Here is a 57671-nt window from a genome sequence, read left to right on the forward strand (position 1 = left end):
AACTGCGCTATACCCACCATATACTATTATCTCCATACACCAGGCCTCTTATCAAGGCATTATGGACCGACCCGCCACAACCATGACACATGTCCTGTCTGTGAACGTGTCAACGAGCCTGGGGGGATTCGAACCCTCGACCTACGGCTTAGAAGGCCGTTGCTCTATCCAGCTGAGCTACAGACTCAAATACAGTTCTCAAGGCTTGTCCGTGTAACTGCCCCAAGAAAGCGGGTGATGGGAATCGAACCCACGTATCCAGCTTGGAAGGCTGGTGTTCTACCATTGAACTACACCCGCATATGTGATGATCGGGGTGACAGGATTTGAACCTGCGACCTCCTGGTCCCAAACCAGGCGCTCTAGCCAAGCTGAGCCACACCCCGAGGCCTATTCACTTGTGCGCACTCACATGGCACGAGAATAATTATATCTGAACCTTCTTCCGATGTCAACAACTTTTTTTATTTTTTCATCCGGATCCGATAACAGCCTCACACAAGGTATCTTATCTCATAGAATGCTCTGCCCTCCGGGTCCATCTCCATCATAATATAACTGGGTTTTCTCCCCTTCTGCCTGGGGTAGGAGATACTGCCCGGATTCAGTGTCACAAGGTCCGCTTCTATCGTGAGGGCAGGCATGTGGGTGTGGCCGTACATGACAATGTCTGCTCCCCGGCCTCTCGCCTCCGCCTTCAGCTTGTCCTCATTCATTCCAACAAAGTAGCCATGCCCGTGGGTGATAAAGACATGGTGATCCCCGATGAAAAATTCTTCTTCCCAGGGCAGATCGGAGAAGAAGTCATTGTTTCCGCTCACCATATGCACCGGACAGCCGGCTATCGCCTCAATATAGTCCGCTCTCCCTTCCACATCACCCAGATGGATCAGCATATCGATGGGTCCCTCCATCTGCAGCACTCTTTCCAGATTTCCATGGGCCTTGTGTGTATCACTTACGATCAGTATCCTCATTTGACCATTCCTTCTCCAACTATTCTGTGCCTACCGGCCTTCCTCCAGCCGCTCTTCCATGATCCTGCGCATCTTTCTCAGCCCCTCGCCCCGGTGGCTGAGAGAATTCTTTTTCTCCGGGGACAGCTGGGCGCTTGTACAGCCGTACTCCGGCAGGAAGAAGATTGGATCATAGCCAAACCCGTTCTCTCCTGCGATCTCATGGCCGATGCGTCCCTCCATCGTTCCCCGCACCACTTCCTCCGTGCCGTCAGGAAAAGCGGCGGCAATGGCACATACAAAGCGGGCGGTTCTCTCCTCGTCAGGCACGCCTTCCAGTCTTTCAAGCAGCGCATTGTTCTTGATATCGTAGGATGTGTCCGTTCCCATATAGCGGGCGGAGTAAATACCCGGCTCCTTGTTCAGGTGATCGATCTCCAGTCCTGAGTCGTCAGCCAGGATAACCGCGTCTTTGTTCTCCTCCATCCCGGCGGCAATGCTGCGCACTGCTCTGGCCTTGATCAGGGCGTTCTCCTCAAAGGTGGTCCCGTTTTCTTCCGGATCTGCCTGGATCCCCGCCTCCTTCTGGGACAGGATCTCCATGCCAAGGTCTGACAGGATCTGCCGGATCTCCACCATTTTATTCTCATTGCCTGTGGCAAATATAATCTTTTTCATCTTCAGTCTGCTCCTTTTCCTGCATCTTTCCTGGGAGGTTTTGGCCCCGGAAACTGATAAAAATACGTCTTCAGCATTCCATTATATATCTTCCGGTTCTTCTGCGCCTTTCTGCCAAAATACCGCTCCGCATCCTCATAGCTGGTGATCATGTAGGCTGACCAGCTGTCCAGCCTTTTAAAGCTCTCCCCAAATGCACGGTACAGATCCGGAAGATCCCTCTTGTCCTCCAGTCTCTCCCCGTAGGGCGGGTTTGTGATGACAAAGCCGTACTTTTTCGGATGCCGCAGATCCCTCACATCCCTCTCCTGAAAATGGATCAGGTGATCCACTCCCGCCTCCCGGGCATTTCGTCTGGCTACTTTGATGACAGAGCTGTCAATGTCATATCCCTGTATATCCGTCTCAATCTCAGTCCGCACCCGGGATGCAGCCTCGTCCACCGCATCGTACCAGGCTCTCCTTGGGATCAGATTTGTCCACTCTTCCGCCGTGAAGGAACGGTTCATGCCCGGCGCGATATCTGCCGCCATCATGGCCGCTTCAATGGGGAAAGTCCCGCTGCCGCAAAAAGGGTCCACCAGGATCCGGTCGCCCCTCCAGGGAGTCAGCATGATCAGGGCAGCCGCCAGCGTCTCCGTAATAGGCGCCTTTCCCGACACTTCCCTGTATCCTCTCTTGTGAAGCGATACCCCGGAGGTGTCGATCCCTACAGTGACCACGTCTTTCTTGAGAAAGACCCGCAGGGGGTAAGAGGCTCCATCCTCTTTAAACCAGTCCGTGCGGTAGTGCTCCTGCAGCCTCCGGACCATGGCTTTCTTCATGATGGACTGGATATCCGAGGGGCTGAACAGCCGGCTCTTCACTGACGCCGCCTTGGCCACCCAGAATTTTCCATCAGAGGGTATGTATCTCTCCCAGGGGATCTCCCGGGTCCTTTCAAAGAGCTCATCAAAAGTCTCCGCCTTGAATTCCCCGGCCTTAAGAAGCACTCTCTCCGCAGTCCGCAGGAAAATATTTGCCCTGCTGATGCCTGCCATATCCGCATAAAAAGTCACTCTGCCGTCTTCCGTCCCGGAAATCTCATATCCCAGATCCTGTATCTCTCTTTTCAGCACTGCTTCCAGGCCGAAATGACAGGGGGCGATCAGTTCTATTCTATCCATATCTCTCTCCATCTCTCTATCTTTAACTTACATCTTATGGTCAAAAAAGAATTTTGTCAATGCAAAAGCGGAGATCCCTCGCGAGATCTCCGCCCTTGTCCTGTCTGACAGCCATCTAGTAGTTGTCTGTTGTGTCACTGTAATTGTAGCTGTCTGTCGTCTGGTTCCTGGATGCGTTTTTGCCGGATGCATTTTTTCCAGCTGTGTTTTTTGTAGACGCATTTTTGTCGTTGGCATTTCGGGAAGCGTTTTTGCTGTACCCATTCTTTTTGGACTCATATGCGTTTTCAGAATTTCCCATGTTGTTTGAATGATTACAATTCTTTGCCATATTTCATTCCTCCTGTTCATTTGGTACACAGTTAGTGTGTCCGAAAACAGCCTTTCTATGTGTCCATTTATATATTAAGTTTTTTTTAATTTTTTTCTTGCTTTTTCCAGTGCAGTATATTATACTTATGCATGTAGAAAGAATACTTTCTACAACCCCTTATTAATTATTTATACTCCCCTCAAAAGACCGATGGCTCCCCCATCGGTCTTTTACCTTTGTCTTTTTATTTTCTCTCTTTTCTGCGCCGTCTCCTCTTTCCCAGTTCAAGGATCTGTCACCGCCTCGCCCCGCCGATCAGCCGGATGATCAGCACGATCACCAGCACCGGCACGAGAATCGGCATCAGCAGGGAGAAGATCCCCCCGATCACTGCGATCACCAGCAGAAATACGCCGATAATTCCCAGAACAAGAAGCAATCTTTTCCACCAGGTTCCGAAAGCGGAAAATCCGCCTCCCTCCCCTCTGCCCTGGTAGCCGCCGCTCTTTTCCCGGCTCTTGTTTTCCTGACCTCTTCCCGAAGCCGTCTCATAGGCTGTCTGGGCTCCCAGCCCGTCCCCGGACATGCCGATGACGGAGCGGGCGATCACCCAGGGATCACCCAGCTCTGCGATCACATCGCTCTCCGGCCTTCCCTTCGCCGTCTCTTCTATAATATAGGAATTGTAATAATCCACATTTTCCTGCACAGTCCTGTGGTCCAGTTCACTCTCCAGCGCCTGCCTGAGTTTTGCCAGAAATTCCTGTCTTGTCATTCACCTGTCCTCCTGCCCTTTTATTCCATGCGCGCCGCGGCTCTTCCCTGGCGCAAAATACCCTGCACCTAGAATAGCATATCTGTCCCTCTATTCCAAGTGCAGGGTTATGAACATTTTATTATAACTTTATTAAGTATGAAGCGCCCTTTTCTTTCTATACCTCAAACATGAGATCGCCGTAGGATGGCATAGGCCACGCTTCTTTGTCCACGATCATTTCCAGCTCATCTACCGGCGCACGGAGCGCTTCCATAGCCGGGAACACCGTATCGTGGTAGAATCTGGCCTGGATCTCGCCCTCTTCCATGGACGCCGCCGACTCAGTCTCCTTCACCAGAACATCCAGCGCTTTCTTGGTCTGCACAAGAAGGTCTGAGATCTCTCCCAGAAGCTGCGTCTGTACAACCGGCTCCGCTCCCGCCTCTCTCACAGAGTTCACAGTATCTGCCAGTGTCTTTGTGTACTTGATGATGGCCGGGATGATCTGCTTGCTGGCCATATCGATCATAGTCCTTGCTTCTATATTAATAGCCTTTGCGTAATTCTCATACTTGATCTCCGCACGGGACTCAAGCTCTGCTCTTGTGAATACGTGGTATCTTTCAAACAGAGTGATAGTATCCTCCGTCACCAGGGCTGGGATAGCCTCCACCATAGAACGGATATTGGGAAGCCCTCTTCTTTCCGCCTCCGCAATCCACTCATCCGAGTAGCCGTTTCCGTTGAAGACGATGCGGTAGTGCTCTGTGGCATACTGTTTGATCAGATCATGGACTGCCTTCTCAAAGTCATCCGCCTTTTCCAGGATATCGCAGGCTTTGGCAAATGCATCCGCCACGATAGTGTTGAGCACGATGTTGGAGCCTGCCACAGAGTCTCTGGAGCCCACCATACGGAACTCAAACTTGTTGCCTGTAAACGCAAACGGAGAGGTCCTGTTTCTGTCGGACGTATCTTTGGCAAGATCCGGAAGGGTCCGCACACCGGTCTGCAGTTTCCCGGTATTCAGGCTGTGGGTAGCCTCCCCTGTCATGATCAGCTGCTCCAGCACATCCTCCAGCTGCTCTCCTAAAAAGACAGAGATAATGGCCGGAGGTGCCTCGTTGGCTCCCAGTCTGTGATCATTGCCCGGGTCTGCCGCTGACTCCCGCAGAAGAGCCGCATGCTCGTCCACCGCTTTCAGGATACAGGTGAGAACAAGCAGGAACTGGATATTCTCGTGGGGTGTCTTGCCCGGATCCAGCAGGTTCTTGCCCTCGTCCGTTGTGAGGGACCAGTTATTGTGCTTGCCGGAGCCGTTGACGCCGGCAAATGGCTTCTCGTGGAGAAGGCATTTCATACCGTGCTCGGAGGCAACCCGCTTCAGGGTCTGCATAACAATCTGGTTGTGATCCACCGCCACATTGGCCTTGGCGTAGATGGGGGCCAGCTCATGCTGGGCCGGCGCCACCTCATTGTGCTGTGTCTTGGCTGTCACGCCCATCTTCCAGAGTTCTTCATTGACATCCTTCATAAAAGACGCGATCCGCTGTCGTATGGTGCCGAAATAATGGTCGTCCAGCTCCTGTCCCTTGGGCGGCATAGCTCCAAAGAGCGTGCGCCCGGTGTAGATCAGGTCCTTTCTCTCGTGGAACTTCCTGGCATCTACCAGGAAGTATTCCTGCTCCGCGCCCACAGAGGGTGTTACCTTCTTAGCTGTCGTGTTGCCGAACAGACGGGTCAGACGCAGAGACTGTTCATTGATAGCCTCCATAGAGCGGAGGAGCGGAGTCTTCTGGTCCAAAGCCTCCCCCGTGTAGGAACAGAAGGCCGTGGGGATACACAGAGTCGCTCCCGCCGCGTCCTTCCTCACAAAAGCCGGGGACGTGCAGTCCCAGGCCGTGTAGCCTCTCGCCTCAAAGGTAGCCCGCAGACCGCCTGACGGGAAGGAAGATGCATCCGGCTCTCCCTTGATCAGCTCCTTGCCCGAAAAACTCATCAGCACCTTGCCGCTCTCCATGGGAGCGGAGATAAAGGAATCATGTTTCTCCGCCGTGGTTCCCGTCAGCGGCTGGAACCAGTGGGTGTAATGGGTTGCTCCCTTCTCAATGGCCCACTCTTTCATCTCATGGGCAATGACGTCCGCAGTGGCAAGGTCAAGTTCCTTGCCGTCCTCGATCATCTTTTTCAGATCTTTATAGACTTTCTTTGGCAGTCGCTCCTGCATGGTAGCGTCATCAAAGACATTTTCTCCAAATATCTCTGCAATGTTGATTAATTCGCTCATATGGCCTCCAAATTCCTTTCCTTCATTCCTTCTGGCCATAGTCATGCAGGAAACCGCCTGTTTCGCACATGACTATGACCAGAAAAAGGTACTCCGGCCCTCATCGGACCGGAACACCTTTACACCTGTCAATATATACTGTCTTCTCCCTAGGCTTTTCCAACGGAACCGAATAATTCCATCTTCTCTTTTACAGTCTGCATGATTGCATCTGCGCCTGGTTTCAGAAGTTTACGCGGATCAAATCCTTTGCCCTCCAGGTCTTTTCCGGCCTCGATGTACTTGCGTGTAGCGTCCGCAAAGGACAGCTGGCACTCTGTATTTACATTGATCTTTGCAACGCCAAGGTCGATGGCTTTCTTGATCATATCTTCCGGGATACCTGTGCCGCCGTGAAGAACGAGGGGCATCTTGCCTGTCAGCTTCTGGATGGCATCCAGAGTCTCAAAGCTGAGGCCCTGCCAGTTTGCAGGATATTTTCCGTGGATGTTTCCGATGCCGGCTGCCAGCATGGTAACGCCCAGATCAGCGATCATCTTGCACTCCTGGGGATCTGCGCACTCGCCCATACCTACAACGCCGTCTTCCTCGCCGCCGATGGATCCTACCTCTGCCTCGAGAGATAAGCCTTTCTCTGCACATACGGCAACAAGCTCTTTTGTCTTAGCTACGTTCTCCTCGATAGGATAATGGGAACCGTCGAACATGATGGATGAAAATCCAGCCTCGATACATTTGTAGCATCCTTCGTATGTGCCGTGATCCAGGTGAAGTGCAACCGGAACTGTAATGTTCAGTTCTTCGATCATGGCTTTCACCATGGCTGCAACTGTCTTGAAACCTGTCATGTATTTTCCTGCTCCCTCGGACACACCCAGGATTACAGGTGATTTCAGCTCCTCTGCTGTGAGAAGAATGGATTTTGTCCACTCCAGATTGTTGATGTTGAACTGGCCTACTGCATAGTGGCCCTCTACTGCTTTTTCAAGCATCTCTTTTGCTGATACTAACATGATTGTCTCCTCCACTTCCTTAAATTATGCTGCGCAGCGTCATGTACCGCGCACAGCACAGACTTCACTTTTTTTATTATAGCTCAATCCCATAAAAATGACAATCTTTTTTATCTGCACACTCCTGTCCGTGCCGCCGTTCATCCATATATGCAGAGATCCCGGGCTTTAACAGTCCCGGGATCTTTATGCCGTCTGGTTACAGGATGTATGTATATCTGATTAGCTGTTGTATACGTCCAGATCGATCTCCTTCTCTTTTGCGTTTACGATGACGTTTGTAGCAGCGTCGCCGATAACATTCAGAGGCAGGAGCGCCATCTCAACAGGACGGTTGATAGCTACGACCAGTGCGTAAGCGATCATGCACAGATCGGAGGTCCAGCCCATACCGGAGAGGATGGTCACGATCAGGGTTGTTCCTGCGATCGGGATAGCCGGGCAGCCCATGGCCGCGCAGATGGAGAGGAATGCCACAACAACCAGGTTGGCCGGTGTCACGTCGATGCCTGCGCTTGTAGCGATAAAGGTCACCGCAAACATATGCATGACTGTAGTACCGTTCATGTTGATGGTCATACCTGTGGGGAGCACAAAGCTTGTGATCTCCTGGCTGCAGCCCAGCTCGTCCAGGTTTGTCCTTGTGTTCAGAGGCAGAGTTGCTGCGGAGGAGTTTGTGGAAAATCCGAACACACCAACCTTGGCGATCTTCTTTAAGAACTTGAACGGATTCAGCCTTGTGGTGAGCCAGATACCGATGGGGTACAGGGTTACCACGAGCACGAACAGGGTAAGCATAGCTCCCACAATGTAGGCTGCCGCCGGCGCCAGATACTCAGCGCCGTAGATGGCGAAGGTGCGGGATACCAGACAGAAGATAGCTACAGGACCTACCTTGTTGATGAGGAAGGTCAGGTAGAAGTTGATGACCTCGCTTCCCGCCTCAAGCACATGCTTCAGGGGATCTGTCTTCTCGCCAAGCACGTTCATGCAAAGTCCGATGACGATGGCTACCACAACGACTGCCAGGATGCTGTTGTTGCTGCTCATGGACTCGATGATGTTGGAGGGAACAGCTGTCACGATGGTCGCCAGCGGGTTGAACTGGTCGATGGTGGCCGCCTCTGTGACCGCCTCGGCTGGCAGCTCTACATTGAAGAGGCCCGCCGTCTTCATGGCGTAGGCCACAAGACCTCCGAAGAAAGCGCCCACAACGTAGAAGCAGACGAAGCCGAGCACTGTGCGTCCCGCAATCCTTCCCAGCTTGGTAGAGCTGGAGATGCTGCACATGGCAAGGCTCAGGGAGCACAGCACCAGAGGTACGATAGCTGCCTGCAGGCCCCTCATAAAGAGCTGTCCGATGATGTAGAAAAGGCCCAGCGCCGCGGTTCCGTCAGCTGCTGTGATATCCTGGAAGAGGATCTTATTGATGATGTCCCACGTACCTTCATTTCCGGATTCCAGCATGGAGCTGCGGATAAACATAAAGATAAGTCCGACTGCAAGTCCGCCTATCAGAGCGATGATCATCTTCTTGACAACGGACATTTTTTCCTTTTTCTGTGTATTGCTCATTTGTTCTTCACTCCTTTACTTTGCATCTTCTACAGATGTTTGATCTCAATCCCCTCTTGTGTAAATCTTTCACGGATCTTCTGAACGAAGGCAAGCGCCTTGGGCCCGTCGCCGTGTACACAGAGTGTGTCGCCCTTGATGTCCAGTTCTTTTCCGTTGATGGATGTTACCTTGCCTTCTTTGATCATGCGTACGCATCTCTCAATGGCAATGTTCTCGTCTGTGATCATGGAACCCTCCATCTTTCTCGGAACGAGAGAAAGATCATCCATGTATGCACGGTCTGCGAAGATCTCGGAAGCCGTGCGAAGGCCTCTGCTCTCAGCGATCTGTCCTAAGACAGCGCCTGCGCAGTAGTAGACGATGAGGTCCTTGTCCACCTCGCAGATGGCGTCCACAATCGCTGTGGAAACTTCCTCATCATACTGGCACTGGTTGCCCATAGAGCCGTGGGGAGCCACATGCTGCAGTTTCATACCGTAGCTCTGTGTGAAAGCGGAGAGTGCTCCGATCTGATATTTCACATAGTTCTTGATCTCTGCAGGAGCCAGAACCATTTTGCGGCGTCCGAAGCCCATCAGATCCGGATATCCCGGGTGCGCGCCTACCATGACGCCCCTCTCCTTTGCCATGCGGACTGTCTTGTCCATTACCATGGGATCTCCCGCATGCCATCCGCAGGCTACGTTTGCCGTTGTCACATACTTGATGATCTCCTCATCGCCGCCCAGCTTATAGGCGCCGAAGCTTTCACCCATGTCACTGTTCAAATCCACCTGATACATAGTCTTTTCCACCCTTTCTTTTTGTTTTTGCTGTGTTTTGCATCCCTCTTTAAAATATTTATGCATTTACGACATTCTGCGGTTTGCCGTCCACGTAGCATTTCAGGTTATCAACCGCGATGTCCATCAGCCTCTGCCTTGACTCCTTCGGCGCCCATGCGATATGGGGTGTGAGGATCACGTTCTTTGCTCCAAGGAGCGGGTTATCCATCTGGATGGGCTCTGTGGATACAACGTCCAGGGCAGCTCCTGCCACCTTGCCGCTGTCAAGAGCGTCTCTGAGATCCTGCTCTACAATAAGGGGGCCTCTTGAGTCGTTTATGATCATGACGCCGTCTTTCATTTTGGCGATGGTGTCTTTATTGATGATGCCTTCTGTATCCGGGAACAGCGGGCAGTGCAGGGAGATTACGTCGGACTGCGCCAGCAGCGTGTCCAGATCCACATATTTGCATGTGTCGCTCTCCAGCTCCGGACGCTTGAACGCGTCGTATGCCAGGACTTTCATTCCGAGTGCCTGGGCGATCTTGCCTGTATCCTGTCCGATCCGGCCAAAGCCGATGATACCCATGTTCTTGCCAGCCAGCTCAACAAGAGGATATTTCCAGAAGCACCAGTCCGGATTGCTTGTCCACTCGCCTGCTTTTACAGCGTCAGAGTGCTCGCCGATATGGTGGCACAGCTCCAGCAGAAGAGCGATGGCGAACTGAGAAACAGCGGCTGTTCCGTATGTAGGAATGTTGGATACCGGGATCCCTTTCTCCTTTGCGGCAGCTACATCCACGATGTTGTAGCCTGTTGCCAGAACGCCAATGAACTTCATGCCGGGGCAGGCGTCCATTGTCTCTTTTGTGATAGGAGTCTTGTTTGTGTAGACTACCTCTGCATCCCCGATGCGCTCCACTACATCTTCAGCCTTTGTGCGGTCATACACCGTCACCTCGCCAAAAGCTTCCATTCCCTCCCAGGAAATATCTCCAGGGTTCAGTGTGTAACCGTCTAATACTACGATCTTCATATTCGCTTCTTCCTTTCTTGTGTTGATACTGCGCCGGCCCGGCGGCCGGCATCTTGTTGATAGTGATTTTATATCCTACAGCTCATAGTGTCTCTCTATGAAGTCTGTACTGAACATGCCGCTCTGGAAATCCGGATGATTCAGCACATCGTAGAGGAAATCCAGATTTGTAGTCACTCCCTTGATCCTGAACTCGCCCAGGACGCTGATCATCTTCCGGATGGCGCTCATCCTGTCCCTGTCATAGGCGATGATCTTGACGATCATGGAATCATAGTAGGGCGGTATGGTGTAGCCCGGGTAGATGGCTGTATCCATCCGCACTCCGTTGCCGCCCGGGAGATAGAGCTTCTCCACCGTCCCCGGGCAGGGCATGAAATTATGCAGCGGGTCCTCCGCATTGATCCTGCACTCAAGGGCGTGTCCCCTGAAGCAGATGTCCTCCTGCTTCACACTTAGGGGAAGGCCGGCAGCTACGCTGATCTGCTCCCGGATCAAATCCACACCGGAGACCAGCTCGCTGACCGGGTGCTCCACCTGGATCCTGGTGTTCATCTCCATGAAGAAGAACTCGCCGGACTGGTCCAGGAGGAACTCGATGGTTCCCGCATTCTCGTATCCCACGGCCTTCGCCGCCTGCACTGCTGTGTCACAGATCTTTTCCCGGGTCTCCGGGGAGATAAAGGCACAGGGTGACTCTTCTATCATTTTCTGGTGCCTTCTTTGCACCGAGCAGTCCCTCTCGCCCAGATGGATTACATTCCCGAACTTGTCGGCCATGATCTGGACTTCGATGTGTCTGGGAGACTGTACATAACGCTCCAGGTACATACTGCCGTCCCCGAAGGCGTTCACCGCCTCCTGCTTTGCCGCGTGGAAGAGCCCCGGGAACTCCTGGCTGTTCCAGGCAAGGCGCATGCCTTTTCCGCCGCCTCCCGCAGAGGCTTTGATCATGACGGGGAAGCCGATGACCTCCGCCGCCTCCAGGGCTTCCTCCGCCTCGTACACCGGGCTGTCCGTTCCCGGAACCACAGGGATCCCCGCCTCTTTCATGGTATGTTTTGCCTCGGATTTGTTGCCCATCTTGTCGATAAGCTCACCGGAAGGTCCGATAAATGTAATGCCGAACTTCGCACATTTCTCTGCAAAATCTGCATTTTCAGAGAGAAAGCCAAATCCCGGATGGATAGCCTCCGCCTTTGTGGCCAGGGCCGTGCTGATGAGCCGGTCCATGTCCAGGTAGCTGGCGGACGGAGCCGCCGGACCGATGCAGACTGCCTCATCTGCCAGTCTCACATGCATGGCGTCCTCGTCTGCCTCGGAGTACACTGCCACGGTGCGGATGCCCATCTCCCGGCAGGCCCGGATGATGCGCACAGCGATCTCTCCTCTGTTTGCAATCAGTATTTTCCGAAACATCTTTTTTTGCTCCTATCCCTCGATGACGAAGAGAGGCTGCGCGTACTCTACCAGTTCCCCGTCCTTTACAAGGACTTCAGACACTGTGCCGCCGCATCCTGCCACTACATCGTTCATCATCTTCATTGCCTCGATGGTTCCCATCACCTGTCCCTGTTCCACCGTGCTTCCCACAGTCACAAAGGGCTCTCCGCTCTGGCTGTCAGAGGCATGGAAGATGCCTACAAGGGGCGAGCGTATGATAGTTCCTTCCTGGATGGACACTTCTTCCTCTTTCTCCTCAGGCTCCGCCTGCCGGCTGCTCACCTCCGGGGCTGCCTGGCAGCTTTCTGTCCGGGCCGCCGTCTTTTTGATGGAGATGCGGAAGTCTCCGTCCTGTATCTCAAATTCTGTCACGCCGGATCTGTCCACTTCGTGGAGCAGGGCTGTGATCTTTTCCAGTTTCATGTTTCATTTCCCCTTCTATGTGGCGCCGCACCTGTGCGGCAAGGTTTCTCAGCCCCTCTGTCCCAGACATCTCTCTAGGTTCTTCAGTTCTTTCTGCTGCCGCAGATACAGTTCCTGGGCAAGCTGAATGCCTACTCTCACAAAATGCACCTTGTATCCAGGTACGCTCTGCGCCAGTTTTGGAAGATCCACGGAGATAACGGTTCCGATCTTTGTGTAGCCTCCTGTAGTCTGCCGATCCGCCAGCATGATAATGGGCTGGCCGTTTGTGGGCACCTGGATGGATCCGAACACAATACCGTCTGAGATAGTATTTCCATCCTTGATGTGGTGCAGGGGTTCTTCTCTTTCCAGCCTGCAGCCCATCCGGTCAAATTCATTTGTAATGGTAGCACTGTACCAGAAGAATTTTCTCACTTCCTCCTCGGAAAATGCTGTGTCCTGGGGACCAGTCACCACCCGCAGAGTCACTTCCTTCTGGGGGAATTTCTCCGGTTCAAGCTTTCTCATCTCCATTTTCGGAAGGCTGGTCTTAGGGTTCACAAAGCCGATGGCATCGCCTTTTTCCAGCTTGCGTCCCTCCACGCCGCCGATCTTGTTTCTCATAAGGGTTGCCTTGCTTCCCATCACCACCGGCACGTCCAATCCGCCGGCAAAAGCGATGTAGGCCCGGGCTCCGCCAGTTGCCACACCAAAAGCGACAGTGTCTCCCGCATGGACAAGCACTGCCTGGTACATGGGGATCGGCTCATTGTTCACAGTGGGAGATACATTAGCCCCTGTCACCGCGATGATATTGTCCTTCTCAAACTTCAATGTGGGACCCATAAAAGTCATTTCCAGAGCGCTCTCGCCTCTTTTATTTCCCACTAAGATATTGGCAAGGAAAAAGGACTTGGTATCCATAGGTCCTGCCGGCGACACGCCGTACTGCTGATAGCCGAAACGCCCTTCATCCTGTACAGTCGTCTGTATTCCTGGATTTTCAACAACGATTCCCATCTTCTATTTCACCGCCTTTTTCGCATATGTTTCCACCTTGTAAGTTCCTCTTTCCACATCCGCCTTGATCTGGTCGTACTCCTTCCGGCTGACAGGCTGATATTTCACCCAGTCTCCTGCATGGGCCAGGAAGGGGTCTTCTTTCGTGTAGTCACATACCTTAAGCGGCGTAGCTGCGACAACATTCCATCCGCAGGGCTGATCAAAGGGGATCAGGTTGGAAAGATTTTCTCCAACTACAATAGAACCGCCGTTGATCTTCACTCGCGGCGACTCTCTCCTCTTAAAATGGAAGGGCTCCTCGAACCTTGCCATGTAGGCGTGTCCGGGCGCAAATCCGAGCATATACACATAGTACTCGTGTTCCGAGTGCATCCTGATGAACTCTTCCACAGAGACATTTTCAAATTTTGCGCAGTCCTCCAGATCCAGCGCAAACTCCTTGTCATAGCAGATAGGCACTACCTTTACGATCTGGGATGCCTCGTCCGCCTTCCCCGCGTCCGCCATGCGCTTCTTCACTTCCTCCACAAGCTGATCATAGAGGATCTTCTCCGGTCTGTAGTGGATGAGCAGCGCCGCATAGGTAGGCACCATCTCAACAACTCCCTCAATAGGATCTGTCTCCAGATTGTGCATTAGGCCGCGCACCTTCTGGTTGACATCCAGGCTGATCTCATCGCCGAGCTGGACATACAGGGATTTTTCTCCGCCCATCAGAAATTTTGCCTCCATCTCTTTCACTCCTTTCACCGTTATTGCGATTCGTCTGCTTTTGGTAAATTGTCTTAATTTTTCGCTCAATTAATGCGTTTCTTTATTAATTATTTACAGTATATCACACGGGTTTTGTTTCATAAAATAAATTATTTTTGTGGAATATATTAACATTTTCTATATTTAATGTTCTACTGTCCGACGTATCCCCAGTCTTTTGTCCGCAGATACGCATTGATCTTCTCCTCAAAGACCTGCACGGCCTTCAGGGTGGCCTCGTTTGGATATTTATGCTTGATCTTGTACGTGATCCTCTCGGGAGGCTGCGTGGCGTTGGCGATCTCACTGATCTGCACCGGGCGCAGGCTGGCGATCCGCTCCGCCACAGAGATGGGCACGATAGCCCACAACGTGTCATCTGCCAGCAGATGAAGGAGAAGTTCAAAGGTATCCACCTGTATCCGGGGCCACTCTCCCTTGCTGATGGTCTGGTCATGCCAGATCTGATAGTTGGCCTCCCAGCTCACAAAGATCTCTTTCTGGGGATCCAGTTCATCTGTGTGAATGGCTTCCCTGGGCTCTCCTGCCCGGGCAGACCGCAGGATATACATTTTCTCCCGCATGATAGGTTCTGTCACAATATTTTTAAACTGAAGATGGTGATACACAAACCCAATGTCGATCTCATGGTTTTCCAGAAGTCCATAGAGCTCATAAGAATAGTGCGTTTTAATATGAAGGTTCATCACATGTTCCTTCTCATTCAGGATCTGCCTGTACAGGTCAAAAAGGATGGCACTGTTCATCGTGTCCGTACAGCCCACCGTCAGGCACAGCCTGTCCTGGCTGTGCTTTAAAAGCTGCATCTCCTGCCAGATGGAGACCCACCTCTCCGCAATAGGGATGAATTCCTCCCCCTGGGTAGTCAGCTCGATCTGTTTGTAGCCTTTCTTCCTTGTAATAAGCTTTACATCCAGTTCCTCCTCCAGCGACTTCAGTCTGTGGCTCACAGTGGGCTGGGACAGGAAAAGATTTTCCGCTGTCTTTGTAATATTTTTTGTCTTTACGATCATAAGAAATGTCTCGATATCTGCTAAATTCATGTTCTCCCCCTCCTTTGTCGGGTCTGTCGGTTTCCGTACCCTGCGCGGTCCGTTTTAAATATAAATTTTTTCAATATTATACAATAAAATTATTCATTTCACAATTTTTTTGTGCATGATATAATAAAGGCAAGAAACAAACGGGACTATATCCTATATAAAAGGAGGAGAAACTATGAACGCAGAACACGGAATATTATTCCCGGAGGAATACCAGAAGCACCTGAAGGCACAGTTCTGTTACGCGGATGCAGACCCGCTCTACGGGCCACGTCTTTTCTTCGAGAACTCCGGCGGATCTCTTCGCCTGAGAGCCGCCGTTGAGGCGAAAGCAGCCTGCGAGCAATTCCCGGACTGCCCGGAGAGAAACTATGCCAGAGGTCTGAAGCTGGCTCACTATGTATCCGAGGGAACGAAAGAGATACTGGAGGTTGTCTTCGGAGCCAAAAGCGGCGCTCTCGTGACAGAGCTCTCCGCTTCCCAGACCATGTTCCAGATCGTGGATGTCATTCTTGAAAATGTAAAATGGGGAACGAACGCTGTGACATCCTGCCTGGAGCACCCGTCAGCACACGACGCTGTAGAGTACGCCTGCACGAAGACAGGAAGAGAATTCCGGGAGGTTCCGGCCAACAAGACCACCGGCGGGATTGACGTAGATGAGGTTATGAAATACGTGGACAAGGACACCTGCCTTGTCAGCATCATGGCTGCATCCAACATCTCCGGAAACATCATGGACGTCAAAGAGATCGTCCGGAGAGTGAAGGAAGTCAACCCTGAATGCTATGTGATCACAGACGCTGTACAGCACGCCCCCCACGCTGTCATTGACGTGGAGGACTGGGGCGTTGACGCGACCAACATCGCGCCTTACAAATTCTTTGGTGTAAGAGGCTGCGGATTTGCCTATGTATCGGACCGCGTAGCCACCATGATGCACCACAAACTGACATTTAAAGATCCGAATGTATGGGCTCTTGGAACACCTACTCCCGGCAACTTCGCTGCCATGATGGCTGTCATCGACTATGTATGCTCCATCGGCGAGCATTTCATCCACAGCCAGGACAAGCGCGAGCTGTTCGTGGAGGGTATGAACCGTATCCACATGCAGGAGAGAGCTCTTCTGTACCGTATGCTGGAAGGAACTCCGGAAGTTCCGGGACTCCGTCATATTCCTAATGTGGAAGTTTACGTAGATATGGAAGACCTTACATACAAAGACCTGATCATCGCCATGGGTATCAAGGGCATCGATTACCCCGAGTGCGTTATCGAGTACATGAAGAGAGGCGTCACCGTATTTGAGCGTGTGAGAAGCAGCATGTACTCCAGGAGGATCGTGGACACCCTGGGCATCCCGGGCGCGATCCGCGTATCACCGCTCCACTGTCATGGCGCAGAGGACGTCGACAAATTCCTGAAGATCACAAAGGAGATCGCCGAGTCCGTATAAACATGCTCCACTCTTTACTCATTTCATGATATACAGAGAGGCCCGCAGACACTGTTAACGTCTGCGGGCCTTTCCATTAATTCCGTTTTATCATCCCTGCAACACCGCTGCAGATGCTTCATTTTGTAAAAGTTTGATGTTTTAATGCAATGCAAAAGATCCACAGAAAACTCTGCGGATCTTTCTTAAAAAGTGACTCCGAGGGGAATCGAACCCCGGCCTAAAAGCCCGCAATCCCTTGTGGTTACTGCGTTTGCGGCACATTGCATTTGATACACTTTGATACACTTTTGATACACCTGACATCAGAGACCCGCCACCTGATCGATCGCTTCGATCTTCTGTCTCATGCTCTTCCGATCCTTGTAGTAATAATTCTTTGTAGTCTTAATATCCGTATGCCCCATCTGAGAAATAATAAAAGATTCTTCCGCTCCGCTGTCCAGCAGGATCGTCCCGTATGTTTTCCGGATTTTGTTCAGCGACCTGACCGGAATATCCAGTTTCTGGCAGATGGACTTCAACCGCCACGTAAAACTGTAAGTCCGGATCCGCTTCCCGTTCTTCATAAACACATATTCGCCAAACGGATTTTGTCTCTTAATCTCTTTCACAATCCATAACGCCTGTTTCGGGATCAGTACGGTTCTTATGCCGGCTTCTGTCTTTGGAAAATCCCGTACCTCATACACATTTTCGCCATCCTCATTTTGATAATGGATCTCTGTTCTGTGTACATCAACACTTCTATCCAAGAAATCTTCCTTCTTCAGTGCGGCCAGCTCACCAGGTCTGACACCCGTCTTAAACGCCAGAAGGAGTCCGAGATTAATAAGATCCAGCTGCGAAGAAATAATGTACTGAATGATCTGGTCAGTTTCTTCCTCGGAAAACACCAGTGCCTCATCCGGCTGCTGATTTCTTCGGAATGCTTTTCTTGAGATTTCCATATCAGAGATCACTTCTGTGATACTGAAATCAATGTACTTTTTCTTTTTTGCCAGCTTAAAGATCCCATAAATAAGTGTCCTGAGATTACTGTACCCTTTTGCAGTCAGATTCTTTTCATGGATAATGTTCAGAATGAAATCTTCAATTTCATATTCTGACACGGATTTTATTTTACGCCTGCCGAACACTTCCATACATTCTGAAAATTTTCTGTCATATCTGTTTTTGGTGGCAACAGATATTTCTTCTCTGGAAAGTTTCCCTGTAATCCACTGTTCGTAAACATCCTTCACCGTCGGGTTTTCCATCTGTGCCTTCCAGTAATCCGCAACAATATCTTCTATTCCCTGACGCGTACTGCTCCTCTTGTGTATCCGTTTTTTCTCAGCATCCGGCAAATAGGTATGCCAGAGTCCCTCTTTGCCTTTCCATATACTATATGGATGTTTTTCTATCAATTCCTTTCGTTTATTCAAAGCAATCTGCTCTTGAACGTATTTCACATCAATCATACCGTTTTCAAGAGCGTACTGCAATACATCATTCAGTTCTTTTCTCTCTATTTGCCGGTCACCTCCTTTACGCAGTTTCCCTTCAAACAAGGGCAGGGCCTGTATGCTGTCAGGCACTTTCCAGGCATCCCTCAGGCAGTCTATAAACATTATTTTTGTTTTATTTTTCAGGACTAAGGCAGTCCAGGCAGTTTATTTCACTTCTTAAATAGAAATAAATTATAAAATAAAAAAAGAAGTCATTTTTACCCGCCTGAGCCGCCTGAAACGCCGGGAGCATTTTCTGTTACTCTGTACGGACTTCCACATGGATCCCACGGAAGCCGCGCACGGTCTTCCCATTTCTGCCGGGAAGATTTTTATCATAGGTCAACCCCAGTGTTTCTGCATTCTCATTCAGATACTTCTTGAAGGTATTCTCTGCCCTGGGCCTTTCCAAATTGTCCTCGCACCATTTCCGGTAGGCAGCGTAAAGCCGCCTGGAACTGGCATAGGTTCCTTCTTCCCTTCTCACATATCCGGCAGAATTCAGGAATGAAATGATATTGTTCTCATTTTCCATCAGATCTTCCAGATTCTTCCTTGCCCGGTCACTGATGCTGAATTCAAATCCATTCCGAACCAGTCTGTGCAGTCCTTCCAGACACCACAGTACGATCCCTTCTGTCTCCCGGATCAGCTTGTCTCCCAGATACCGGTCATCCTTCCGGTCGGCAGGCCGGTCTTTTGTCGTCAGTAGGATCTGCCTGCGATAGAACCCATAGGACTGGTCATGGAGAGATTTCAATGATCCGTTTTCTCCAGCAGATCATTCAGAAATGCCAGCCATTTCTCCGGTTTTGGTGCGTCCGGATCATATCGGACCGGGAGGCGGTTCATCGTCCATTCTTTTTCTTCTGTAAAAGTTCCGTCCAGATAATACGTTCCATTGGAAAAATGAACCCGGTCTTCTTTTAACGGAGGCATTTCACACTGGCACATCAGCTTCAATGTACTCAGGATCCGATCCACCATCTTTGCCACATTGGTTTTCTGATAGGGCCGGATCTCATCAAGGATCTCTTTGCGGATCACCTCATCACTGATTTCTCCGTCCAGATCATAAAGTTTGCCGTGGATGCATTTCCGTTCTTTCTTCCGTAGCAGATACTCACCAAAGGCGATCTCATCAATCTGCTTCCCGTCAAACCAGTCCGAAACATCAGGAGGCTGTACATTATCTGTCTCGCCCAGCAACTGTTTCAGGGCTTCCAGGTGTTCCGGTTTCAGGCTCTTGAGGTCTTCCTGCATACCTGAGGATCTCCTTTCCGGCGGACAGCAGAAGTTCCACCCGTTCTTCCAGAGGAGCGCACAACAGAATATCCTTCAGATACTCCACTCTGGGAATCCGATCCAGTGCTTCACAAAACCTGGGATCCAAGTCCGCATCCGATTCTCCCGGTGCATACTGTTTTTTCCAAAGCAAAAGTTGATCCCGATACTGCCAAAGTATGGAAAAGCACTGTCTTTCCAGTTGTTTATAGTTCTGTTCCAATGACGCTGCTTTCATCTTCTTTTTTCGTTTCCCCCGATCCGGCGGCCGCTGCTTCTCATACCGGATCCCGAAATCTTCTGCCAGTTTCAGGGCCGCTTCGCGAATGGACAGGCTAAAATATCCCGCCACGAAATCAATCACATCTCCATCTGCCTGACACCCGAAACAATGAAATCTCTGATCCAGCTTCATGCTGGGATGCCGGTCATGATGGAACGGACAGCGTGCCATGCCCCTGCCTGTCACTTTGATCCCGTAATATTCCGCCGCCTGCCTGGTGGTCACTGTGCTTTTGACTGCTTCATACACATTCATTTCCTATCCCTTCCTTTCGCTCTGCAACAGTCTTTGAAGGGAAGTGATCACCCCTTCATCTATAGAAAGGAAATCGCGCGATTTTACAGCGTGGAATTGCAAAAAATATATTTTCTATCAAAATTTTATATGTTTCGCAAAAGATCCACCACTCAACACCCAATTATTTTCCCTTCACCACTCACACAGGAGAGGGGAAGTTATACAATGTAGACCAAGTAAATTTGCACAAAAAAATACAGTCATCAGGTTTGTATTCCTAATGACTATATAATAATTTAATTATTCATCTAAATAGAAATCATCAAAAACACATGTAATAATACATTTTCTTTCGGTATTCCCTTGCCAACAAAGATGCTATTCGTCCCTATTGGAATCTCCGAGCCAAAGGGCAATTTCCTTTGAAAATCAAAATTTCTATAAAGGCCAGAACGAAAATTGAGGTACAACCAAAACATAAAGCTAGTCCCGCCCGCCGGATTTAATTCCGATGGGCAAAAGATATTTTATCGTTATGGACTGAAGCGAGAAGGGCCTTGTCGAATTATATCACTCAAACCTCTTGCAGCAATTTCAATGTTTTCTTATCTCTTCTTTTTCAATTCATGTTTAAATAGGGCTGCCATCTGATCTTTTCCTCTTTTAGTGTCAAGATCATCAATTTCCATTTCACCATTAAACACCATCGTCATAATTCCTATGTATGCTTCTCCAAGTGCTGCTGTAAGTATACCTGCTGTTGCCGCAGAAATAGCACCACCTGCAGCAGTTCCAATCCCAGGAATAAATTTAACCAAATTGGATACTACAGTTTTTCCTAATAGCGTCGCACCTCCTGATCCTAATGTTGATGAAAGGAACGCGGTAAGAATGCTTTTATTGATGTCGAAACCAAATATAACCGTAATTGATGCAATCATGCCAAGCTGAGTCGGGATAAGCAATGCGCAATCCGAAAACGGAATCGGTGCTGCACCTTCTCCCGCAGCCGCCAGTGTCGCCGTAGCTATCGCAGCTTGCGCTCTTTTCTTTTTCTCAGCCAGACTCGCTATCTGAACATTTTGCAGAGTATCCATCAGCTCATCCGGCAATGCTTCCCCCATTACATGAATCAAGACATCTAGTCCATAAGATTTTGCGACATACTCTTCGTCAATCTCGTAATCCTCTGCTAATACGGGAACAACCTGAACTACGTCTAAATTTTCGTTAAGAATCATCTTCCTCATTGCGTCCGCATTCTTTTTGGAAAAAGACTGTGTCAATACAACAATTATTGGAACCTGTGTTATCTGATTCTCTTTTGAAAGTTCCTTTAACCACTCGATCTCTTCTGGTTCCACACGATTTGATGCAGTATTAATACAATACCAAATACAGTGAATCGCCTTATTAATGTCCTTAGTCGCAAGTCCATTACTAATAGTTTCCATAACTTCCTGTTTGACTTGCTGCTGTACTTCTTTTCCGAGTTCAAATCCTCTTGTGTCGTATATAGCAAGAGGAATTCCTTTCTTGCTTATTTTACGCATATGATCTGTCACTGGTTTTCCCATACCAGTCTCAGCAAGTTTGTCACGAAACACAGCATTGATAAGCGTACTTTTACCCACTCCTGTCTTACCAGCCACTATAATATTTAAAGAATTCAAATTCTTAATCTTCTCAGCTATTGCGTCTATGGCCTCCTGTGCTACCTTATCTGTATCAATAGTCATTTGCTTATTCCCCCTTAATTTTTTCTTTCTTCAGAACTTCGGGTCCCATGTTCTCAAAATCAATTTTGTCCTTCTTAAGCGAAAATTTATAGAGCTTGTTACTATATTTCTTCATCAGTGACGGAATCACTAAAAAACCTATGGTCGTTACAGTCGCAAGTCCAATAAACCAGTAAATTATCTTTCCTTTACTCATGACACTGCCTCCCGTCTTAGTCAGAACTTTTTTATAAAGAATATTTTTTATTCATCCAAATAGAAATCATCCAAAACGTATGTGGTAACAGGGGTAATAAAAAGTTCATACCTAATCACTAATCTGATCAGATCGTTTCCGTCAATCAGAGTAATCGGTGTGCCTTCTCTTGCAGCTTCCCGTGCTTTATTGGTAAATCTGCTGTTTGTAATAAAAACACCGTAGTCTGCTTGAAACTTGTTCATTGCTCCGAGAAATTGATTGATTTCCGGTTCGCTTACCGGATTTGTATTATATCTCTTGCATTGAATCACCACCCTGGTGGTTCTGAAATCCTCTTCATCCACATGATATCCATATCCGTCAATACCACCGTCATTAGATATCTGAATACCTTTGTTGGTAAACTGAACTCCCATTTTTGTGAGCAGCGCTCTGGAAAACTGTTCAAATTTAGCCGGTGACATACTAGCAATCGCACTTTGCAGTCTCACTTTGAAGTCATCTACAATCCCATCCTCTGTCGAAGTTTCCTCTTCACCGTCTTCCACAGTTTGACCTTCAGGCACTGGATTTTTATTTTTGTTTTTAGCAGACTGTTCCGCCCAATACTCCTTGGCTTTATCATGCACCTCTATTGCCGCATCAAAAGAGTCAAGAACAATGCCTGCTCCTTTTTGCGTAAGTGTAATTTTAGGATTGTACTTGATATAAGAGATGATCCCAACATAACTTAATTCTTTGATAGCAAAATTAAACTTAAAATCAAACTTTTTATATTGATTTCCGGTTTTGCCAGACGTGTACAGTTTCTGTTCAAACTCCGCAATCCTCTCGTCTTTTTCTCCAATCCGATCTCTGATTTCTGATCGTTCCAGCTGTCCGCCCGCTTCCTGGAGAACTTCAATAATAGGTTTGATCAGATAAGTTACCTGTTCCTCAGAATTTAACTTATCAAAATACACCTTTTCGACACCTCTTTTCGCCATTTAAGTATTTTTCTTTGTAAGCATCTGATAAAGTTTCATCAGTTCCGCAACACAATCCTCTTCTGACATATTGCGGACAGAGAATCCATAAGCATTCATAACAGCCTTATCATTCTCCGCATGCGCTTTCCGCAATTCAGGCGGCATAGTCAGAGGATCATATAGATCCGCAAGAGAATCATCCGGATATAATTTCCGCGCATCTAAAATCTGCCGTGCTGTCTGCTCAATTTTCTTTCTCTGTTCTTCCGTAGGTGAAGGCCAGGGAAAATTATTATAAACCACATCTTTGGAATATCGATAGTCACTTTTTAGCCTTCCACATACCGCTCTCATCCAGGCCATATGAACATTAGATGTCAAAATTCCAAAATGATATAGTGTCGCATCCGGTACAATTTTCACAAGATTACTACAAAGTACTTCTGGAGTCATAAATCCCATTGGTACATAGCGGCGTCGTTCAGAAGACACCTCTGGGATAAGAATATAATTTGTTCTTGGCATATTCTCAACATGAAAATGTGTTGGATTAGCAGCAAGCTTTCTTGTACCTGCACTTGTACTTTCCAATCTAAATCGTTTTACCGCTTCTACCCTTTTTAAACATTCTGGCATGGAACGCAATTCTTTTGGAGAACATTCTCCAAGCCATAAGCAATACCTAAAATATCCATTGATAAATTCTTTTGAACCGAGCCATTTTTTGAAATATTGTTTGGCTTTTGGTTCTTTTTTTACAAATTCTACCATTTCATCTTCAGTAAACAAATAATACCCCCCATCAATAGGCTTATTCCCTATACCAATCTCTGGAATATCGCAAAGTGGTTTTGTGCGACTACCGATAAATATATTTTCAGCCTCAACAAGATAACCATTTATATTATCAACAATTTTAACTTTTCCTTTATCATACAACCGCTTCCCTTTATCATTAGGTGCAACACTAAAACCAACAATAACGCAATGAACATGTGCTTTCAAACTTGCTTCACTATCCCACAGAAAAGTTCTATATGCAAAATCAATATGTACGCCATTTCCCATAAGATTTTTCCAAAGAATAGATACCTGTTCTCCTTGTGTAATGCTATTTGTTGAAACAAGCGCTGTTCTAATTGATGTTCCCTTCATCATATCAGTTGCTTTTTGATACCAACATGACACGTAATCAAGATTTCCGTTATTTTTCACACTATTAAAAATAGCAAATACGTCTTCTTTCTGCACCGCAGACATAAGCCTTGCCCCTACAAACGGCGGATTTCCCATGATATAGGATAATCTCTCTGCCGAAATCACGCTATTCCAATCAATCCTTAACGCATTCCCCTCAACAATATGCGCATTAGTCTTCAATGGAAGGAAATCCAGATTCATATGTACCACATCTTCCGTCTCTTTCATCATCTGACTTTCCGCAATCCACAGAGCTGTTTTTGCGACAGTGACGGCAAAATCATTGATCTCTATTCCATAGAACTGAGAGATGGATACTTTGATCGGATTATTCATTGTCTCATCAGCAAAAGATATCTGCCCGGACACCTGTCCTTTCTCCATATCGTACAGCATACGGATCACACGGTTTTCCAGTCTCCGGAGGCTGAGATAGGTTTCCGTCAGGAAGTTTCCGCTCCCACAGGCCGGATCAAGGAAAGAGAGTGAAGCAATTTTATTCTGGTATGTTTCCAATTTCAGTCGCTTTGTCCGGATCACATCGATCGACGTGATCTCATCCAGTTCTTTCCTGAGATCATCCAAAAACAGAGGATCGATAACCTTATGGATATTTTCTATACTTGTATAGTGCATGCCACCAGAACGACGTGTCTCTGGATTCAGTGTACTTTCAAACACCGCACCGAAGATTGTCGGCGATATTTTCGACCAGTCAAAATCATCACTGGCATTCTCTAAAATCAAACGAAGAATTTCATCCGTCAATGGTGGTATCTCAATGTTTTCATCCGAAAACAAACCGCCATTAACGTATGGAAACGATGCAAGTAACGGATCATCATCTGCAAGATACTCATCCCGCTCTTCCTGCTTCTGGTCAAGCACCTGAAAAAGCTCTCTCAATCCTTTACGTGCTGTATTTGCAGAAAACTGCCGCATATAATCATGGAACATGTTGCGGCGTCCAAAAATCCCGGCATCCTCGGCATACAAGCAGAATACGATCCGGACACATAGCTTATTTAGGCTTTTCAGAGTTTCCGAATTGTCTGGTTCTTTATATTGCCGAAGAAACGCATCATATAACCTTCCTACAATCTCACCAGCCTGCAGCGAAATCTCCATCTCAAGATTAACTTTTTGAACTTCTTTCTTTATCAAAAAATCCAGACTAGCATACTGCGCCTGCAGGTTATCAAGCTGCAGTTTTACCGGCTCTGGCACTTTTGCATTCATGTCATAAATCCAGATTTCTGAGAAATTGGACGTAACAATCCATCGCGCCCGCTCATCATACGGCAGATTATCATTATATCGCTTTGCCTGCTCATAAGGCGTGAGCATAATACCTCCGGACTGATTGATTTTTTTATCCAAAGGAATTCCCAATGTTTTCTGCTCGATCAGAACGCCAGTCTCCGGAATGTAAGCATCAATCCGTTTTGTGTTTCCATCCACAACAACTTTCTTCTGAAAATCAATATGATCTGTTGCATTCTCTACCCCAAGAATACGTTCCAATATATCCAGCCAATAGGATCTGTCATCCTCGTCTTCTCTTCCTCTTCCTGCCCATTTATTATAAAACTGGCGGGCAGCCTCTCTTCTTTCAGCGTCTGTCATAATAGAACCCTCGAATTATAAAATTAGTATACCGTCTGACTGTCTATAATCAAACAACACCTTAAACATACATAAATTCTATCATGGAACAAATAATTTTCAAAGAGCAAGATCCACCCCGTAATACAAAAGCAGATTTTCTACTTTTTGCATTCTCCGTAGTCTTGCTCTTGATGGGAATACCGCTTCCCATACCCTCGGTGTTTTCTCTATATTTTCAGATACTGCGATCATTCAAACACGGAAAACATTTTGGCTCCCGACAGCAGTCGTTCGCATCAGATACATTCGGGCAAAAGCCTTATCCCGACTCAATGTACAACCAGTTCCGCATTGTTCCCTTTTTACAATTATGGATTATTTTAAAGGGCATTTACACTTCACATCAGGTTGAGTTTTCAGCAGAGCAAGATCCACCCCGGTAATACCAAAACAGAAAATCTGTTATTTGCATTTCTCGGGGCAGCACTCTTGCTGGGAACTCTGTCTTCCCATACCTGCATATATCCGGCTTGTGATTGAAATCCCCGCAATGATCTAAACGGCTGATCAGATCATCCAACTGGCCCCTGAGTTCATTGAGATAATATTTCTATCGCCTGTCTCCTTTGAACTTCAAAAAAGTCCATCGCGATGGCACAAAATGAAGGCTGTGAGCGATATTTTTATTCTACTCCCGTTTCATATTTCTGGATCTTTCTCATCAAACCTCTGTACATGGGATCCCTTAACAGATATATCATGTCACGGCTGATGGGATATACTGACATAAACTCCGGATTCTCCTCAAAGAATTTTTCCTGTTCCTCATCCGTCAGATGGATCGTGTACTCCTCGTAGAAATCCATATCATCGCCCAGTATGAACTTTTCAAATCTTTCCTGTTGTTCTTTTGTCCATTTCATTTCTCTAATATTGTAGTCTTTTTAGCGACTATAGTCAATAAAACAACCACATACTATCCTTTAACCATAGGAGGTATGCCATGATTGATTACAGTCCTTTCTGGGAAACATTAAAGAAATCAAACGAGTCAACATATACATTGATCAACAAGCACCATATCTCCAGTTCTACGATTGATAAGCTGCGGAAGAACAAACCGTTGAATACTACAACGCTGAATGATCTCTGCCGTATTCTGGATTGTGATATTCAGGAGATTTGCAGATATATTCCAAGTGATACAGACCAGTCATTATAAAATTCATTTTACCGGCGAAAAAGCCCTGGCAGTTTTTCTGTTAACTGTCAGGGCCTTCTATTCTTAAAATATTTAATGTTTTCTGCTGATCCATTGTCTGATAATATTCTCCCAGTCCATGCCGTCCTGCAGGATGCGGAGAACAGTTACCGTAGCAGCACTCTTATCCACCGTATAAAATAAAAGATAATTTTTATATGCCTTCAGATAAATATCATATCCCCGATAACGGAAACCGGTAGTTCCATAACCGTCCGGCAATGTATCCAACTCCTGCACCGCTTTCTTTATCTTTCTGGAAAAATATTCTGCATACTCACGGTACTTGAAATTTCTAAGGATATATTTCTTCTTTTCTTTGATATCTTCTTTGGCAATATCGGTAATCAGAACTTTATATTTCATCAATCTCTTTCCACGCTTCCTCTATTGTCTGCACTCTGCCAGCCTCCATATCATGAATGGCATCATCCAGTTTTGTAAGAAGAATATCCATTGCATCATCCAATGTATAAGTTGTTTCATGCGATTTTGTCGCCTGTGCTAATGCCATATCCATCACCCTTTCTTTTCTTTTATCTTACCATCAAACTAAAAAAATAACCACAATTTTATTGATCGGGATAAAAATACGTCCAAGATTTCCTCCTTAAGTATTTTTGATTCCTCAATATCCAAACGTACGTTTGATACACTATTTGATACACTTTTCTTTTCCAGATACAAAAAAAGCCCGTAAAAACGGGCTTTTCAAGTGACTCCGAGGGGAATCGAACCCCTGATTCCAGCGTGAGAGGCTAGCGTCTTGACCTCTTGACCACGGAGCCGTGTTGCTTGCTGCCTGATTATAATATCAAACATCCAGACAGATTGCAAGTGTTTTTTTCATTTTTTTTATTTTTTTATCTCAGTCCAATATGAGGGGGAGAACGCCTACTGTTCTCCGCCCTTTTCCGCCTCTGTTTTCCCAGCTTCCGACAGGTCACTGACATACTTTTTAGGCACCATGATCTGCAGCTGTTTCTGGAGATTATAGATCTCCACAAAATCGTGATCCCCTCCGAACTCTCCGTCCAGCGTCCAGGGTATTTCCTCCAGGCACTCAAATACCAGATGTCCACTCTTAAAGGAATACATATGCTTTCCGTCCGTCTGCTCCGTCAGAAGCGCGGTAATAATCTCCTGCAGCTCAATAGGGTTTTTCGGCATCTTGATCAGCATCACTTCAAACACGCCGTCATCGAAGGTCACATTCTTGCCCACCATGTTGCGGAAGCCTCCCACAGACCGGGAGTTTGTCACCATACCGTAGATAAACTCATCCTCGATCACCTCGCCGTCATGCGTCACCTTGATCCGGTAAGACGGTATATTGAAAAGCCGCTTTGTCCCTTCCAGCACATAGGCCAGATGTCCCAGGATATTCTTTGCTGTCTGGTTGGTCTGGTAGGATACATCTGTAAAGAGGCCGAAGGCCGCGATGTAGACGAAAATCCCATCGTTAAACTGCCCCACATCGCAGGGAAAAGCCTGCCCGTTCACAGCATTGTCAGCCGCCGCCAGGATGTCCCTGGGAATCTTGAGGCTGTGGGCAAAGTCGTTGGTAGTTCCCGTGGGGATATAGCCCACAGGCACCCGCTCCTCCCTGGCCATCATCCCGGTCACCACCTCGTCGATTGTGCCGTCACCGCCGCTGCACACCACCAGATCATAGTGGTCTGTAAATTCCCGGATCTTCCGGTAAGCGTCATGGTAAGCCTGGGTAGGATAGGCGGTCACCTCGTAGCCTGCCTTCACAAAAATATCAATGATATCTGACACCTTTGGCTTCAGAAGCCCTTTTCCCGCGTGAGGATTATACACAAACAAAAGTCTCTTCATCTCTGTCATCCCTTCCTGTAACCCTTATCGTTCAAAAAAGGGCATTTATAAAATGCCCTCTCTCACATATCTTTCTCTCTATCTATTTCTGCTCTGAGAGGAATCTCTCCACGCCAGCTACTGCCGCTTCCTCGTCTTCGCCATCCGCAACAACTGTAAACTCATCACCTTCACCCATGCTCAGGCTCATCATACCCATAATGCTCTTGGCATTTACCTTCTTGTCAGCCACCTCTATGTACACATGACTGGAATACTGGCTGGCTTCCTGCACAAGCAGTGCGATTGGTCTTGCATCAAGACCGTCTCTAAGCTTAATTGTTACTGGTTTCTTGATCATATTGTACCTCCTTGCTATCCCTTAACTTATCTGCCATTTCACTCAGCTTCCTGAGCCTGTGATTCACTCCGGATTTCCCGATCGGGTTTTCCAGAAGTCCTCCAAGCTCTTTCAATGATGCATCGGGATACGCGAGCCGTGTAAGGGCAACGTCCCGCAGTCCGTCTGGCAATCCTGAAAGTCCCACCATGTCGCGGATGTACTCGATGTCATCCCGCTGCTTGACTGCGGCGGAAACTGTCTTGTTGATGTTGGCTGTCTCACAGTTTACCTTCCGGTTCACATTGTTGCGCATGTCCTTCAGGATACGGACATTCTCCAGCTCCATCAGGGCCACCGGCGCATCCATCACATTCAGCGCATCTACGATCCGGTCACCCTCCTTCAAATATACGATGATATTCTTCTTCCTTCTCACAATGCGGGCCTCAAGGCCAAAGTCCTGCATAAGCTGCTGAAGATACTGTGCTTTTTCCAACGTATTACAGACAATCTCAAAGTGATAGGATTTCCCAGGGTCGCTCATGGACCCTGAAGACAGGAAAGCTCCCCTCAGGTAGGCCCTCTTACAGCAGACCGCCTGCACGTCCGCATGGCGCACTGCCCGCAGGCATTCCCCGGACGCATACAGGTAGTATGCACTGCTGTCCTTCTGCAGATTTCTGCGCACTGCTGTCCGGACAGCGATTTCATTTCCTATATTAAAGGTTTTTTCGATCAATGTAAAGCATTTTCTCACAACGGCAATATTTTCCGAGTGGACGGAAAACGACAGGCTTCCTGTCTCCTCTTCCCGCCACTCTCCGCACATGCCTGTGACAGCGGCAAGCTCAGCCAGCCTGCAGTGCCTCGCCCTGGGACACATCCTTGCCAGTTCTTCTTTTACTCTGCCTGAAAATGACATATCTATCCCTGCTTCTTACTTTCTGCTAGTTTCCCTTTGTCACCGCGTCCTTTTCAATGTCGCGGTGCTCGATCTTTATACCGTAGTCCTGCTCCTCCCCGGCCAGCTCCCGGTAGAGAGCACCCGCCAGCGTGACAGACCTGTGCTTTCCTCCCGTACATCCGATGGCGATGACAAGCTGGGTCTTTCCCTCCGACACATAATTGGGGATCAGGAAACGGACCATGTCTGTCAGCTTCTCCAGGAAGCAGCGGGCTGTGTCACTGGACATGACATAGTCCCTCACTTCCGGGTCATTCCCGTTTTTTGCACGAAGGTTATCGATATAGTAAGGGTTCGGCAGAAAACGAACGTCAAACACCAGATCCGCATCACTGGGAAGCCCGTATTTAAAGCCAAAGGACAGCACAGTGATATAGATATTTTTGTAGTCTTTGTTCTCCACAAAGATCTTGTGCAGCTCCGAGCGCAGCTCGCGGGTGAGCATACGGCTGGTGTCCACCAGATAGTCCGCCCTCTTTTTCAAGAAGGCCAGCTTTCCCCGCTCCCTGCGGATCCCCTCGTCCACGCGGCCTCCCCCTGCCAGCGGATGGCTGCGCCGGGTCTCCTTATATCTCTTGATCAGCACTTCGTCTGAGGCTTCCAGAAAAAGCACTTCATATTTGATCTTCATCTTGTCCAGCTCATTCAGGGACTGCTCCAGATCATCGATCCCCTGCCCGCTGCGGATATCCATCCCCAGGGCGATCTTATTGATCTCCGTCCCAGGGACAATGAGCAGCTCCCCCAGCTTCGGGACAAGCTGCACAGGCAGGTTGTCCACGCAGAAATATCCTGCGTCCTCCAGCATCTTGAGGGCCGTACTTTTTCCCGCCCCCGACATTCCGGTCACAATAATAAATCTCATGTCTAAAACTCTCCCAGTCTTTTTACCTCCGGCTCCAGCGTCACTCCGGAGTTTTCTCTCACCCGTTCCTGCACCTGCCGGATCAGCCTGTCCACATCTGCCGCCGTGGCATTGCCGCAGTTGATCACAAAACCGCAGTGTTTCTCAGACACCATGGCGTCTCCCACCCGGAACCCGCGAAGACCTGCATCCTCTATGAGCTTGCCGGCAAAATAGCCCTCCGGCCTCTTAAAAGTACTGCCGGCGCTGGGGTACTCCAGGGGCTGCTTGCTTGTCCTTCTCTCTTTCAGATCCTCCATCTTCTCACGGATCCGGGTCGCATCCCCCGCCTCCAGAGAAATGACCGCTTCCAGGACAACATACCCTTCCCGTGCGGCCCGGCTGGTCCGGTATCCCATATCCAGCTCCTCACGCGCCAGCACTTTCAGCTCTCCCTGGCTGGTAAGGACTGTGACTTCTTCCAGAACATCTTTCATCTCCCCGCCGTAAGCGCCGGCATTCATAATGCAGGCGCCGCCCAGCGTTCCCGGTATGCCGGCGGCGAACTCAAAGCCGGCCAGGCTGTTCTTCAGGGCCTCCGCAGCGATCTTGGCCAGGGACGCGCCGGCCTGGGCACAGATCCGGGTCCCTTCCAGCCGGATATCCCCGAAGTCCCTGAAAAGCTGTATCACAACTCCCCTGTATCCCCTGTCAGAGACAAGGAGGTTGCTCCCATTTCCTATGATATACCAGGGCATCTCCTCCTTCCTGCAGAGCCGGATCACCTCCTGCACTTCCTCTTTTGTGCGGGGCATCACCATATACTGGGCCGGTCCCCCGATACGGAAAGTGGTGTGCTTTTTCATGGGCTCTTCGCGGAGAACTCTGTCAGCTCCCACTGCCTGTTCTAATCTATGCTCAAAATCCTGTTTCATAACACAAACCTTTCTGTTTTTTTCCACTGTCCATCATACAACACTTGCGGGAGAAATTCAACGCCGTGCTATTTTTCATCCTCCGGCTCCTCGCCTGTCAGCTTCAGGATATCCCTGACCTGCTCTTCCGTCAGCTCCAGTCTGTCCGCCACTTCCTGCACGTCCACCTTCCGTCCCAGCTCATCGGTCATCTCCCGTATCGTCTCATCCAGCCTGGTCACCTGGTCCACCATCTTGCGGTCACGCCTTTTCATCTCTGTCTGGGAGGCCAGAAGCGCACGCATGGCAGCTCTCACATCCTCCATCACCCGCTCCTGCTCGCCGTCGTCTGCAGGATACAGGCCAAGCGCCTCCACAAGAGACGCATTGCCCTCCTGTATCATATCCCCCACAAAGACCTCTGCCCTGTGCATCTTCACTGCTTCTTCCGCCACCTTCCGGAGGTAGGAGGCAAGTCTTGCCTCCTCGCCGGAAGCCGGCTGCATCTCTCCGATCTGCCGGAGATAGTCTTCCAGGTACTCCTTTTCCTCCCCGGTCAGTCCGTCCGCCCGGGTCTCCTCTTTCCCGGCGCCGTCTTCACTCTCCGCGGCCTCCTGCACCATGCCGGGCTTTCTCTCATATCCCTGCACAGCCACTTTCTGGGACAGCAGATAGTCAAACACCAGCTCCATCTGCTCCTCCGTAAGTCCGTCATCCTCAAAAAACTTTTCCGTCTCTTCCGCTGTCATGCGCATACCGTTTTCCTGCGCCAGCTGCATCATGTCCGCCAGCTTCTGCTGGAAACTCATTTTATCTGCCATGTCTCTACCTCCAGATTTACTGGACCTATCTTATCACAAATCCGGCGCGAAAGCCATAGCCGGATTGCCGGACGCTCCCGCCATCTGCCCCCTACACAGCCGACACGATCACTGTCGCATACCCGGCTCTCTTCAGCCTCCGCTCCATATCCACCGCCTCGTCCAGATTTCCATAGTTTCCCACCTGGACCCGCAGGAAACCATCGGAGTCATCGACGTACGCCGGAAAATCCTGTTCCAGCAGCTCATTTCTCAGCCGCTCTGCATAAGACCGGTTGCGGAACGCGCCGGTTTGTACCCGATACTCCGGCACTGTCTGATTTTCAAACTCGTTGTCATTTTCATATACCGTGTTCTGATCGCCTATACCGCCGCCGTTCACACCCATATCAGAGTCTGTCTCCTCCACAAGACCGTTTCTCTGCAGGACATCCAGTATTCCCTCCGCGATGACCAGGGCAATGTCATCGAAATTCTGGTCAAACAGCATGTTGTCTGTGTCGGAGTTGATAAAACCGGCCTCCAGCAGCACCGCCGGCATCTGGGTCCTTTTCAGCACCACAAGATTGGGCCTTGCCTTCACCCCCAGATCCTCAAACCCAACCGCAGCCAGCCCCTCGGTCAGCGCCTCCGCGATCTCCAGCTTCAGCCCGGACAGGTCGTACACAAGGGCCTCCACCCCGGAAACCTCATTGTCCGTAGGGAACGAATTCCTGTGTATGGAGAGAAAGAGATCTGCCCCCGACTGGTTGGCCTCCATAGCTTTCTCGTAGGGCGTCTCGTACACATCCGTAGTCCTGGTGTACTCCACATCGATCCCCCGGTTCTGCAGGATCTCCCCAACAGCCAGGGCAAGCCGCAGCGTGTCGTCCTTTTCCTGCCGTCCGTTGTAGACTGCCCCCGGGTCCCTGCCCCCGTGTCCTGCGTCTATCATGATCGAATATGACATAAAAACACCTCCCACATATGCCTTTTTTGTTCCAGCATATGCAGGAGGTAAGTATTTTGCCACAGATAGATAGCTATAGCACAGCAGTCTCCACATTTCAATGCGCTTCTATGCGATCACAAGGTGCACCTTCATCTCTCTGGCAATCGCCACATTTTCTTTTGAAACTTCCCGGTCTGTGATGATCGTGTCCACCCGGTCGATGGGACAGATGACGGACAGATAGCCGCCGCCGAACTTGCTGCTGTCAGCCAGCACATAGACCTCCTTTGAGGCTTTCAGGATGGCCCGCTTCACCTGCATCTGAGGCGTGGCAATGGACGTAAGGCCCGCCTCAAAATTGATGCCGTGGACTCCGATAAATCCTTTGTCCACATGGAAATGCTCCATGTTCTCCACAGCCGACTCTCCCATGCTGGCCGCCAGATGGCCGCCCACGTAGCCGCCGATCATGTACAGCTCCACATGTTCAATGCCCGCCAGCTCATTTCCCACAAGCAGGGAATTGGTAACTACCGCCACCCGCTTCTCCGGATGGCTCTTGATATGAAGGGCAAGATAAAAGCTGCTGGATGCATCGTCTATGATAATGGTGTCCCTGTCTTCTATATACTCATACGCCCGGGCGGCTATGGCTTTCTTGCGGTCCACATGGCGGTATATAGTCTCCGCTCTGTATTTCCGGGCCATATTCTGCTCCAGACTGACCGCGCCGCCATGAGTCCGCTTCAGAAGCCCCTCCGCGCTCATGCTCTTGATGTCATTGCGGATCGTCACCTCCGAACATCCCAGCTCTTTGCTCAGATCCGCCACCCGGACTTTCCCTTTCTCTTCCAGTTCACGCAATATTGCCTGCCTGCGCTCTTCCATCTCCTGTTCCCCCTTATACTGACAGCTGTTCCTCTCTTACTGAGTCAGCCTTACATTGTTCAGCCCGATATGTTGCACTACCATCTGCATGACCGGGACGAACCTGTCCCCAAAGGCTTCCTTGGGGATGATAAACGCCCGCTCCTTCTCATAATAGATTCCGATGGTCTTGGGCGTTGTCACCGTACGCTGGATCTGACTCCACTCATACTTAGTCTCCTGCCCGTTCTGCACCACGATGATCCCATCCTCTTCAGAGAAAACGTACTCTCTTGGATCTCTGTACTCCGGATTGACTTCCATCTGTTTCCTGGCCCGGAATTTAAGCTGCAGCGGCGTGTAGGCCAGAACCACCACCCCCACGATCACGTACAGAACGAGCTGTCTGAATTCAATCTTTCCCACAAACTGCATAACGGCTCCCAGAATGATCACGCACATACCCAGCATGTTTACAAGGAAGCCGGATCCCTTTGAAAATGTATGATATAAAAGGAAATCAAATAACTGTCCCTTTGTAAGCTGCACCTTTAGTTTTTCCATAAGTAAATACTCCTTTTTCAGGTTCTAAGAAAGTCCTCTTAATATGCACAAGACTATTGTAGCATATCAGAGGACTTTTTTCACTTTTTGTAATGAATTATGTTCGATTTTTTTCGTTTAGTTTTGTTTCTGCTTATTATTCTGCTGCCGGAGCCGGTACACTGGGATCTACTTTGTAGCGTGCCCATCCTTCCGGTGAGTAGATACCAAGCTGTTTCTTCTGCATCAGTTTATCAAAGAAAGCTGTGATGAACGGGCAGAGGAACAGGGTTACAACAGAAGCTGTCGCACACTGTGCTGTAGCCATGTCCACGTACTGAGCCATTGTCGGGTCTGCCTCGCCAACTGCTGCCGGTGTCATGGCAGAGTTCAGAGCTGTTGTACCGATAGCAGCGCCCATGGCGTTTCTCTCTTTCTTCGGCAGTAACAGGTTGTTTGTGAAGAAGAAGATCACTGCTGTAGCTGCGGATACAAGGCCAAGGATAATGCCGGCCGCGCCCGCTGTGATGATCGTGTTGACATCTGTCTTCGCTCCGATGGAGATCGTCATGAAGAATGTAACGATCGGCTGAGCTGTCGCACATGCTTTTCTGAAGCCGGCGTCAAGGTTACCCCAGATGAAACCGATAAGCAGCGGTACAAGCACTGCGATCAGGGAGTCGATCGGGATAGATGCCAGTCCTGTGGCTCCCAGGGCGATCAGTGTGAAGAACGGACCGTCGTTCAGGGACAAGATGGAGATGGCTCCTGTGTCTGTCGCATTACCGAACTGTGCGGACAGGGAGATGTAAAGGGAGCCGTTTGAGTTCGTGATGGTTGCGATCCATACGAACGGCGCGATCCCAAGGAATCCTTCCGGCCCGCAGATAGCGCCTACCGCAAGTCCGATGACAACGCCCAGAAGGAACTTGGTAGCTGTCAGCGTCACACCTTTGTAGAGAGGCATACCCACCTGCTTGATGTTGATGGCTGATCCGCAGACGATCAGGAAAAATCCCATCATACAGGAGTTTCCATCATAGAACAGGGCCGTCACATAGCCGCCGATCTGATATGCCTGCGGGAAAAATGTGGCGATAAGAACCGCCAGAACCAGGGGAATGATAACCAGTCCGCCCGGCAGGGCTTTCATTTTATTCAGCAGATCGAGGTCTGTCTGCTTTTTTACTTCTTTTTTCTCTGTGTTTTCACTCATTTTTGCACTTCCTCCAAACCTTACTTCATACTTTTCAGTTTCCTACTTTCTGGCCGACTCTCTGAAAAGACGCTCCACGATATCGCATGCCGTGTTGTCATTTCCGGTAAGTCCGCCCTTCCCTACGATCGGAAGCCCGTCATAGCTTCCCACAAGTCTTCCTATGTCAGTCTGAGGGATCACATAATCCATTACTTCTATGCACTCTACACCAAGCTGGTAACACACATTCACCATGGTGTCGCCACCCGTTGTATAAAGTCCCGCAATTTTTTCTCTTCCACAACTCTCAAGGAGCTGAGAGATAATAGTTCCAAGCCCCGCGTTGATCCTGTTGGCACTCATGCCGCCTGCATAGTGGCGTTTGTTGTCCTCCTCATCCAGGTTGAGAAGTTCCCCGTGAAGAGCTGTCTCAAAGAGGATTGCTCTTGGAGGATTGTCTGATTTCAGCAGGTCTTCTGCAATATGTACAGCCCGAAACGCCTCGTCCAGCGCCGTGTCTCCTCCTTCGATAAACTTGACAGGATCCACGCTGATGCGCACATGCCTGGGATCCTGGCAGAGCACCTCCATCTGCTTCTTGGTGACAGGAGTGGCACTTCCCGCAGCAATGAGCACGGTCTTTCCGTTCTCGTCCGCCTCCGGCGGAAGGTTTGGTTCTTCCTCCTGGATCAGATTTCTATAGTAAGCAAGCTTTGAAGTGAACGGGCCCGGGTCTACCGCAACCACATTCCATTTCAGCTCGATACATGCCTTGGCGATCTCTTCTACGTCCTCAATGGTGATCCCGTCCACGACAATGACCTCGCCGCCCGCGTCTCTGGCCTCCTTCAGGGCATCCCGGATGGCCTCCTCGCCCTGGAGCACTTTATCCAGAGTGACCAGCTTCACCTGTCTTCTCGTCTGTCCCTCAAGAAGCCTTGGGATATAGTTCTCTCTCACAGGTGTGCGCACATCCTGCGCCACCGGTGTGTTGATCAGAGCTACACCGTCGATGACAGAGTAGCCGCCTACCAGAATACGTCTGGACTGGGGCATGGCCGGAACGACAACTGCCACGCAGTCATCCCCCACCTGGTCCATCATGGCATCGATCTCAACGCCCACGCCTCCGCGCAGTGTCGTATCAATTCTCTTGGAAAAATACTGTACGCCCATGCGCTTCAGTGCACATGTAGCTGATTTTACTTTTTCATACGCCTCATTGGCCGGAAGCGCACGGCTGTTGCTGCTGATCAGGATGGCGTCCAGCTCATCCACGCCCTCTCCTTTTTCCGCTGCTTCCTCGTTAAAAAATACCGCTGTCCTTGCTTTTGACCTTGCAAGAAGTACACCTGTCGTTGTCGCGCCTGTCAGGTCGTCCGCCACCGCTCCGATTAATGGCATTTCTATTCTCCCCTTTCATGCTGCTTTGCCGCATACTCTGCTACTACCTTTGTGGATTCAATCAGGCTGACGCAGCCTGCGATTCCTTTTCCTGCAATGTCAAAGGCTGTTCCGTGGTCCACAGAACTTCTGATGAAAGGAAGTCCGAAAGTCAGGGTAACTGACTTCTCAAAATCCAGTGTCTTGCAGGCGATATGTCCCTGGTCATGGTAGAGAGACAGGATCGCATCGTACTTGCCGGATTTTCCGATGTGGAACACAGAGTCTGCCGGGCAGGGTCCTACACAGTTGATTCCTCTTTCTTTGGCAGCCTCCACAGCCGGTCCGATATCTGTAAGCTCCTCTGTTCCGAAAAGTCCGTGGTCTCCATTGTGGGGATTCAGTCCCGCAACTGCGATCAGCGGATTTTCAATGCCGACTTTTCTCAGCTCTTTGTCAATATTTACAACATTCTCAAGGATCACGTCCTTTGTAGCGTAGTGGCACGCGTCAACCAGTGACATGTGGCGGCTTACGAAGAAGACGCGCAGCTTGTGGCAGGAGAACATGGTCAGGGCATACGGTGAATTGGTGGCATGCTGATAGATCTCTGTGTGTCCCGGCTCTTTTACACCCACCAGCTTGATGGCTCCTTTATGGATCGGGGAAGTGGATACTGCATCGATCTTCTTAGCCATTCCAAGCTCAATGGATTTCATGATCCAGTCAATGGCCATCTGTCCGGCCAGCTTCTGCTCTTTTCCCCACTCGATGGAGTCTGTGTCATAGTCTCCGGTCTCCAGGATATCAATGACTCCGTACTCGTACTTTGCCTCGGAGGGATCGCTGATCTGGTTGTACTTCAGCTCTTTTCCGAGAACCTTTGCAGCTCTCTCCATGATCGCCTGGCTTCCGATTACAAAAGGCCGGCAGCATTCATGTATTTCCTTGTCCAGCATCGTGCCGACAACGATCTCCGGTCCAATGCCCGCCGGATCCCCCATTGTAATTGCCGTTACAGGTCTGAATTTTTCGCTCATTTTTTCTCTTCCTTTCGTTTCGGTTTCGATTGTCTTTTCTTTTATGGCTTCATTTTATTACTTTCACTTTTCCTTTTCAACTCCTTTTTGTAATTTCAGTACATTTATATATTTTCCATTTCTCATTTTTGTGCATATCTAACACGATTTTTTCCTCTCTTTTTCGTTTTCTTTCGTTTTTTCGTTTTGTTATTTTTTTGACATTTTTACGAAAGATATATATTGCTCTTTTCTTGCATTTCATTTATAATAAACCCAGAAAGAAAAAGGCCCGGAAAGGCAGATTTTTTTGCGGAACCCGCGGAAAAGGAAAGGATGTAGGAAATGAAAAAGAAACTGTATTTCGGAAGCAATCTAAAGATGTACAAAAATATCCAGGACACAGTGAAATATCTGCAGGATCTGGTCTCCCTCACAAAGGATATCAGCAGGGAGGAGATGGAGCTGTTTATCATCCCCTCCTACACCACTCTGGAGAGCGCCACAAAAAATGTAGACCGCTCTTACGTCAAACTTGGAGCCCAGAACATGTGCTGGGAAGATGAAGGACAGTTCACCGGCGAGATCTCTCCTCTGATGCTGAAGGAGCTGGGTCTTGACCTTGTTATGATCGGACACTCTGAGAGGCGTCACGTCTTCGGCGAGACAGATGCAGAAGAAAACCGGAAAGTGAAGGCCGGTCTGAAACATGGCTTCACAACTCTCCTTTGCATCGGCGAGACCGCTGAGGAGAAAAACTTCGGCATCAGCCCGGAGGTGCTGCGCACCCAGCTGAAGGTCGGTTTCCACGACGTACCCGTCTCAGAAGTGCCCCATATCTGGGTAGCCTATGAGCCGGTGTGGTCTATCGGCGTGAACGGAACGCCCGCTTCCCCGGACTATGCAGAAGAGATGCACAAAGTCATCAAAGAGTGCCTTCTCGAGATCTTCGGCGACGCAGGCGCAGACATTCCTGTCCTCTACGGCGGCAGTGTCAACCCGGGCAACGCCAACGAGCTTATCGTGCAGCCTTCCATCGACGGACTGTTTACCGGTCGTGCAGCATGGCAGGCAGACAAGTTTGACAAGCTGATCCGGGATGCCATGAAGACATACAAAGAGAAATACGGGGAGTAGAGAAGTCCCCGGATATAGAATAAAAAAACGACAGGGACAGACTATTTTCACGTCTGCCCCTGCCGTTTTTCCTTTTCAGACTTTCCTGTATTTGATCTCAGATACAACAGCCTGACCGCTTCCCCGTGCGAACACACCTGGCCTGACGGACAGGAAACCGTCATAGGCATTTGTATTCTGAGGTTCCAGATCTATGGAAAGTCCGTCCGCCGCAAGGGGGACAATATGTCCGCCGGACAGAAGGAGGTATCTTTTCCCCTCCTCGTCTGTCACATGTCCCGGATCGATATATCCCACCTTCAGATCGATCGGTTCTGACCAGGGTCCCTGTATGTGTTCCGACCAGATCACCCAGTTTGTCCCTGCTCCCGAAAAATATATGTAATACTTATTATCTTTATATTTAAAGAAATCCGGCGCCCATATCTCCTTGCCTTCAAAATCCTTCACAGCGTATGTCTCCATCTTCCAGTTCACCAGATCCGTCGAACTGCAGATGGGAAGTCCCGGGTAATAAGGCCCGCTTGAATATGTCAGGTAAAATGTATCTCCCTCCCGGAACACCGCCGGGTCCGGGCAGTCACCGTCCAGTATCTTGATCATTCTTTTTCCTCCTCTCTTATTCCCTGAGCATGCCTTCCGCCTCATCCATCCTCTCCAGCAGCTTCTCCCGCTGCTCATCCACAAGAAGACGCTTGTTGTACTTGTAGTACATATCACAGTCATTTTCTTTCAGAAACTGGATGCTGTAGTAGTTGGTGTTGAGCTCTGTCACAAAGGACACCATCTCCTGGCTGTCGCCGAAGGCATCCTCCATAAAATAGAACGCATTGTCCAGAGCCCGGCCGGTCCGCTCCAGGAGTTCCTCCCGCTTCCGGGTCTCCTTCTCAAACTCGCTGCGCACCCGCTCAAAAGCCGCCTCCGCCTGGTCCGCGGCTGTCAGGCGCTCTTCCTTCAGAAGCTGCTGATACCGGTCCAGCGTGTCGTTCACCTGCCGCAGCATGTGGTCCGCCTCTCTGGTGAGCTGTCCGGCGCGTCGCAGGTTCTCATAGCGCTCTGCCGCCGCCCCGGCCGCCTCTGCGAGACTGCCACAGGCTTTGTATTCTTTCAGACAGTCAAACAGTTTTGTCACGTACCGGTCAGCCAGGTAGCTGTCCCGGAACAACCCGGAAAGTTTTCCCAGTATCATCCCCACTACGCTGAGCCTCTCATCAAAGGAGGCGAACTTCAGTTTCTCCAGCATATCCCCGCTGTACTGTCCCTCCAGGATCTTCTCAAGACCGTAGTCCTTTTTATATTTTGCAAACAGCTCCAGATAATTGGCAAAATCTTTGGCGATCTTCCAGTGCTGGATATACTGGTGCACCACCTCCCGGTCCGCCTTCTTCCCCACAGCCTCGCAGGCCTTCAGGAACTCCGACAGATCTTCCCAGCCTCTGGCGGTGGCGAACATGCGGCCGTCCACCGTGGTCTCCATCCTGTAGAAATAGTCTCTCCGCAGCTCCAGGTAGGACAGAATGGCCGGGTGGATGTCCGCCTGGTAGGCGTACTCTCTCCAGACCCCATAATTTTCTTCCACGTCAATGCGCCGGATCCGGTCCAGCGTGACTGTGTCAAACTCCCGGACAGACTTATTGTACTCCGGCGGGTTACCTGCTGCCACGATGATCCACCCCTCCGGCACTTTCTGGTTCCCAAACATCTTGCACTGGAGGAACTGGAGCATGGCCGGGGCCAGCGTCTCGGAGACACAGTTGATCTCATCGATGAAAAGGATGCCCTCCGCAAGGCCGGTCTCCTCCATCTTATCGTAGACTGAGGCTATGATCTCGCTCATGGTGTACTCTGTGACAGAATAGGTCCTTCCGCCATAGACCTTCTCCCGGATAAAGGGAAGGCCGATGGCGCTCTGCCGGGTGTGGTGGGTGATGGTGTAGGACACAAGCCCGATCCCGCACTCTCTGGCGATCTGTTCCATGATCTGCGTCTTACCTATGCCCGGCGGGCCCATGAGAAGGATGGGCCTCTGCCGGACAGCCGGGATCATATACTCCCCGTAAGCGTCCTTTTTCAGATATGCCTCTATGGAGTCTTCAATTTCCTGTTTGGCTCTCTTTATATCCATGCTGTATCTCCTTTTTCTTCCGACTTTCCGCCGGACATATTCTCAATCTCTTCTTCCTCCAGAACCAGTTTGATGGCCCAGGGCGGCACGTCCCTGTCCTCGTAGTCCTCCTCCAGGAAGACAAAGGCTGTCTCGTAAGGAGGCATTTTTGCCGGGTAGATCCCCTGCCCGTCTGTGAAATAGATAAGTCCCTTCAGCTGCTGGAATTCATGCCTCTCAAGCAGCTCATTTACATAGGCAAAGGCAGGCCTGAAATCGGTCCCTCCCTCCCCCTTGAGCTCCAGCTGGTCCATATACTCCCGCAGTTCTTCCCGGCAGGTGACCTTCCGGTCCGACTGGACTGTGTCATCACACTGGATGATATGGATGTTCACTTTGTGAAAGAAGCTGTCCTGCTCACTCAGGACCCCGTAAGTCTCCTCCAGGAACTTTTTCACCAGTTCCCCGGAGCAGGACATGGAGGTGTCGATGACGATCACAAACTCTTCGATCTTCTTCGTCTCCTTCCACTCCTGGGGCTCAATGAGGGGCATGTTCCCGTACAGAGAAAGACCGTAGCTGTAAAACACATAGTCAAAGGAGTCCTGGTCAATGGACATCTCCTCTTTGAGGACCGCAAATTTCCGCAGAAATTCCCGATAGTCAAATCGCTCCTTATTTTCTACCTTCACCTGGCCCAGCAGATCCCCCGCCGAAGAGGAGGCCTCCTTTGAGAATGTCTCCATCTCGGTCTCCAGCCGTTCGCTCTGATCCCGCCAACGGTTCTCGATCTCCTGCTTTCTCTCCAGGTCTTCATCCTCCGGCCAGTATTGGTGGCTGTCCACAAAAAATTCTCTCTCCAGGTCTGCCAGCCTGCGCTCCGGCAGATCCCACCGCTCCAGGCTTCCGTAGATCTTCTGCGCAGTCAGCACCTTCATCTCTTCTCTCAGCTTCCGGTACGTCTCCTGGCGCAGCCAGGATTTCCCTCTTCTCACAGTCCGTATATACATACTGTCCGTGATAGATTCAGCCGCTATGTCGCAGGCCAGATCCCACAGTCTTCTGTCCCTGCCATCCCTCCCGATGAGGTGGCGGAACAGGCAATGGAGCACCATGTGCAGGTACAGCCGGCACATGTCCACTCTGTTCTCCTTGTAGAGTCCGCCTATGCGCCCCGGATGATAATAGATGACAAATCCGTCCGTGGCCGCCGGCTCCGCCGACAGATCCATCACATAGGAAAAGCCGGAGAGGGCCACATCCAGGAACCGCATGTTCAGATAGAGCTCATTTCTCGTAAGGACCAGGATATCCCTGCCGATCCCGGCCAGCTGTTCACTTGCAGCCTGCTGTTTTTCCCTCTGGTCTCTCATAGTTCAAACACCTTTTTCTTCTTTGGAAACAGCCGCCTTCTCTCATCCATGAGAAAGCCCAGTATCTCTGTCTCCTTGTTTCCCGCTGCCGCATCGACAGCCGCATCCAGCCCCTCCTGATCCCAGTATCCGGCCTGCCCGAAAAACCGCAGCATATGCGTGTCCTGTCTTTCTACATAGACCTTCCCCGCGCAGGACATGTGCTCCCGCAGATACGCTCCGTATCTGTCCGCCGCCTCCTTCGCCAGCTTGTAGGGCCAGCAGAGCCGCAGGGCCGCCAGCTGCAGGGCGTCCTCCTGGCTCTCCTCAGCCACCGCTCTTGGAAAAAGCCGATCATACTCCGCAAACTGCAGCTCCCGGTTATAAAAGCACTGACGGTAATCCCCGCCGGACCCGTGATAGTGGGTCTCCACGATCCGGGCCGGTGTGTTCTCCACCGCCTCCTCGTAATGCTCCGGGAACAAAAGCCTGGCCTCATCCACTCTACCGTCCTCCCTGTGATAGCGCAGCGTCACATAAAGGGCATATCGCAGTTCATCTGCAAGAAATTTCAGAGAAGATTTCTCTCCCTGGTAGTGGTCGATCCGGATCTCCCGCAGGGCACATCCACTGAAGGCTCCCGATCCCACATCCACAAGGGTGTCCGAGAAGGAAAGCATTCGCAGCCCGAAACACCTGTAAAAGCTATAGTTTCCTATTTTCTCCATGTCAATCGGCAGACGGACCTCCCGGGCCCGGGTCCGCGCAAAGGCGTAGGGAGCCGCCCAACGGACCGGCTCCCCCTCTATCTCATCTGGAATGCGGATCTCCTCTGTGTCCGCCGCCCGCTCCAGCAGGATACCTTCCGGCTCCCGCCTGTACTGCGCTCCATCCAGGATGATCTCATTTTTTTCTGAATTTCTCTCTGTCTCTATCATCACTCTTTTTTCTGCTCTTTCTGTTCCCGGATCTGCTTCTGGACCGCCTCATGCTCGCGCACCAGCTCATCGTGAAGTTCCAGGGAATTCCAGTTCATGTTGGTGGGCGTCAGGGCCGCCTTCAGAGGAATCTGAATCCCCTCCTTGCGGAAGTAGGCCAGCATCTGGTTCATCTGGGCGTCTGTCAGGTTGCAGATGACCAGCATCTCCTCTCCAAAGCCTTCCCCCTCGTAGACATCCCCGCTCCTCTCCATTCCGGCCACTCCCGACAGAGCGCCGACCGGCTGTAGGTAGTCCTCCTTCTCCACACTCCGGATCTTAATACCCATGAGTACGAAAATAAATTTCACTTTATCTGTTCTTGCTTTATCTGTAAAATTGTATAACAACACGCTTCCTCTTACTGCCATGATCTTCCGTCTCTCCTTTCTGTGTCTACCATATCATGTATGGTCTCCTCTAATAGTATAGCAGATATAGGCAGTGTATGACTAGTGTTGTTTTTCGGCGCAAAAAGTAAAGGCCGGGTACACCTGGAAACTGTTCTGCTCCAGAGTGTACACCAGCCCTTTCTTCTCATTCTCTTTTGTCTCAGGCCCAGTACTTTTCCATGCACTCCCGAACCTTCTCTTGGGAAACTGTAAACTTTTCGCACACTTTCTTCTCTGTCACTTCCCGTGTTTGCCCCAGCTCCCGGCAGATCTCCACAAGCGCCTGTATTCCCTGTTCCATTCCGTTGTCAACGCCCTTCTGGTACAGATCATCCAATGCTTTACACATGTTCACCGTTCCCTCCTTTCTGTCGTACCCTTCTTTCATGCCTTCCATCACATTTCCTGCATGCAGCAGTTCTCTTACTGCGCGGTAGGTATCCACGTCTACATTCTGAAAATACTCCCTGTGTCTATCCACATATTTTTGAAGTTCTCCCATATCTTCCCTATATTTTAGCATACCGAAAATGAGCTGTAAATCACTGGTAAACTTTTCAATCTTCCCGATTTTTCCCACATCCACCAGATTGATACGGTAATCCGGCACATACTTTTCCAGCATTTTCCAAATCTGTTCTTTCCATCCTTCCGGAAACATATCATAGAGATTCCTGCTGCCGTCCCACTCGTCCTCCCCGTAGTACAACACAAGTGTAATGACAGGGCAGATTCTGTCCTCTTTGCGCATGCCGGATAGAAACTCTTCCCCTGTCATTTTCCCCACCCCCGCTTTTCCTCTGTTGTTCTCACGAATCCGGCGAATCTGTTCTGTATAAGAGAGACTGTCATAGAGCATATTGCGGACCGGCATGGCATAATGGATGCCGGATTGGCTCTCGCAGGCCAGCATGGCCAAATAGGGACCTTTCTTCCACTGCATAACAATATCCCGGTACCTTTGTACCTGCCTCTCTTTCTCCCCCTTGTCCGGTACGAGAATATCCGACTCTCCCCGTGCCTCCTCCAGCTCCTCCGGCCTGACAATCTGCTCTCCGCCAAAAACGACTCCATTGAACAGATCCGCAAATCTGCCCCTGTCCCGCATCCAGTGATTAACAGCCGTACTGCTTTTCCCCATAAGCATACCTCCTTTTTGGTTGTTGTTTTCGTCAAATGGAACCTGTGGCAGATTCTGCCAGAAAATTCCGAAGTGCATCCGCTCTGTAGAAAAGCGGACCAAACTGACCAGGCGATTTGAAACATTCCGCCTGTTATAGATATGGAAAACTATAACACTCCCTTTTTCCGGAGTCAATATACAAAATACACATAAAAAAACAGGTATTAACCCACATAAACACGCCTGTCATTTATGCATAGTTAATACCTGTTTTATTTATCAAAATTTTCCGGAGAAATCTCTGCAAGCCCCGCCTACATATACTTTCTCACAATAGCCTGCATAGTGTGCCACTTCTGCTCCATGTCCTCCACCAGTTTAAACTGGGTTCTGCACCGGTCCAGATTGTGGTCTTTTCTGTGGATCTTGAAGTAGGTGTCACCCTGAAGATAGTCTGTAAGGAAGCGCATGCCGCACTCGTAAGTCATGGTTTTGGCTCCCATGGGAAGCTCCAGGATCTCACGCTCTGTCAGTTTGCCGCCGCATCCTTCGATGAAACCTCTCGCATAGATGTCAAACAGTTCCATGCTGCAGGACACCAGGCTTAAATCCCTCTCATCCTCGGCAGCGGTGCTGGCCCCAAAGCGGATAGAGTCACCGAAATCATTCATGGCCAGGCCCGGCATAACCGTATCCAGGTCAATGACACAGATGCCCTTTCCTGTCTTGTCGTCGATCATAATGTTGTTCAACTTTGTGTCATTGTGTGTGACACGCAGGGGCAGCTCGCCCTTCTCCTGCATTTCGCTGAAATAATTGGCAATGGATTTCTCCCTGGCACGGACAAACTCGATCTCTTTTTCCACAGTCGCGGCCCGGCCCATCACGTCGTCCTTTACAGCCTGCTCGAACACGGCAAAGCGGGCTCTTGTGTCGTGGAATCCCTCGATGGTCTCATGGAGTGTCTCTGCCGGGAAATCTGCCAGAAGACGCTGGAAATTTCCAAATGCCACGGCGCTCTGGTAGAAGTCTGCCGGCTTTTCTACTTTATCATAGCTGGTTGCGCCGGTGATGAACTTGTAGGATCTCCAGTAGTTCCCATCCTCGTCTTTATAGTAAGGTTTTCCATCCTTTGCAGGGATCACGTTCAGTGTCTCTCTCTCCGGGTCTCCCCCGTTCTCCGCGATCCGCTCCTTCAGGTAGGTGGTGACGTTGATAATGTTCTCCATCAGCTCCGCCGGCTTTGTAAAGACTTCGCTGTTCATTCTCTGGAGGATCACTTTCAGCCTTCCCATCTCACCGATGGAATAGGAGAGCAGATATGTGTCGTTGATGTGTCCGCTCCCGTAAGGCCTGCAGTCTGTCAATGTCCCTTCAAACTTAAAATTGTTTATCGCGTTCTGGATTTTTTCCTGTGTTAATTCCTTCATATTTTTCTTCCCTCCTGGAAATAAAATGTCTTCTCGTTCTGTCTGGGACAATTGTAATATAAAGGAATATGGAAATCTTTATCTGATATTTTTCTTATTTTGCATTATCTGCACAGGCTTCCGGACTTTGCTACTCGTTTGGCTTCTGGTAAAATTTCCCCGACACCTGCTCTGTCTTCATGATATTGATAAAGGTATGGGGATCTGCCTGCTTAATGGCCTGGATCACTTTTTTGCTCTCAGCGCTGGAGACCACGGAGTACACGATCTTCCTCTCCCGGTCTTCATAGGCCCCCTGCCCTTCGATGATCGTGGCGCCGTGGTTCGTCGTGGCAAAGATGGCCTCGTACACCTCTTCCGCTTTGTTGGTCACTGCAAGCAGGGTCTCCTGCTGGTATTTCTTGTAGAGCATGTGCAGGACCTGGGTGGACGTGTACTGAAAGATGATCGAGTACAGCGCCTTATCCCATCCAAACAGAACGCCTGCCGCCGCCAGGATCAGCACATTCAGACCCAGCACCATATTCCAGGAGTCGATGCCCTTCTTCTCTGACAGAAAGATGGCGATAAAGTCTGTCCCTCCTGTGGTGGCGTTCATATGGAGGCACAGGCTGATCACAAACCCGTTGATCAGTCCGCCGAAAATACTGATAAGAAGCGTGTCATAGGTGATCACATATCCGGGCAGGATATCGGTCAGAACACTGGTGAGCACGATCATCAGGCAGGAATACAGGGTAAACTTCTTCCCTATATAGCGGAAGCCGATGTAGACCGGAACCGCGTTCAGCGCCACGTTGACTACCGTGTAGGGGATCTCCACATGAAAAAACATGTCCCCCGCTCTCTGTATCAGAAGCGCCAGCCCTGTGGCGCCGCCCGGATAGAGGCCTCCTGTCCGGACAAATGATTTGATGTTCAGTGCCATAATGACTGCCGCTATGCAGACAACAATAATCCTCTTTATATCCTCTTTTGGTTCAAACTTCATAACTGTTTCCTCTCGTAGACTCTCCCTCTGTATTCTTATTTAATTTCTCCCGTGGGTCTGGACGTAGGCTGTCAACGCTCTTTCTATCTCCTCCATGGCATGTTCTGTCTCCTGGTCGGAGTAGGGGATGCGCCCAACGATCCGTCTCACATAGTCCTGTTCTTCCACAATGTCCAGGCTTTCCCGGAAATTGAGGTCATAAAAATAGGCCACATAGGAAACCCAGAAGTCCATCAGCGTCACTCTGTCCGAGGAGCGGATACATTTTCCCGCCAGCACATCTGCCTTGACCTTTGGCGAGATCTTCTGTGCGCCGATCTCCTCCGCCGTGCCTCCCGCAAATGTCTCCAGGGGATCTTCCAGCTTTACCCTGCAGTTGTCCAGCTTGTCCGCATCCCGGATCAGTCTGGCGTGAAGGAGGGTGCGGGGATCCTCCACTCCCTCCAGCACATAGTCACTGTGCTTCTCTATGGCAGTCCGGATAATGCCGTCCCATGTGTCTTCCGGGAGAAACTTGCGGATCATCCCATCCTCAAAAAGGAGTTCTGCCCCGTAGGCAGCGTGGTCCATGGTCTCTGGCAGGAAACTGTCAAATCGCTTCAGCTGCTCGAATCGGCCAATGTCATGGAGCAGCGCGATCATCCTGGCCAGCTGCGCGTCCTCCTCCCCCAGCCCCATGCGCTTTGCCAGCGCTGTGCTCTGGGCCACCACGCCGTATGTGTGGGTGATCTTCAGCTTTACTTTCCCGTCACACCTGTCGTATCCATCCAGATACTTTTCAAAAACTTCCCTGGCTCTGTTGTAATCTATTCCCATTTTCTGTCTCCAAACCTATCTTTATCATTGCTCACGGTACGCTCGTCGCTTTTCGCCGCATCCTATTGTAACTCCTCTTATAGAGTAAATCAACGAAAAAGACTTCCATTTCCTTGAAATCTGCCTGGAACTGGGCTATACTTTGTCTGTACAATTGTTAAACATTTACTATTTAAGGAGTTTATATGGACAATAAGCTGCAGGAACAATTTTTTTCTTCTATGATGTGTTTTAAAAAACTGGAAGCCTCCTTTTCGCTGGCCTGTGAAATGCAGATGAACGAGATGGCCATCCTCAGAGATATACTGGGAGGCTGCAGCTGCAGCGAAAAGTCCTGCACGAACCTGAACGTGCCAAAGATGCAGGAGCGCCTCCGGATCTCCAAGCCGGCTGTCTCCTACATCCTGAATACACTGGAAAAGAAAAATTATATTGTCCGGGAGATCGACCCCCAGGACCGCCGGAAGATCTCCATCAGCGCTACCCCGGAGGGTGTCAGTGCCGCCCGCCGCTCTGCCGAAAAATATAACCAGGCCTGGGAGGAACTTCTTCTGCAGTTCGGGGAGGATAACATGCGCCAGCTGGTTGAGCTCCTCACTTCCTTAAATGAGCTCTCCTGCTCTCTGGGACAAAAGGACAAAAAATAAGAACAGCCCGGCGGGCTGTTCTTATTTTTTAAGTCCTTATCTTCTAAGTCTTCTCTAATTGTTCTTCTTGTTTTTCCTGAACCGGGCTTTCCTCCCCGGATACAGTCAGACAGATCTTTTCTCCTTCCGCATCCACGACAATGATGCGCTCCGCATCAAAGTCTTCTTCAAGAAGTTTATCCGCCACCTTGTTCTGGAGAGCGGACTGGATCGCCCGGCGCAGCGGCCTGGCCCCATATACCGGGTCAAATCCTTCCTGTGCCAGAACATCCACAGCGCGGTCTGTGATCTGCAGGTGGATGCCCTGCCCCTCCAGACGCCTTGCGAACTGCTCTGTCATGTGGGCGGCGATCTGGCGCACATCCTTCTCGTCCAGCTGGTGGAACACGATGATCTCATCCAGACGGTTCAAAAACTCCGGCTGGAAGGTGCGCTTTACTTCCTCCATGACACGGCTGCGGATATTGTCCTCTCTTTGGGCCTTCTCCTCCCTGTCTGTTCGCACAAATCCCAGCGACTTCCTGCCCAGTATATCCCTGGCCCCCACATTGGACGTGAGGACGATGACTGTATTTTTGAAGCTCACCGTCCGCCCCTGGGAGTCGGTCAGCCGTCCGTCGTCCAGGATCTGCAGAAGCGCGTTCCACACGTCCGGGTGGGCCTTCTCGATCTCGTCAAAGAGGACAATGCTGTAGGGATGTTTTCTCACCTGCTCTGTCAGCTGTCCGCCCTCGTCGTGTCCCACATAGCCCGGCGGGGAGCCGATCAGCTTGGAGACTGTGTAGGACTCCATGTATTCGGACATATCCAGGCGGACCATGGCGTTCTCATCCTGGAACATAGCCTGAGCCAGCGCCCGGCACAGCTCTGTCTTCCCCACACCCGTGGGGCCCAGGAACAGGAAAGAACCCATCGGCCTGCCCGGGTCCGCCACGCCTGTTCGTCCCCGGCGGATCGCCTGAGCCACCGCTTTCACCGCCTCATCCTGGCCCTCCACTCTCTGATGGAGGATCGTTTCCAGAGAGCGGAGCCGCTCCTTCTCATCCATGGTCAGCATGGTCACCGGTATACCTGTCCAGGCAGAGACCACCGCCGCAATATCCTGGGTATCCACCGCCCTTTTCTGGGATTTCTGCCATGCTTCCTGGCGCTCCCGCAGAGTCCGCTCCAGCTCATTCTGCCTGTCCCGGAGCACAGCCGCCTGCTCGTAGGCCTGGGCCCGAGCCGCCTTCTTTTTCTCCCGCTCCGTGGCCGCGATCTGGTCATCCAGCTGCTGCAGCTCCGGCGGCTCTGTCATGGCCCTGGTGCGGATTCTGGAGGCCGCTTCATCTACCAGGTCGATCGCCTTGTCCGGAAGAAACCGGTCCTGGATGTAGCGCCCGGAAAGCTCAGCTGCCGCTCGCACTGCCCCGTCCGTAATGACAAGACCGTGGAACTCCTCATATCGCTTCTTCAGCCCCTCCAGTATCTCCACTGTCTCCTCTACGCTGGGTTCTTCCACCTGCACAGGCTGGAAGCGTCTCTCCAGCGCCGCATCTTTTTCTATATGCCTTCTGTACTCGCTGCCCGTCGTGGCGCCTATGATCTGCAGGTCACCCCGGGCCAGCACTGGTTTCAAAATATTGGCCGCATCCATGGCCTCGCTGGTGCCTGCCCCCGCTCCCATGATGGTGTGGAGTTCGTCGATAAAGAGGATAATATCCTCATCTTCCTGGGCTTCCTCCAGGAATGCCTTCATCCTCTCCTCAAAGTCGCCCCGGAACCGGGTGCCGGATATCATGCCCACCAGATCCACTGCAATGATCTTTTTATGTTTCAGATTGAGAGGGATGCGGCCGCTGGCAATGCGCTGGGCAAGCCCCTCCACCACGGCAGTCTTTCCCACTCCCGGGTCCCCGATGAGCACCGGATTGTTCTTGGTCCTGCGGGACAGCACCTGTACCAGGCGCTCCACCACGTCTTCCCGGCCGATGACCGGATCAAATCTGCCTGCCTCCGCTTTTTCCGTCATGTCCGATCCGTATTTCTCCAGATAGGACTCCCCGTCTTCTTCCTCTGGCGGAGCGGAATCCATCTCCTCCCCGGCTGTGTATTCTTCCCCGCTGCCGGGAAGCTCTTTTTTCATCTCTTCTGTGCTTACCCCCAGCGACCAGAGGAGCTGCACAGCCGCGCTTTCCCCTGTAGCCAGGATGCCTGCCAAAATATCCTCCGGCTCCGTCTTCTCATGTCCTCTGGCTTTGGAAACTTCCTGCGCCTGACTCAGGACCTGATCCGCCTCGCCGGACAGCTGGACTGCTCTGGACTTGATGCCCGCCGCGCTGCCGTCGTATCTGCATATATACTCCTCCACCAGCTTGTCGTCCAGACCGTACTTTTTCAGCAGGCGGGCAGACCTGCCCCCCTCTTTTGCCAGAGCCCAGAGAAGATGCTCGCTTCCCAGGAACCCGTGGCCCAGTCTGGAGGCAAATTTCAGCGCACTCTGAAAAATCTGCAGACCCCTCTGACTGTACACTTCCAGATTAACTTTCATGGGAGCACACCTCCCTTCCCATGGAGGCTATGTCGTCCCGCAGCCGGGCTGCCTCCTCATAGTTCTCCTGGTTTGCCGCCTCCTGAAGCCGGATCTTAAGGACTGCAAGCTGCCTCTTTCTCTTCAGATCCTCCGCCGCCTCGTCTGGAAAGGCGCGCTCTCCCAGCCTTCGGGGCTCCGGCCTGCCGGGCCACCACCCCGCATAATTTCGGAAGGCCTCCGCCTGGCCGGCAGCCACTGCCTGCTGCCACATCCGATGCAGACAGCCCTCGCACACAGGGATCTGGTAGAGGGCGCCCATGTAATTCGTATAGAAGATCCGGTCGGATTCATTTGTATTGCAAAACTGACATTTCATATCAACATTCACCTCTTTGTCTCTGTCTCAGAAGTTATATTTAAAAAACTTAATAGTTAAGTTTTTAATAATATAATCCAGAACTATAAAATCGTCAATATTTTTGAGGTTTTTTATATTTTTTTTAGATTTTAACCAGGCCTTGATTCCGCATATTATATAGAAGAAAGCACTCCCATTGACAAATCCTCCCCAACAGGAGTAGGCTTGTTAATGGTTTCCAGACTGTTATCCGCATACTGCGGAATGACCGATATAGAAGGGAGAAATATCTATGAAACATTCCATGCTGTCAAAAAATATCCTGCTTCTTCTGGCATCCGGCTTTTTCTATTTCGCAAGCCCCATGCTCGTGACTCCGCTTATCACAGGGTTCTCCGAGACTCTCGGTGCCGGCGCGGCCTTTATGGGCATCGTGGGTGGCATGATGAACCTGTGCTCTCTTTTCTGCCGCCCTGTTATGGGAAGTTTCATTGACCGGATCAGCAAATACCGCCTGTCCATGGCAGGGCTTCTGTTTATGACCGTCGCCTGCGCAGGCTATCTTTTGTCCGTCAATCCTTTGATGGTGCTGTTCTTCCGGATCATAAACGGCGTCGGCTTTGCCCTCTGCTCCAGCTCCATGTCCACCTGGATGTCCCTCCTGCTTCCGCCTGAGAAGATCGGCTCCGGCATGGGCATATACGGCATGATGAACGCACTGGCCATGGCTGTGGCCCCCTCCATCGGCGTGGTGCTCTACCAGACGCTTGGCTACCGCATCTCCTTTATTGTAGCCGCTGTTTTTACAGGCCTGTCTCTTGTCCTGATCCAGTTCGTATCCGACAGGGGCGAGCCCATCCTGCGCCCCGCCTCCCCCGGTCCCGGCAAAGATACAGACAGGAACCCCGGGGAAGCCGCCAGAAAAAAGCTGCAGATTGTGGAACCTAAAGTCCTCCCCATCGCCCTGATCATCATGCTGTTTTCCATCCCCTACTGCGCCACCCAGTCTTTTATTGTGCGGTACACAGAGACCCGGAATCTGCCTGTCACAGTCAGCCTGTTCTTTCCTATTTATGCTGCAGCCCTTCTGATCCTGCGCTTCACTATGCGGGATCTTTTTGACCGCCTGCGCTTCTCTGTCTTTTTTGCCGGCAGTTCCCTTTGCGCCTTCCTCTCCATCCTCCTGCTGGCGCTGATGAAAAGTGACCTGCCCATGTGCGTTGCAGCTGTTCTGATGGCGGGCGGCTACGGCATTATGAGCTCTGTCTGCCAGTCCCGCGCCATTGTGATCGCCGGCAGGGAACACGCCGGTCTGGGCAACAGCACCTACTACATCGGCCTGGACCTGGGTATGACCCTGGGCCCTATGCTGGGCGGCCTCCTCTACGGCAGCGTGGATGTGAGACTCTTCTACCCGGTTCTTCTTCTCTGCGTTCCTATGGCTGTCCTTGTCTTTCTTCTGAACCGCCGCACGCTGTCCTGAACCGTATTTTCTGATACGGACATGAGAATTTTATGTTTTTCTTTATAAAATGTGTTACACTTTTATTAGTGTCTCTTACCAAGGGGATATCCATAAAACAAACAGAGAAAGGGAGCGTTGCACCATGAGAGTACGTATGGCAGAAGAAAAAGACATAGAGAGAATCCACAGCCTGCTGGCACAGGTAGCCCTGGTCCACCACAAGGGAAGGCCTGACCTGTTTAAATATGGAAAAAGCAAGTACACGGACGAAGAGCTGAAAGAGATCCTGCGAGATGAAAAGCGCCCTATCCTGGCCGCTGTAGACGACAATGACTGCCTGCAGGGATACGCCTTCTGCATATTCCAGCAGCACACAGACAGCCACATTCTGACCGATATCAAGACCCTGTACATCGATGATCTCTGTGTAGAGGAAACCCTGCGGGGAGAACATATAGGAAAGACGCTCTACCATGCAGTTCTCGACTTTGCCAGGGAACATGGATGTTACAATGTCACCCTGAATGTCTGGAGCTGCAACGAGAGCGCCATGAAATTCTACCGCTCCTGCGGTCTGAAAGAACAGAAAGTGGGGATGGAAGTCATTTTGTAATCCTTCCCTTGTCCCGCCATCACTACAGCCTTGCGGTCTTACAGGCCGCAGGGCTGTTTTTTATGGGACTCATAGTCCTTAAGAGAGCGGACCGCCTCACCGGCCAGTGGGATGAGGGCGATCATGTTGAAGATGGTCATCAGGCCAACTCCCACATCTCCCATATCCCACACAAAGGTGTAGGCCGCCATTCCTCCCACAAAAAGCATGATAAGAGCCAGGATCTTGTAGGCCGTCTGGGAGGCCCAGTTGTCCCCGAACAGATAGGCAATATTGGACCTGGAGTAAAAAAGGATGCCGATAAAAGTGGAGAAGCTGAACAGCCACAGGATCACCGCCGTAAAAATGACACCGAACTCACCCAGGTGATAGCTCATGGCCGTCTGCAGAAGATCCATACCCTCCAGCCCGGCTGTCATGCTCTCAGGAGTGAGGAGCATGATCATCGCAGTGCAGCTGCAGATCACAAGGGTGTCAATGAACACACCCAGAGCCTGCAAAAGCCCCTCCTTTGCCGGATGGCTGATGTCCGCTGCAGCGGCGGCACAGGGCGCAGACCCGGAGCCCGCCTCATTGGAGAAAAGTCCCCGCTTCACACCATTCATAAGGACGGCCCCGAAGCCTCCTGCGGCCACCTGCCTGAAGCCGAAAGCCTCAGCGAAGATCCGCTGGAACACGCCTGGGAGCGCGCCTATATTTGTCAGGATCACATACACCGTGATCAGCAGATAGAGGCCTGCCATCACCGGCACCATGATATCCAGCACCTTGACCGTGGCATTCCTGCGCAGTACGATGACCGCCGCCAGAATGACAAGGACAATGGTGGAGTAGAGGGGCGGAATGCCAAAAGCATTGTCAACAGCGGAGGATACGGAGTTGCCGATCACCTGGCTGACTCCGCACCAGCACAGAAGTCCGGAGATGGCAAACAGCACTGCCACCACGGATTTCTTCCTTTTGCTCCCTCTTCTCGTGATAAATAAGTTGTGTATATAGTAGGCCGGCCCACCCCTGTATCCGCCGTAGAGCGGGTCTTTTTCTTTATAGATCTGAGCCAGGGTGGCCTCCGCGAAAGCCGTGGAGGACCCGAGAAGGGCAATGACCCACATCCAGAAGACCGCTCCTGCGCCTCCTGCGGAGATGGCAGCCACCACTCCTACCAGATTGCCCATGCCTACCCGGGTCGCTGTGGAGACAATGAGGGCCTGGACGCCGGAGATCGCCTTCTCATCTGAGACATTTCGCTTTTCCATAGTCACCCGGAGCATCTCCGGGAACATGCGGAAGGGCATAAAACGCGTCCTTACAGTAAAGTAAACTCCGGCCGGGACAAGGATGAGCACCAGGATCGACAGTCCCAGTGTACCGCCTCCCGGGAGAGGAAGCGTAATGATATCGCCCCAGAGCAGGCTGTAGACAGCCTCGATCAGATTCACCACAGCGCTGCCTGCTGCATGTAAAAATTCCATGTATCTCTTTTCCTTTCTTCTTTTTCCTGTCCCATCAGTATATAGCGAAATTTTGCCCCTGTAAAGCGAAAAAGTAAAACTAGTTCCGTATCTCCAGCAGCTTCGCCTTCAGGTCTCCCTCCAGGCGGCCGATCTCCTCCTCGGCAGCGCGGCGCTTCTCGCGGCCCTCCTGCTGGATCTTCATCACCTCGTCCAGGGTGGAGATGAGGGCTTCATTGGTGGACTTCAACGTCTCCATATCCACGATCCCCCGCTCCGACTCCCGGGCAGATTCTATGGTGGCCATCTTCAGCCGTTCCGCGTTTTTCTTCAGCAGCTCATTTGTCATGTCCGTCACTTCCCGCTGTGCCTGGGCCGCCTGGGCAGAGTGCTCCACTCCCAGGGCCAGCACCATCTGGCTCTTCCACAGGGGCACTGTGTTGACAATAGTGGACTGGATCTTCTCCACCATCTGGGTGTCGTTGTTCTGGACAAGCCGTATCTGGGGCGCTGTCTGGATGGCGATCATCCTGGTAAGCTCCAGGTCATGGACCTTCTTTTCAAAGCGCTCACACATGGCCTCCAGATCCCTGGCCGCCTGGATGTCCTCCGGAAGTCCGGTGCTGTCCGCCTTCTGCACAAGAGCCGGAAGCTGCACGTTCCTTGTATCCTCCAGCTTCTTTTTCCCGGCCGCGATGTAGAGGGACAGCTCTTTGAAATACTCCAGGTTCTGCTCATACATCTTATCCAGGATAGCCGCATCTTTGAGGAGCTGTCTCTGATAGCCTTCCAGTGTCCCGCATATCTTGGAGATATTGGCCTCCGCCTTCTCATACTTGGCCTTCAGCGCCGTCACCTTGTTGGCGCTCTTCTTGAAGAAGCCAAAGAATCCTTTTGTCTCTTCCTCATCAAAATCCCGCAGCTCCGTGACCACGCCGGACAAAAGGTCCCCTATCTCTCCCAGATCTTTTGTGCGCACATTCTCCAGCGCTTTCTCGGAAAAATCCGCCATCTTTTTCTGCACGCCGGCCCCGTACTGGAGCACAGCTCCGGAGTCGTAAAGATCGATCTGCTGCGCATACTGCGCTGCCATCTCCCGCTCTTCTTCAGTGAGGGCTGCCTCCGGGGTGCTGCCCTGCACTTCCATGGTCTGTCCTGTCATCGTTGTAAATCCATCGCTCATAGTCTATTCCTTTCTTTTCCATCCGTCTTCTGTCAGTCCCTCCTGGGCCAGCATGGTCTCCAGCACGGAGATGTCCGAGCTGATATCCCAGGCCACATCCTCAAAAAGACTGTCCAGCAGTTTCTCAAATGCAGTATTTAACGTATCCAGCGTCTTCTCGATCTCTTCCTTTGCCTGACGGATATTCTCTCCCGCCTCCGGCTGGGCGTCAAGCTGCTCGTAGGCCTCCAGCAGTTTGACTGTGGTGGGCAGGTAATACTCCATCAGCTTACGGATGTCATCCACTGCCTCCGGGTCCGCCTCCACCCGCTCGAAGATGCGGCGCACAAGCAGTTCGATGCGGTCGATCTTGCGGGATATCTCCTCCCCGGGAATGGCATCATTGCACTCCCGGATCTTATTCACATACCATCTGCCCTTTTCGATGACCCGCTGTACCTCCGGCGCATATCCGGCATTCTCCTGTTCCCGCGCATCTTCCTCCTGCTGTCTGGCTCTGGCCTGCTGC

The 57671-nt window shown here is 50.6% G+C and carries 58 protein-coding genes and 5 tRNA genes (2 of these 63 only partly in view); 6 read left to right on the forward strand and 57 right to left on the reverse strand.

Features of this window, described 5'->3' with window-relative positions; all coding sequences use genetic code 11:
• The 19 genes from INF30_RS05195 to INF30_RS05285 all read right to left on the reverse strand — a co-directional run.
• Positions 1-17, reverse strand: a tRNA-His gene (locus INF30_RS05195) (it extends 57 nt beyond the left edge of the window).
• Positions 18-113: 96 nt separating this feature from the next.
• Positions 114-187 (reverse strand) — tRNA-Arg (locus tag INF30_RS05200).
• A 42-nt stretch (positions 188-229) separates the two neighbouring features.
• Positions 230-300 (reverse strand) — tRNA-Gly (locus tag INF30_RS05205).
• Positions 301-311: 11 nt separating this feature from the next.
• Positions 312-386, reverse strand: a tRNA-Pro gene (locus INF30_RS05210).
• A 108-nt stretch (positions 387-494) separates the two neighbouring features.
• On the reverse strand, positions 495-977 hold the full coding sequence (locus tag INF30_RS05215; protein ID WP_138302780.1) for a metallophosphoesterase family protein: 483 nt from the start codon (positions 975-977) through the stop codon (positions 495-497).
• A gap of 30 nt (positions 978-1007) precedes the next feature.
• Positions 1008-1634 carry an RdgB/HAM1 family non-canonical purine NTP pyrophosphatase gene (gene rdgB / locus INF30_RS05220; RefSeq protein ID WP_226394433.1) on the reverse strand — a complete coding sequence of 209 codons (627 nt, stop codon included), beginning with the start codon at positions 1632-1634 and terminating at the stop codon, positions 1008-1010.
• A gap of 2 nt (positions 1635-1636) precedes the next feature.
• Complete coding sequence (locus INF30_RS05225) at positions 1637-2800, reverse strand: THUMP domain-containing class I SAM-dependent RNA methyltransferase (protein WP_138302778.1); 1164 nt, start codon at positions 2798-2800, stop codon at positions 1637-1639.
• Positions 2801-2915: 115 nt separating this feature from the next.
• On the reverse strand, positions 2916-3131 hold the full coding sequence (locus INF30_RS05230; RefSeq protein ID WP_138302777.1) for a hypothetical protein: 216 nt from the start codon (positions 3129-3131) through the stop codon (positions 2916-2918).
• Between the two features lie 277 nt (positions 3132-3408).
• On the reverse strand, positions 3409-3888 hold the full coding sequence (locus tag INF30_RS05235) for a DUF1700 domain-containing protein (RefSeq protein WP_226394434.1): 480 nt from the start codon (positions 3886-3888) through the stop codon (positions 3409-3411).
• Positions 3889-4045: 157 nt separating this feature from the next.
• Positions 4046-6157 carry a glutamine synthetase III family protein gene (locus INF30_RS05240; protein ID WP_226394435.1) on the reverse strand — a complete coding sequence of 704 codons (2112 nt, stop codon included), beginning with the start codon at positions 6155-6157 and terminating at the stop codon, positions 4046-4048.
• A 149-nt stretch (positions 6158-6306) separates the two neighbouring features.
• Entirely contained in the window at positions 6307-7170 is an 864-nt protein-coding gene (gene fba, locus INF30_RS05245; RefSeq protein WP_226394436.1) for a class II fructose-1,6-bisphosphate aldolase, read from the reverse strand.
• Between the two features lie 222 nt (positions 7171-7392).
• Complete coding sequence (locus INF30_RS05250; protein WP_226394437.1) at positions 7393-8745, reverse strand: dicarboxylate/amino acid:cation symporter; 1353 nt, start codon at positions 8743-8745, stop codon at positions 7393-7395.
• A gap of 29 nt (positions 8746-8774) precedes the next feature.
• Positions 8775-9530 (reverse strand): LamB/YcsF family protein, encoded by a 756-nt coding sequence (locus INF30_RS05255; RefSeq protein ID WP_033124804.1) that lies wholly within the window; start codon positions 9528-9530, stop codon positions 8775-8777.
• A 58-nt stretch (positions 9531-9588) separates the two neighbouring features.
• Positions 9589-10548, reverse strand: a complete 960-nt coding sequence (locus INF30_RS05260) for a D-2-hydroxyacid dehydrogenase (protein WP_033124679.1) — start codon at positions 10546-10548, stop codon at positions 9589-9591.
• A gap of 75 nt (positions 10549-10623) precedes the next feature.
• Entirely contained in the window at positions 10624-11967 is a 1344-nt protein-coding gene (gene accC, locus INF30_RS05265) for an acetyl-CoA carboxylase biotin carboxylase subunit (RefSeq protein WP_226394438.1), read from the reverse strand.
• Between the two features lie 12 nt (positions 11968-11979).
• Positions 11980-12414 (reverse strand): acetyl-CoA carboxylase biotin carboxyl carrier protein, encoded by a 435-nt coding sequence (gene accB, locus INF30_RS05270; RefSeq protein ID WP_226394439.1) that lies wholly within the window; start codon positions 12412-12414, stop codon positions 11980-11982.
• Between the two features lie 48 nt (positions 12415-12462).
• On the reverse strand, positions 12463-13416 hold the full coding sequence (locus INF30_RS05275) for a 5-oxoprolinase subunit C family protein (RefSeq protein WP_226394440.1): 954 nt from the start codon (positions 13414-13416) through the stop codon (positions 12463-12465).
• A 3-nt stretch (positions 13417-13419) separates the two neighbouring features.
• Positions 13420-14151 carry a 5-oxoprolinase subunit B family protein gene (locus tag INF30_RS05280; RefSeq protein WP_033124675.1) on the reverse strand — a complete coding sequence of 244 codons (732 nt, stop codon included), beginning with the start codon at positions 14149-14151 and terminating at the stop codon, positions 13420-13422.
• A gap of 173 nt (positions 14152-14324) precedes the next feature.
• Complete coding sequence (locus tag INF30_RS05285) at positions 14325-15236, reverse strand: LysR family transcriptional regulator (RefSeq protein WP_226394441.1); 912 nt, start codon at positions 15234-15236, stop codon at positions 14325-14327.
• Positions 15237-15411: 175 nt separating this feature from the next.
• Here INF30_RS05285 and INF30_RS05290 point away from each other — a divergent pair, with 175 nt between their 5' ends.
• Entirely contained in the window at positions 15412-16695 is a 1284-nt protein-coding gene (locus INF30_RS05290) for an aminotransferase class V-fold PLP-dependent enzyme (protein ID WP_076780395.1), read from the forward strand.
• A gap of 305 nt (positions 16696-17000) precedes the next feature.
• Here INF30_RS05290 and INF30_RS05295 read toward each other — a convergent pair whose 3' ends face one another.
• From INF30_RS05295 to INF30_RS05335, 9 genes are all read right to left on the reverse strand, one after another.
• A complete protein-coding gene (locus INF30_RS05295) occupies positions 17001-17954 on the reverse strand; it encodes a tyrosine-type recombinase/integrase (RefSeq protein ID WP_226394442.1) in 954 nt (317 codons plus the stop codon).
• 490 nt (positions 17955-18444) lie between these two features.
• A complete protein-coding gene (locus tag INF30_RS05300) occupies positions 18445-18945 on the reverse strand; it encodes a primase-like DNA-binding domain-containing protein (protein ID WP_076780393.1) in 501 nt (166 codons plus the stop codon).
• The gene (locus tag INF30_RS05305) at positions 18942-19448 is read right to left on the reverse strand and encodes a hypothetical protein (RefSeq protein ID WP_226394443.1); all 507 of its coding nucleotides are present in this window, start codon (positions 19446-19448) and stop codon (positions 18942-18944) included. Before INF30_RS05305 ends, INF30_RS05300 begins: the two co-directional genes overlap by 4 nt.
• On the reverse strand, positions 19375-20007 hold the full coding sequence (locus INF30_RS05310; protein WP_076780389.1) for a CHC2 zinc finger domain-containing protein: 633 nt from the start codon (positions 20005-20007) through the stop codon (positions 19375-19377). The genes INF30_RS05305 and INF30_RS05310 overlap by 74 nt, the downstream gene beginning before the upstream one ends.
• Before the next feature lie 587 nt (positions 20008-20594).
• Entirely contained in the window at positions 20595-21728 is a 1134-nt protein-coding gene (locus tag INF30_RS05315; protein ID WP_076780387.1) for a YcjF family protein, read from the reverse strand.
• A 4-nt stretch (positions 21729-21732) separates the two neighbouring features.
• Positions 21733-21924 carry a hypothetical protein gene (locus INF30_RS05320; RefSeq protein WP_076780385.1) on the reverse strand — a complete coding sequence of 64 codons (192 nt, stop codon included), beginning with the start codon at positions 21922-21924 and terminating at the stop codon, positions 21733-21735.
• Between the two features lie 47 nt (positions 21925-21971).
• Entirely contained in the window at positions 21972-22913 is a 942-nt protein-coding gene (locus INF30_RS05325; protein ID WP_076780383.1) for a restriction endonuclease, read from the reverse strand.
• A complete protein-coding gene (locus INF30_RS05330; protein ID WP_076780381.1) occupies positions 22914-25721 on the reverse strand; it encodes a DNA methyltransferase in 2808 nt (935 codons plus the stop codon).
• A 665-nt stretch (positions 25722-26386) separates the two neighbouring features.
• A complete protein-coding gene (locus INF30_RS05335; protein WP_076780378.1) occupies positions 26387-26626 on the reverse strand; it encodes a hypothetical protein in 240 nt (79 codons plus the stop codon).
• An 80-nt stretch (positions 26627-26706) separates the two neighbouring features.
• Here INF30_RS05335 and INF30_RS05340 point away from each other — a divergent pair, with 80 nt between their 5' ends.
• Entirely contained in the window at positions 26707-26925 is a 219-nt protein-coding gene (locus tag INF30_RS05340; protein ID WP_076780376.1) for a helix-turn-helix domain-containing protein, read from the forward strand.
• 72 nt (positions 26926-26997) lie between these two features.
• Here the strand turns inward: INF30_RS05340 and INF30_RS05345 are convergent, their stop codons facing one another.
• From INF30_RS05345 to pdxA, 15 genes are all read right to left on the reverse strand, one after another.
• A complete protein-coding gene (locus tag INF30_RS05345) occupies positions 26998-27330 on the reverse strand; it encodes a type II toxin-antitoxin system RelE/ParE family toxin (RefSeq protein WP_076780374.1) in 333 nt (110 codons plus the stop codon).
• Positions 27320-27478, reverse strand: coding sequence for a hypothetical protein (locus tag INF30_RS05350; RefSeq protein WP_157888472.1), 159 nt, complete (start codon positions 27476-27478; stop codon positions 27320-27322). The genes INF30_RS05345 and INF30_RS05350 overlap by 11 nt, the downstream gene beginning before the upstream one ends.
• Positions 27479-27680: 202 nt before the next feature.
• Positions 27681-27752: transfer RNA gene (locus INF30_RS05355), tRNA-Glu, on the reverse strand.
• Positions 27753-27858: 106 nt separating this feature from the next.
• Positions 27859-28806: a diacylglycerol/lipid kinase family protein gene (locus INF30_RS05360; protein ID WP_076781158.1), complete on the reverse strand. Its 948-nt coding sequence runs from the start codon at positions 28804-28806 to the stop codon at positions 27859-27861.
• Between the two features lie 82 nt (positions 28807-28888).
• The gene (locus INF30_RS05365) at positions 28889-29146 is read right to left on the reverse strand and encodes an HPr family phosphocarrier protein (protein ID WP_076780372.1); all 258 of its coding nucleotides are present in this window, start codon (positions 29144-29146) and stop codon (positions 28889-28891) included.
• Positions 29121-30050, reverse strand: coding sequence for a DNA-binding protein WhiA (gene whiA, locus INF30_RS05370; protein ID WP_226394444.1), 930 nt, complete (start codon positions 30048-30050; stop codon positions 29121-29123). Before whiA ends, INF30_RS05365 begins: the two co-directional genes overlap by 26 nt.
• 25 nt (positions 30051-30075) lie before the next feature.
• Complete coding sequence (rapZ, locus tag INF30_RS05375; protein ID WP_076780368.1) at positions 30076-30957, reverse strand: RNase adapter RapZ; 882 nt, start codon at positions 30955-30957, stop codon at positions 30076-30078.
• Between the two features lie 2 nt (positions 30958-30959).
• Positions 30960-31871 carry a UDP-N-acetylmuramate dehydrogenase gene (gene murB / locus INF30_RS05380; RefSeq protein WP_076780366.1) on the reverse strand — a complete coding sequence of 304 codons (912 nt, stop codon included), beginning with the start codon at positions 31869-31871 and terminating at the stop codon, positions 30960-30962.
• Between the two features lie 68 nt (positions 31872-31939).
• On the reverse strand, positions 31940-32671 hold the full coding sequence (locus INF30_RS05385) for a sigma-70 domain-containing protein (protein ID WP_076780365.1): 732 nt from the start codon (positions 32669-32671) through the stop codon (positions 31940-31942).
• A gap of 91 nt (positions 32672-32762) precedes the next feature.
• On the reverse strand, positions 32763-33620 hold the full coding sequence (locus INF30_RS05390) for an N-acetylmuramoyl-L-alanine amidase (RefSeq protein WP_226394445.1): 858 nt from the start codon (positions 33618-33620) through the stop codon (positions 32763-32765).
• A gap of 108 nt (positions 33621-33728) precedes the next feature.
• Positions 33729-34490 (reverse strand): DeoR/GlpR family DNA-binding transcription regulator, encoded by a 762-nt coding sequence (locus INF30_RS05395; protein ID WP_076780361.1) that lies wholly within the window; start codon positions 34488-34490, stop codon positions 33729-33731.
• Positions 34491-34526: 36 nt separating this feature from the next.
• Entirely contained in the window at positions 34527-35033 is a 507-nt protein-coding gene (locus INF30_RS05400; protein WP_226394446.1) for a YcxB family protein, read from the reverse strand.
• 136 nt (positions 35034-35169) lie between these two features.
• Entirely contained in the window at positions 35170-36228 is a 1059-nt protein-coding gene (locus tag INF30_RS05405; RefSeq protein WP_076780356.1) for a 2-keto-3-deoxygluconate permease, read from the reverse strand.
• A 42-nt stretch (positions 36229-36270) separates the two neighbouring features.
• Positions 36271-37614, reverse strand: a complete 1344-nt coding sequence (locus INF30_RS05410) for a four-carbon acid sugar kinase family protein (protein WP_226394447.1) — start codon at positions 37612-37614, stop codon at positions 36271-36273.
• A 2-nt stretch (positions 37615-37616) separates the two neighbouring features.
• Positions 37617-38633 (reverse strand): 4-hydroxythreonine-4-phosphate dehydrogenase PdxA, encoded by a 1017-nt coding sequence (gene pdxA / locus INF30_RS05415; RefSeq protein ID WP_076780352.1) that lies wholly within the window; start codon positions 38631-38633, stop codon positions 37617-37619.
• A 324-nt stretch (positions 38634-38957) separates the two neighbouring features.
• Here pdxA and tpiA point away from each other — a divergent pair, with 324 nt between their 5' ends.
• Positions 38958-39749, forward strand: a complete 792-nt coding sequence (gene tpiA / locus INF30_RS05420) for a triose-phosphate isomerase (RefSeq protein ID WP_076780350.1) — start codon at positions 38958-38960, stop codon at positions 39747-39749.
• 75 nt (positions 39750-39824) lie between these two features.
• Here the strand turns inward: tpiA and INF30_RS05425 are convergent, their stop codons facing one another.
• From INF30_RS05425 to INF30_RS05465, 9 genes are all read right to left on the reverse strand, one after another.
• Positions 39825-40352, reverse strand: coding sequence for a family 43 glycosylhydrolase (locus tag INF30_RS05425; RefSeq protein WP_076780348.1), 528 nt, complete (start codon positions 40350-40352; stop codon positions 39825-39827).
• Between the two features lie 16 nt (positions 40353-40368).
• Positions 40369-41874 (reverse strand): ATP-binding protein, encoded by a 1506-nt coding sequence (locus INF30_RS05430; RefSeq protein ID WP_226394448.1) that lies wholly within the window; start codon positions 41872-41874, stop codon positions 40369-40371.
• Positions 41865-43226 carry a vWA domain-containing protein gene (locus tag INF30_RS05435; RefSeq protein ID WP_226394449.1) on the reverse strand — a complete coding sequence of 454 codons (1362 nt, stop codon included), beginning with the start codon at positions 43224-43226 and terminating at the stop codon, positions 41865-41867. The genes INF30_RS05430 and INF30_RS05435 overlap by 10 nt, the downstream gene beginning before the upstream one ends.
• A complete protein-coding gene (locus tag INF30_RS05440; RefSeq protein WP_226394497.1) occupies positions 43223-44143 on the reverse strand; it encodes a leucine-rich repeat protein in 921 nt (306 codons plus the stop codon). The genes INF30_RS05435 and INF30_RS05440 overlap by 4 nt, the downstream gene beginning before the upstream one ends.
• A complete protein-coding gene (locus INF30_RS05445) occupies positions 44143-44553 on the reverse strand; it encodes a DUF3783 domain-containing protein (RefSeq protein WP_076780340.1) in 411 nt (136 codons plus the stop codon). Before INF30_RS05445 ends, INF30_RS05440 begins: the two co-directional genes overlap by 1 nt.
• Before the next feature lie 181 nt (positions 44554-44734).
• Positions 44735-45715, reverse strand: coding sequence for an Rpn family recombination-promoting nuclease/putative transposase (locus INF30_RS05450; protein WP_226394450.1), 981 nt, complete (start codon positions 45713-45715; stop codon positions 44735-44737).
• Positions 45716-46011: 296 nt separating this feature from the next.
• On the reverse strand, positions 46012-47127 hold the full coding sequence (locus INF30_RS05455) for a phosphotransferase enzyme family protein (protein WP_226394451.1): 1116 nt from the start codon (positions 47125-47127) through the stop codon (positions 46012-46014).
• A gap of 130 nt (positions 47128-47257) precedes the next feature.
• Positions 47258-48118, reverse strand: a complete 861-nt coding sequence (locus INF30_RS05460) for a YitT family protein (RefSeq protein ID WP_076780336.1) — start codon at positions 48116-48118, stop codon at positions 47258-47260.
• A gap of 39 nt (positions 48119-48157) precedes the next feature.
• Positions 48158-48928 (reverse strand): HD domain-containing protein, encoded by a 771-nt coding sequence (locus INF30_RS05465; protein WP_226394498.1) that lies wholly within the window; start codon positions 48926-48928, stop codon positions 48158-48160.
• Positions 48929-49119: 191 nt separating this feature from the next.
• Here INF30_RS05465 and INF30_RS05470 point away from each other — a divergent pair, with 191 nt between their 5' ends.
• Positions 49120-49581 carry a MarR family winged helix-turn-helix transcriptional regulator gene (locus tag INF30_RS05470; RefSeq protein ID WP_076780334.1) on the forward strand — a complete coding sequence of 154 codons (462 nt, stop codon included), beginning with the start codon at positions 49120-49122 and terminating at the stop codon, positions 49579-49581.
• 43 nt (positions 49582-49624) lie between these two features.
• Here INF30_RS05470 and INF30_RS05475 read toward each other — a convergent pair whose 3' ends face one another.
• Together INF30_RS05475 and INF30_RS05480 are read right to left on the reverse strand one after the other, a co-directional pair.
• Positions 49625-52111, reverse strand: a complete 2487-nt coding sequence (locus INF30_RS05475) for an ATP-dependent Clp protease ATP-binding subunit (RefSeq protein ID WP_226394452.1) — start codon at positions 52109-52111, stop codon at positions 49625-49627.
• Positions 52101-52469, reverse strand: a complete 369-nt coding sequence (locus INF30_RS05480) for a UvrB/UvrC motif-containing protein (protein ID WP_226394453.1) — start codon at positions 52467-52469, stop codon at positions 52101-52103. Before INF30_RS05480 ends, INF30_RS05475 begins: the two co-directional genes overlap by 11 nt.
• A 274-nt stretch (positions 52470-52743) precedes the next feature.
• Between INF30_RS05480 and INF30_RS05485 the strand changes: the two genes are divergently transcribed.
• Together INF30_RS05485 and INF30_RS05490 are read left to right on the forward strand one after the other, a co-directional pair.
• A complete protein-coding gene (locus tag INF30_RS05485; protein WP_226394454.1) occupies positions 52744-53934 on the forward strand; it encodes an MFS transporter in 1191 nt (396 codons plus the stop codon).
• 136 nt (positions 53935-54070) lie between these two features.
• The gene (locus INF30_RS05490) at positions 54071-54529 is read left to right on the forward strand and encodes a GNAT family N-acetyltransferase (RefSeq protein WP_311136000.1); all 459 of its coding nucleotides are present in this window, start codon (positions 54071-54073) and stop codon (positions 54527-54529) included.
• Between the two features lie 38 nt (positions 54530-54567).
• Here the strand turns inward: INF30_RS05490 and INF30_RS05495 are convergent, their stop codons facing one another.
• From INF30_RS05495 to INF30_RS14720, 3 genes are all read right to left on the reverse strand, one after another.
• Positions 54568-56001, reverse strand: a complete 1434-nt coding sequence (locus tag INF30_RS05495; protein WP_226394455.1) for an alanine/glycine:cation symporter family protein — start codon at positions 55999-56001, stop codon at positions 54568-54570.
• A 79-nt stretch (positions 56002-56080) separates the two neighbouring features.
• On the reverse strand, positions 56081-57163 hold the full coding sequence (locus INF30_RS05500) for a toxic anion resistance protein (RefSeq protein WP_330601256.1): 1083 nt from the start codon (positions 57161-57163) through the stop codon (positions 56081-56083).
• Positions 57164-57166: 3 nt separating this feature from the next.
• A protein-coding gene (locus INF30_RS14720) for a 5-bromo-4-chloroindolyl phosphate hydrolysis family protein (protein ID WP_226394456.1) crosses the window boundary here: on the reverse strand, positions 57167-57671 show its final stretch. Its footprint extends 785 nt past the window's final position; only the last 505 of its 1290 coding nucleotides appear in the window; its start codon lies beyond the right edge, outside the window — the gene reads right to left on this strand; it ends in the stop codon at positions 57167-57169.

It is taken from the genome of Claveliimonas monacensis (assembly GCF_014982975.1).
GTDB lineage: Bacteria > Bacillota > Clostridia > Lachnospirales > Lachnospiraceae > Claveliimonas > Claveliimonas monacensis.

Coding starts and splice junctions, on each gene's coding strand:
- INF30_RS05230 (WP_138302777.1), bottom strand. CDS start 3,131: ATGGCAAAGAATTGTAATCATTCAAACAACATGGGAAATTCTGAAAAC.
- INF30_RS05260 (WP_033124679.1), bottom strand. CDS start 10,548: ATGAAGATCGTAGTATTAGACGGTTACACACTGAACCCTGGAGATATT.
- INF30_RS05400 (WP_226394446.1), bottom strand. CDS start 35,033: ATGGAAAAACTAAAGGTGCAGCTTACAAAGGGACAGTTATTTGATTTC.
- INF30_RS05340 (WP_076780376.1), top strand. CDS start 26,707: ATGATTGATTACAGTCCTTTCTGGGAAACATTAAAGAAATCAAACGAG.
- INF30_RS05445 (WP_076780340.1), bottom strand. CDS start 44,553: ATGGCAGTAAGAGGAAGCGTGTTGTTATACAATTTTACAGATAAAGCA.
- INF30_RS05475 (WP_226394452.1), bottom strand. CDS start 52,111: ATGAAAGTTAATCTGGAAGTGTACAGTCAGAGGGGTCTGCAGATTTTT.
- INF30_RS05325 (WP_076780383.1), bottom strand. CDS start 22,913: ATGGCGAAAAGAGGTGTCGAAAAGGTGTATTTTGATAAGTTAAATTCT.
- INF30_RS05435 (WP_226394449.1), bottom strand. CDS start 43,226: ATGAGAGACCAGAGGGAAAAACAGCAGGCTGCAAGTGAACAGCTGGCC.
- rdgB (WP_226394433.1), bottom strand. CDS start 1,634: ATGAAAAAGATTATATTTGCCACAGGCAATGAGAATAAAATGGTGGAG.
- INF30_RS05430 (WP_226394448.1), bottom strand. CDS start 41,874: ATGGATATAAAGAGAGCCAAACAGGAAATTGAAGACTCCATAGAGGCA.
- INF30_RS05470 (WP_076780334.1), top strand. CDS start 49,120: ATGGACAATAAGCTGCAGGAACAATTTTTTTCTTCTATGATGTGTTTT.
- INF30_RS05425 (WP_076780348.1), bottom strand. CDS start 40,352: ATGATCAAGATACTGGACGGTGACTGCCCGGACCCGGCGGTGTTCCGG.
- pdxA (WP_076780352.1), bottom strand. CDS start 38,633: ATGAGCGAAAAATTCAGACCTGTAACGGCAATTACAATGGGGGATCCG.
- INF30_RS05365 (WP_076780372.1), bottom strand. CDS start 29,146: ATGATCAAGAAACCAGTAACAATTAAGCTTAGAGACGGTCTTGATGCA.
- INF30_RS05500 (WP_330601256.1), bottom strand. CDS start 57,163: ATGAGCGATGGATTTACAACGATGACAGGACAGACCATGGAAGTGCAG.
- INF30_RS05255 (WP_033124804.1), bottom strand. CDS start 9,530: ATGTATCAGGTGGATTTGAACAGTGACATGGGTGAAAGCTTCGGCGCC.
- INF30_RS05395 (WP_076780361.1), bottom strand. CDS start 34,490: ATGGAAGAGCGCAGGCAGGCAATATTGCGTGAACTGGAAGAGAAAGGG.
- fba (WP_226394436.1), bottom strand. CDS start 7,170: ATGTTAGTATCAGCAAAAGAGATGCTTGAAAAAGCAGTAGAGGGCCAC.
- INF30_RS05330 (WP_076780381.1), bottom strand. CDS start 25,721: ATGACAGACGCTGAAAGAAGAGAGGCTGCCCGCCAGTTTTATAATAAA.
- INF30_RS05305 (WP_226394443.1), bottom strand. CDS start 19,448: ATGCAGGAAGACCTCAAGAGCCTGAAACCGGAACACCTGGAAGCCCTG.
- INF30_RS05490 (WP_311136000.1), top strand. CDS start 54,071: ATGGCAGAAGAAAAAGACATAGAGAGAATCCACAGCCTGCTGGCACAG.
- INF30_RS05485 (WP_226394454.1), top strand. CDS start 52,744: ATGAAACATTCCATGCTGTCAAAAAATATCCTGCTTCTTCTGGCATCC.
- accB (WP_226394439.1), bottom strand. CDS start 12,414: ATGAAACTGGAAAAGATCACAGCCCTGCTCCACGAAGTGGACAGATCC.
- INF30_RS05495 (WP_226394455.1), bottom strand. CDS start 56,001: ATGGAATTTTTACATGCAGCAGGCAGCGCTGTGGTGAATCTGATCGAG.
- whiA (WP_226394444.1), bottom strand. CDS start 30,050: ATGTCATTTTCAGGCAGAGTAAAAGAAGAACTGGCAAGGATGTGTCCC.
- INF30_RS05320 (WP_076780385.1), bottom strand. CDS start 21,924: ATGAGTAAAGGAAAGATAATTTACTGGTTTATTGGACTTGCGACTGTA.
- INF30_RS05215 (WP_138302780.1), bottom strand. CDS start 977: ATGAGGATACTGATCGTAAGTGATACACACAAGGCCCATGGAAATCTG.
- INF30_RS05480 (WP_226394453.1), bottom strand. CDS start 52,469: ATGAAATGTCAGTTTTGCAATACAAATGAATCCGACCGGATCTTCTAT.
- INF30_RS05390 (WP_226394445.1), bottom strand. CDS start 33,620: ATGTCATATTCGATCATGATAGACGCAGGACACGGGGGCAGGGACCCG.
- INF30_RS05280 (WP_033124675.1), bottom strand. CDS start 14,151: ATGGAGGCAAAATTTCTGATGGGCGGAGAAAAATCCCTGTATGTCCAG.
- INF30_RS05345 (WP_076780374.1), bottom strand. CDS start 27,330: ATGAAATATAAAGTTCTGATTACCGATATTGCCAAAGAAGATATCAAA.
- INF30_RS05450 (WP_226394450.1), bottom strand. CDS start 45,715: ATGGGGAAAAGCAGTACGGCTGTTAATCACTGGATGCGGGACAGGGGC.
- INF30_RS05410 (WP_226394447.1), bottom strand. CDS start 37,614: ATGCCATTAATCGGAGCGGTGGCGGACGACCTGACAGGCGCGACAACG.
- murB (WP_076780366.1), bottom strand. CDS start 31,871: ATGAAACAGGATTTTGAGCATAGATTAGAACAGGCAGTGGGAGCTGAC.
- rapZ (WP_076780368.1), bottom strand. CDS start 30,957: ATGAGATTTATTATTGTGACCGGAATGTCGGGGGCGGGAAAAAGTACG.
- INF30_RS05250 (WP_226394437.1), bottom strand. CDS start 8,745: ATGAGCAATACACAGAAAAAGGAAAAAATGTCCGTTGTCAAGAAGATG.
- INF30_RS05240 (WP_226394435.1), bottom strand. CDS start 6,157: ATGAGCGAATTAATCAACATTGCAGAGATATTTGGAGAAAATGTCTTT.
- INF30_RS05235 (WP_226394434.1), bottom strand. CDS start 3,888: ATGACAAGACAGGAATTTCTGGCAAAACTCAGGCAGGCGCTGGAGAGT.
- INF30_RS05385 (WP_076780365.1), bottom strand. CDS start 32,671: ATGGCAGATAAAATGAGTTTCCAGCAGAAGCTGGCGGACATGATGCAG.
- INF30_RS05440 (WP_226394497.1), bottom strand. CDS start 44,143: ATGATAGAGACAGAGAGAAATTCAGAAAAAAATGAGATCATCCTGGAT.
- INF30_RS05460 (WP_076780336.1), bottom strand. CDS start 48,118: ATGAAGTTTGAACCAAAAGAGGATATAAAGAGGATTATTGTTGTCTGC.
- INF30_RS05455 (WP_226394451.1), bottom strand. CDS start 47,127: ATGAAGGAATTAACACAGGAAAAAATCCAGAACGCGATAAACAATTTT.
- INF30_RS05350 (WP_157888472.1), bottom strand. CDS start 27,478: ATGGCATTAGCACAGGCGACAAAATCGCATGAAACAACTTATACATTG.
- INF30_RS05225 (WP_138302778.1), bottom strand. CDS start 2,800: ATGGATAGAATAGAACTGATCGCCCCCTGTCATTTCGGCCTGGAAGCA.
- INF30_RS05360 (WP_076781158.1), bottom strand. CDS start 28,806: ATGAAGAGACTTTTGTTTGTGTATAATCCTCACGCGGGAAAAGGGCTT.
- INF30_RS05335 (WP_076780378.1), bottom strand. CDS start 26,626: ATGAAATGGACAAAAGAACAACAGGAAAGATTTGAAAAGTTCATACTG.
- INF30_RS05315 (WP_076780387.1), bottom strand. CDS start 21,728: ATGACTATTGATACAGATAAGGTAGCACAGGAGGCCATAGACGCAATA.
- INF30_RS05405 (WP_076780356.1), bottom strand. CDS start 36,228: ATGAGTGAAAACACAGAGAAAAAAGAAGTAAAAAAGCAGACAGACCTC.
- INF30_RS05295 (WP_226394442.1), bottom strand. CDS start 17,954: ATGGAAAACCCGACGGTGAAGGATGTTTACGAACAGTGGATTACAGGG.
- INF30_RS05275 (WP_226394440.1), bottom strand. CDS start 13,416: ATGGGAATCGTTGTTGAAAATCCAGGAATACAGACGACTGTACAGGAT.
- accC (WP_226394438.1), bottom strand. CDS start 11,967: ATGTTTCGGAAAATACTGATTGCAAACAGAGGAGAGATCGCTGTGCGC.
- INF30_RS05310 (WP_076780389.1), bottom strand. CDS start 20,007: ATGAATGTGTATGAAGCAGTCAAAAGCACAGTGACCACCAGGCAGGCG.
- INF30_RS05285 (WP_226394441.1), bottom strand. CDS start 15,236: ATGAATTTAGCAGATATCGAGACATTTCTTATGATCGTAAAGACAAAA.
- tpiA (WP_076780350.1), top strand. CDS start 38,958: ATGAAAAAGAAACTGTATTTCGGAAGCAATCTAAAGATGTACAAAAAT.
- INF30_RS05290 (WP_076780395.1), top strand. CDS start 15,412: ATGAACGCAGAACACGGAATATTATTCCCGGAGGAATACCAGAAGCAC.